The organism is Burkholderia sp. Bp8984 (assembly GCF_003853755.1).
Classification (GTDB): domain Bacteria; phylum Pseudomonadota; class Gammaproteobacteria; order Burkholderiales; family Burkholderiaceae; genus Burkholderia.
The window spans coordinates 223,994-281,664 of sequence record NZ_QTQN01000004.1; the positions used below are offsets into that span (position 1 = coordinate 223,994).

A 57,671-nucleotide genomic window follows, 5' to 3' on the forward strand; every position below is an offset into this window, starting at 1 on the left:
CAGCGCCGGTTCGCGCACCCACGCGCTCGCGCCCATCGTCACGGCGGCGGCCGCCGACACGACGACGATGTGCCAGTAACGCTCGCGCTTGCGATCCGAATGACGCGGCACGACGAGCAGGCCGACCACCGCGAACAGGTACGGCACCGCGGACAGCATCCCCGTCGCCGCATCGCCGGTGCCGAACGCGTGGATGATCGTCGGCAGCCACAGCGACAGCCCGTAGATGCACAGCGGAAACGGCAGGAACAGCGCGGCGAGCAGCAGTACGCGGCGGTCGCGCAATGCGGCGAGCGGATTGCCGTGCGAATCGGGGCGATACGTGTCGCGATCGGCGGCGAGCTGCCGCGCGATCCAGCGGCGCTCGTCGTCGTTCAGCCAGCGCGCATGCGCGGGCGATTCGGGCAGCAGCCGCAGCGTGGGCCACGCGAGCAGCACGGCCGGGAGGCCGCTGACGACGAACAGCGTCTGCCAGTCCGACAGGCCGAACAGCCCGTGCGTCGACAGCAGCCAACCGGCGAGCGGGCCCGTCACGATGCCGGCAAGCGGCTGCGCAAGGACGAGCAGGCCGATCACGCGGGCACGGTCGCGCATCGGGAACCATTGCGTGAGGAAGTACAGGATGCCGGGATAGAGACCGGCTTCCGCCGCGCCGAGCAGGAAGCGCAGCACGTAGAAGCTGGCCGGCCCCTGTACCAGCGCCATCGCCATCGTGATCACGCCCCACGTCGCGAGGATGCGTGCGAACCAGACGCGCGCGCCGAAGCGTCCGAGCGCGAGGTTGCTCGGCACCTCGCACAGGAAGTAGCCGATGAAGAACAGTCCGGCGCCGAGTCCGTATGCGGCATCGCCGAGGCCGATCGCCGCGTTCATGTGCAGCTTCGCGAAGCCGACGACGGTACGGTCGACGTAGGCGACCACGTAAATCAGCGCGAGGAACGGCACGAGCTTGCGCGTGAGCAGGCGGGTCAGTTGCCGTTCGTCGACGGCTGCCGGCGAATCGGACCGGTCCGCCACGGCGTGCGCGGGGGGGTACTGCGTCGTCATCTTGTCTCCTGTCGGCGTACGTTGGCGCTTTAGCGCTTACGTACGCCCCATGCTTCGCGGTCGGCCACCGTTAGCGCTTTAGCGCTTACGGGGGCCCCATGCTGCGCGGTCGGCGTACGTTGGCGCTTTAGCGCTTACGTACGCCCCATGCTTTGCGGTCGGCCTACGTTGGCGCTTTAGCGCTTGCGTACGCCCCATGCTTTGCGGTCGGCCCGCATTAGCGCTTTAGTGCGTGCGTGCCCCCCATGCTTCGCGCTCGACCACGGCCGGCGCGTCACTCGTTTCCCTCAGGCCCCGCCGCGGTCCGCGTCCCTGCACGGCTATGCGCCGCTCAATGCGAATGGCTCGGCACGTCCGCGCCGCGCGTGCCGACCAGGAAGTCGAGGTCGCACCCCTCGTCCGCCTGCAGCACGTGATCGATATACAGCCGCGCATAGCCGCCCTTGCCGAGCTGCCCGGCCACGCCCGGCGCCGCTGTCGGATCGACGTCCGACAGGCGCCGCTGCAGTTCGTCATCCGAAATGTCCAGATGCAGCGTGCCGGCCTCGCAGTCGAGCTCGATCCAGTCGCCGTTGCGCACGGCGGCCAGCGGGCCACCCGCGGCCGCTTCCGGCGCGACGTGCAGCACGACCGTGCCGTACGCGGTGCCGCTCATCCGCGCATCCGAGATCCGCACCATGTCCTTCACGCCCTGGCGCAGCAGCTTCGGCGGTAGCCCCATGTTGCCGACCTCGGCCATCCCCGGATAACCGCGCGGCCCGCAGTTCTTCAGCACCAGCACCGAGCTCGCGTCGACGTCGAGCGCTTCGTCGTTGATCGTCGCCTTGTAGTGATCGAGATTCTCGAACACCACCGCGCGGCCGCGATGCTTCAGCAGCTCGGGGCTCGCCGCCGACGGCTTCAGCACCGCGCCGCGCGGCGCGAGATTGCCGCGCAGGATGCAGATTCCGCCGTCGGCGATCAGCGGCCGGTCGAGCGGGCGGATCACCTCGTCGTCGTAGTTCGGCGCTTCGCGCACGTTGTCCCACAGCGACTTGCCGTTGACCGTCAGCGCGTCCGGGTGCGGCAGCAGCCCGCCTTCGCCGAGCCGGCGCAGCACGGCCGGCAGCCCGCCCGCGTAATAGAACTCCTCCATCAGGAAGCGCCCCGACGGCATCAGGTCGACGATCGTCGGCGTGTCGCGGCCGATGCGCATCCAGTCCTCGAGTTCGAGCGGCACGCCGATGCGGCCCGCGATCGCCTTCAGGTGGATCACCGCGTTGGTCGAGCCGCCGATCGCCGCGTTCGCGCGGATCGCGTTCTCGAATGCGGCACGCGTCAGGACCTTCGACAGCACGAGCCCTTCGAGCGCCATCTCGACGATGCGGATGCCCGACATGTGCGCGAGCACATAGCGGCGCGAATCGACCGCCGGAATCGCTGCGTTGTGCGGCAGCGCGACGCCGAGCGCCTCGGCCATGCACGCCATCGTCGACGCGGTGCCCATCGTGTTGCAGGTGCCGGCCGAGCGCGACATGCCGGCCTCGGCAGACAGGAAGTGGTGCAGGTCGATCTCGCCTGCCTTCAGCGCTTCATGCAGCTGCCACACGGCCGTGCCCGAGCCGATGTTCTTGCCTTCGAGCTTGCCGTTCAGCATCGGCCCGCCCGACACGACGATCGCCGGCACGTCGCAGCTCGCCGCGCCCATCAGCAGCGCGGGGGTCGTCTTGTCGCAACCGGCGAGCAGCACGACCGCGTCGATCGGGTTGCCGCGGATCGCTTCCTCGACGTCCATCGACGCCAGGTTGCGCGTGAGCATCGCCGACGGCCGCAGGTTCGATTCGCCGTTCGAGAACACCGGGAACTCGACCGGGAACCCGCCCGCCTCGGAGATCCCGCGCTTCACGTGCTCCGCGAGCTTGCGGAAGTGCGCGTTGCACGGCGTCAGTTCGGACCACGTGTTGCAGATGCCGATGATCGGCCGGCCGTCGAACTCGTGATCGGGGATGCCCTGGTTCTTCATCCAGCTCCGGTACATGAAGCCGTTCTTGTCGTTGGTGCCGAACCATTGGGTGGAGCGCAGCCTGGGTTTCGTTGCCGACATCGTCAGTCCTGTGGTGACGGGATACCGGCGCAGTCTAGGCAGAATTTTGATAACTGGCTAATGACGTTTTAGGCGATTAAGATATCGATTCCGATATCGATATAAACCCGTACGATGCCCGAAGCCAGCCCGTGGGGAAACCGCAGCCGCCTGAAGACGCGCCAGCTCCTGCTGGTCGTCGCGCTCGCCGACGAAGGCAGCATCCACCGCGCGGCGGCCGCGCTGAGCATGACGCAGCCGGCCGCGTCGAAGCTGCTGCGCGAGCTCGAGGAATCGATCGGCGCGGTGTTGTTCGAGCGGCTGCCGCGCGGGATGCGGCCGACGCTGTACGGCGACGCGCTGATCCGCCACGCGCGCGCGGCGCTCGGCAGCCTCGACCAGGCGCGCGAGGAGCTGGCCGCGCTGAAGGCCGGCCATCTCGGGCACGTGGCGGTGGGCGCGATCACGTCGCCGGGGCTGCGGCTCGTGCCGCCGGCCGTCGCGGCCGTCAAGGGAACGCATGCGAACGTGCGCGTGTCGGTGACGATCGACACGAGCAACGCGCTGCTCGAACACCTCGCGCAGGACAAGCTCGACATCGTGCTCGGCCGGCTGTCCGCCGAACACGACAAGCTGCACCTGCGCTACGAGCCGCTGACCGGCGAGCCGGTCGCCGCGGTCGTGCGGCCGGGCCATCCGCTGCTCGCGCAGGCGCCGCTGTCGCTCGCCGACGTGCAGCGCGCCGCGTGGGTCATGCCGCCGGCCGGCAGCGTGCTGCGTCATCGTTTCGAACTCGTGTTCCAGCGCGCGAGCCTGGCGCCGCCCGCGAACGTGGTCGAGACGGCGGCGCTGCTGTTCATCACGCAGCTGATCGAGCAGAGCGACATGATCGCGGTGCTCGCGGAGGACGTCGCGCTGTACTACGCGCGCCACGGGATCGTCACGGTGCTGCCGCTGGAGATGGATTGCCGGATGGACGATTTCGGGATCATCACACGCACGGACCGGCTGCCTTCGCCGGCTGTCGAGGTGATGGCCGATGCGATTCGGGCGGCGGCGCGGGAGGTGTACGGGGTCGTGTTGTAACGCGACGCGGCCCGGTTTCGTCGAGCCTGCTCGCCTGTCGAAAGACACGCGTGCGCTCGCGTCCCGCGTTTCGGTTACGCCCGGTACGCAGCGAACCCCGCCCGTTTCACGGCATGCATCACGCTTCCGCGACCTCGATCACCGGCTCGCACCGGATCGGGAAGTTCACGGAGTTCGCCACATAGCACTTCGCATGCGCGTCATGATGCAGCCGCTCGGCGAGCGCACGATCGTCGCCCGCCTGGATCGTCACGCGCGGATGCAGCACGATTTCGGTGAAGCGCCCCGGCCCGGGGCTGTCGAGCATCGTCCCTTCCGCGTCATCCACATACGCCAGCACGCGGATGCCCGCATCGGAACACAGATGCAGATACCAGAGCTTGTGACACGCCGAGGCCGACGCGAGCAGCAAGTCTTCCGGATTCCAGCGCGCCGCGTCGCCGCGGAACGCCGCGTCCGACGAGCCCGGAATGTCCGGCTTCGAACCCGCGCGGATCACGTAATCGCGGCCGTATTCGCGATACCCCGAAGTGCCGGTTCCCCGGTTGCCGGTCCACTCCACTGCCACGCGGTACTTGTGTTCGCCATGCGCCATCTCGCTCTCCTTCGATATCGGAACGTGAGGCCGTCATTGTGGCACCGGAATGTCATTTGGTATACCATTATTCCAAAATGAGGAGCACGGGAACATGGAAGCCAGACTCGATTCGACGGCGGACGCGGTGGCTGCATCGTTGCGGGAGATGATCATCAACGGCGAGTTGCAGGCAGGCGAGCGGCTCGTCGAGCGCGACCTCGCCGAACGCTTCGGCATCAGCCGGATTCCGATGCGCGAGGCGATCCAGCGCCTCGAACGCGAAGGATTGCTGGATATCTTCAGGAATCGCGGCGCGGTCGTGCGGATGCTGAGCGCATCCGACGTGCAGGAGATCTACGACATGCGCGCGCTGCTCGAAGGCGACGCGATCTACCGCAGCGTGAAGCGGCTCGATGACGAAACACTCGCGCGCGCCGAACTCGTGCACAGGCTGCTCGGCGAATCGAACGTGCCGCGCCGGCAAGGCGAGCTGAACCGCGAATTCCATGCGCTGCTGTATTCATGCTGCGGCAACGAGCGGCAGTTGAAAGCGATCGCGGAGCTGCGCAGCCAGGTCGAGCGCTACGAGCGACTGCAGGCGACGTTGCTCGCGGATACGCCGTCATTCCAGGTCGAGCATGAGGAAATCCTGCAAGCGTGCCGCGAACGCAATGCACGTGGCGCCCGCGCGATGACGGTCGCGCACCTCGATTCGGCCCGACGCATCGTGATGCGGCTCGTCGAGGACGATCTGCGCCTTGGGGCGTGATCGAGCCACTCGTGTGATTCCATCTACCGGCCCGCGGCCGGCCTCTACTCAGGCTTAGCCCGTCGGCTTCGGCTTCGGCAAGCATGACACTACGCGACGCGCCCCGCGTGGCCGCCTTCTCCCGCTAAGCCATCGCGCACCGCCCCCGTCGTCCCTCGCACCACCAGCCGCGGCACCGACGCCGTCCGCACGCGCGATGCATCGTCGACCTGACCGCCCGCCTCGCGCAACGCGTTGAGCAGTTCGACCGCGAGCCCCGCGGCCTCGGCGGTCGGAATCGCGACGGTCGTCAACGTAGGACGCGTATCGCTCGCCAGATGAATATCGGTGATGCCGACGATCGACAGATCGTCGGGCACACGCCGGCCGCGATCGGCGGCCGCATGCAGCGCGCCGATCGCGGGCAGGTCGTTGGTCGCGACCAGCGCGGTCAGCCCGGGATGAGCGTCGAGCAGCCGCCCGGCCGCACGCACGCCGCCTTCGATCGAATCGGGCTCGGCCGCGACGATCGACGCGTCGAGCCCCGCTTCGCGCATCACATCGACGAAGCCGTCGTAGCGCGCCGCCTGCACACCGCTCGCCGAGCCGCCGACGATCACACCAATGGACTTGTGCCCGAGCTCGACCAGATGCCGCGTCGCAATCCGCCCCGCCTCGCGAAAATCCACCGCGACGCACGGCAAGCCTTCGGGCGGCGCATCGGGCCGCTCCCACAGACACAGCACGACCGGCACGCCGCGCCGCGCGACGTCGACCAGATCCGGCAGGTGCAGGTTCGCGTTGGTCACGAGAATCCCCTCGGAAATCGTGCCGGCGATCTGGTCGAGATACGCGCGCCCCTGCAACGGATCTTCGTTCGTATTGCAGACGATCAGGAATTGCCCGTTGCGCCGCACCGCGCGCTCGACCGCGAGCGCGAACTCCGGATAGAACGGGTTCGCGATGCTCGACACCATCAGCGCGACCGTCGGCGCGCGCCCTTCAGCCAGCGCCCGCGCGGCCAGATGCGGCCGGTAGCCGAGCGCCTGCACCGCTTCGAGCACCCGCGCGCGGGTGGCTTCGCCGACCCGGCCGCGGTTGCGCAGCACGTTCGAGACCGTCGCGGCCGTCACGCCGGCGCGACGGGCCACTTCATCCAGTGTCGCCATGATTTGCCCACTATATGAGACGTCGATCCAGTATTTGCTTCGCTCACCGAAGCGGCGCACTATCGCCGCACACCCTGCCGCCCGACCGACGGGCGCGACTCGGCCGCGATCGCGATCGGCTCTTTTTTTGATCGCGATGCTTAAGCGCTTAAGCATCGACGAAAGCGCATTAGAACATGGAGCGGAGACAATGGCGAGCATCTCGATGCGACGCGTGCAGAAAGCCTATGGCGAGCACGCGCCGGTCATTCGCGACGTCGATCTGGAGATCGGCGCGCACGAGTTCTGCGTGTTCCTCGGCCCGTCCGGCTGCGGCAAGTCGACCCTGCTGCGGATGATCGCGGGCCTCGAGGACCTGAGCGACGGCGAGCTGTCGATCGACGGCCGCCGCGTCGACGACGTGCCGGCCGCCGAGCGCGGCGTCGCGATGGTGTTCCAGAGCTACGCGCTGTTTCCGCACATGACGGTCTACGAGAACATGGCGTTCGGGCTGAAGCTCGCGCGCGTGCCGAAGGCCGAGATCGACCGGAAGGTGCGCGACGCCGCGCGGATCCTGCAGCTCGACACGCTGCTCGAGCGCAAGCCGAAGGCGCTGTCCGGCGGCCAGCGGCAGCGCGTCGCGATCGGCCGCGCGATCGTGCGCGAGCCCGGCGTGTTCCTGTTCGACGAGCCGCTGTCGAACCTCGACGCGGCGCTGCGCGGCCAGACCCGCATCGAGATCGCGAAACTGCACCGGCAGTTCGAGCGCGCGAGCGTCGTCTACGTGACGCACGACCAGACCGAAGCGATGACGCTCGCCGACAAGATCGTGCTGCTGCACGCCGGCGCGGACACCGCGCGACACGGCAGCATCGCGCAGGTCGGCGCGCCGCTCGACCTCTATCACCATCCGGCGAGCCGCTTCGTCGCCGGCTTCATCGGCTCGCCGCGGATGAACTTCCTGCCAGCCGTCGTCACCGCCTGCGACGCGCGGCGCACGATCGTCACCGTCGTGTTGTCCGGCGAAACCTTCACGCTGCCGCGCGACGGTTCCGCGCTCGCGGTCGGCGCGGCCGTCACGCTCGGTATCCGCCCCGAACACCTGACGCTCGACGCCGCGCACGACGCGACGACGCTCGCGCGCGACGTCGCGCTCGTCGAACGCCTCGGCGAGCAGACCTACGTGCACCTCGACCAGCCCGGCGGCACGCCGCTGATCGCGAAGGTGCCCGGCGACGCCCCGCTGCGCCGCGGCGAACGCGTGCACGCGCATGCGCCGGCCGCCGCCTGCCACCTCTTCACCGAAGACGGCCGCGCGGTGCCCGCGTGCGCCGACCTTCCCGTCCACCACTACGCATAAGGATCGGGCATGCGCCTCGGAGTCTGTTACTACCCGGAACACTGGCCGGAATCGATGTGGGCCGACGACGCCCGCCGGATGAAGGCACTCGGCATCGCGCAGGTGCGGATCGCCGAATTCGCGTGGAGCCGCATCGAGCCGTCGCCGGGCGAATACGACTGGGGCTGGCTCGACCGCGCGATCGACGTGCTCGGCACGACCGGCCTCGAGATCGTGATGTGCACGCCGACCGCGACACCGCCGAAATGGCTCGTCGACCGTCACCCCGACATCCTCGCGATCGGCGCGGACGGCCGGCCGCGCAAGTTCGGCTCGCGCCGCCACTACGACTTCTCGTCGCCGACCTATCTGGAAGCGTCGCGCCGCATCTGCACCGCGGTCGCCGAGCGCTACGGCCGCCACCCGGCCGTGCGCTACTGGCAGACCGACAACGAACTCGGCTGCCATCAGACGGTCGTCAGCTACTCGCCCGCCGCGCTCGTGCGTTTTCGTGCATGGCTGCAGGCGCGCTACGGCACGATCGACGCGCTGAACCGTGCGTGGGGCACCGTGTTCTGGAGCATGGAGTACCGGCATTTCGACGAAGTCGATGCGCCGGTCGGCACCGTGACCGAAGCGCATCCGTCGCACCGCCTCGACTACCGGCGCTTCGCGTCGGATGAAGTCGCACGCTATCACCGGATGCAGGTCGACGTGATCCGCGCGCATTCGCCGGGCCGCCCCGTCGCGCACAACTTCATGCAGCTCTTCACCGAGTTCGATCATTACGAAGTGGCGCGCGACCTCGACGTCGCGACCTGGGACAGCTATCCGCTCGGCGCGCTCGAGGAGCAATGGTTCGCGCCCGACGTGAAGGCGCGCTGGCTGCGCACCGGCCATCCGGATTTCGCGTCGTTCAATCACGACCTCTATCGCGGCATGTCGAAGCTGCCGTTCTGGGTGATGGAGCAGCAGCCGGGCCCCGTGAACTGGGCACAGTGGAACCCCGCGCCGCTGCCGGGCATGGTGCGGCTGTGGAGCTGGGAAGCGTTCGCGCACGGCGCCGGCTGCGTGTCGTACTTCCGCTGGCGGCAGGCGCCGTTCGCGCAGGAGCAGATGCATGCGGGCCTGCACACGCCCGACGACCGGCTCGACGAAGGCGGCCGCGAAGCGCAGCGCGTCGCGCAGGAGATCGCCGCCGTGCTCGACGCAGGTGCCGATGCCGACGCGAACGGCGCGGTGCGTGCACCCGTCGCGCTGGTGTTCGACTACGAAGCGAAGTGGCTGTTCGAAGTGCAGCCGCAAGGCGCCGATTTCCACTACCCGCGCTTCGCGTTCGAGTACTACTCGGCGCTGCGTTCGCTCGGCCTCGACGTCGACATCGTGTCCGCGCACGCGCCGCTCGACGGCTACCGGCTCGTCGTCGTGCCGCCGCTGCCGGTCGTGCCGGACGACTTCGCGGCACGGCTCGCCGCCTCCGGCGCGCATGCGGTGTTCGGTCCGCGCACCGGCTCGAAGACCGCCGACCTGCGGATTCCGCCGACGCTGCCGCCCGGCCCGCTCGCGTCGATCCTGCCGGTGCGCGTGTGGCGCGTCGAATCGCTGCGACCGAACGTGACCGAGCGGATCGACGGCACGCTGCGCGACGGCGCGCCGCTCACCGGCGACGCGCGTCACTGGCGCGACCTCGTCGAACTGCGCGACGACGACGCGCGCAGCGTCGTGCGCGCGCGTTTCGCCGACGGTCATCCGGCCTGCGTGTCGCACGGCACGCTGCACTACTGGGCCGCGCTGTTCGACGACGCGACCACCGCGCGCCTGTTCGCCGACGTCGCGGCCGAAGCCGGCCTGACACCGTCGCCGCTCGGCGACGGCGTGCGCGTGAGCCGGCGCGGCGGCCTGACCTACGTATTCAACTACGGCAGCACGCCGCACACGATCGATGCAGTGCCGCCGTCCGCGTTCGTGGTCGGCGCCGCGCAGGTCGAGCCGCAAGGCGTCGCCGTGTATCGAAGCGGTTCGTAGCAGCCGTTCGTAGCAACCGCCCCCGGCGCCGCGACGCGCCGGTCACGCACAACGACAGACAGGAATGGAGACACCCATGACACATCGCCCCCTTCGCGTCGCCGCCCGGCTTGCGACCGCCGCCGCCATCGCGTTCGCTTCGTTCGGCGCCGCGGCGCCGGCCGACGCGGGCACGCTGACGATCAACATCGCGTTCAAGGGCGCCAGCCAGCGCGCGGTCTGGCAGTCGACGATCGAAGCGTTCCACAAGGCCCATCCCGACATCGACGTGAAGCCCACCTTCGTCGACGAGGAAGCGTACAAGGTGCAGCTCCCCGCATGGCTCACGACCGTCGCGCCCGACGTCGTGAACTGGCACGCGGGCGAGCGCATGGCGTACTACGCGAAGCGCGGGCTGTTCGAGGACCTGAGCGGCGACTGGAAGAAGAACGGCTGGGATGCGATGTACGCGTCGACGCGCAGCGCATCGTCCTATAACGGCAAGCAGTATGCGGCGCCGACCGTCTATTACTCGTGGGGGCTGTTCTACCGCAAGGACCTGTTCGGCAAGGTCGGCATCGCCGACGAGCCGAAGACCTGGGACCAGTTTCTCGATGCATGCAGGAAACTGAAGGCGGCCGGCATCACGCCGATCGCGATCGGCGGCCGCGACGCGTGGACGCTCGCCGGCTGGTTCGACTATCTCGACCTGCGCCTGAACGGCAACGCGTTCCACCAGCAGCTGATGGCTGGCGACGTGCCGTATACCGATCCACGCGTGAAGAAGGTCTACACGACGTGGAAATCGCTGATCGACTCGGGCTACTTCATCGACAACGCGCTGTCCTACGATCTCGACGGCGCGCAGCCGTTCCTGTTCCAGGGCAAGGCCGCGATGATGCTGATGGGCACCTTCATCGCCGCGGGCTTTCCGCCGAACGTGAAGCAGGAAATGGGCTATTACCGTTTCCCGATCATCGACCCGAAGGTGCCGACCGCCGAGGACGGCCCGGTCGAATCGCTGCACATCCCGACCAAGGCGAAGAACAAGGCCGACGCGCATACCTTCCTCGCGTTCGTCGAAACGCCCGAGATGGGCGCGAAGCTCGCCGAAGGGCTCGGTTCGCTGTCGGCCAACGGCAAGTCGCCGGAGCCGGCCGATCCGATCTCGCGCATCGGCTTCCGGATCCTCGCCGACACCCGCGGCGGCGTCGCGCAGTTCTACGACCGCGACATGACGAAGGAAATGGCCGACGAAGGGATGAAGGGGATGCAGCAGTTCGTCGCGAATCCCGCGCAGCTCGACACCGTGCTCGCGCAACTCGAACAGACCCGCAAGCGGATCTACAAGAAGTAGCCGCGTGACCCCTGCGGCGGCCGAGTGCCGCCGCGTCCGCCCAGGAGGCTTGCCGTGTCCAGTCCGATCACGTCCAGACCCGTTGCAACGCCGGCTACCCCGGCCGCACCGCCCGCCGCCGCGCCGCCGGCCCGCAGCTCGCCTGCCGCGCTGCGCGCGCGCCGCCCGTCGCCGGCCGTGCGGCGACAACGGCGCGCCGCGTGGCTCTTTCTCGCGCCCGCGTGCGCAATGGTTGCCGTCTATGTGATCTGGCCGATCCTGTCGACGCTGTGGCTGAGCCTCTGCAACTGGGACGGGATGACCGAGCGCACGTTCGTCGGCCTCGCGAACTACGCCGAGCTGCTGCAAGCGCCGACGTTCTACACCGCGCTGCGCAACAACGTGATCTGGCTCGCGCTGTTCATGCTCGCGCCACCGCTCGGCCTCGCGCTCGCGCTGTACCTGAACCAGGCGGTCGCCGGCATCCGGCTCGTGAAGTCGCTGTTCTTCGCGCCGTTCGTGCTGTCGGGCGTGGTCGTCGGCCTGATCTTCTCGTGGTTCTACGATCCGACCTTCGGGCTGCTCGCGCTGATCGCCGGGCACGGGATTCCGGTGCTCGGCGATGCACGCTATGCGACCTTCGGCATCGTGTTCGCCGCGCTGTGGCCGCAGACCGCGTACTGCATGATCCTGTACCTCACCGGCCTCACGTCGGTGAACCCGGAGCAGATCGAAGCGGCACGGATGGAAGGCGCGCGCGGCTTCGCGCTGCTGTGGCACGTCGTGCTGCCGCAATTGCGGCCGACCACGTTCATGGCGATCGTCGTCACGGTGATCGGCGCGCTGCGCAGCTTCGACCTGATTTCGGTGATGACGGGCGGCGGCCCGTTCGAGAGCTCGACCGTGCTCGCGTATTACATGTACGACCAGGCGATCAAGTATTACCGGCTCGGCTATTCCGCGTCGATCGCGGTCGTGCTGTTCGCGATCATGCTCGTCTACATCGTGTTCCAGTTGCGCCGCATGCTGCGCAACGAGCAGTGATTTGACCTTCCGGGGAACCATTCATCATGTTTCCAACGCCCGTTGCCCACTGGAAGCCGGTATCGCGCCGGCTGTACAAGCTGTCGCTGCCCGTCGCGCTCGTGATCTGGCTGCTGCCGATGATCGCGGTGTTCGTCACGTCGGTGCGCTCGACCGAGGAACTGGTCGAAGGACACTACTGGGGCTGGCCGCGGCACTTCTCGATGATCGAGAACTATCGCGACGCGCTGACCACGTCGCCGATGCTGCATTACTTCTGGAACAGCGTGCAGATCACGGTGCCGTCGGTGCTCGGGTCGATTGCGCTCGCGGCGATGGCCGGGTTCGCGCTGGCGACTTACCGGTTTCGCGGGAATGCCGCGCTGTTCGGGACCTTCGTCGCGGGGAATTTCGTGCCGGTGCAGGTGCTGATGATTCCGGTTCGCGACTTGTCGCTGAGGCTCGGGGTGTTCAATACGGTCGAGGCGCTGATTCTCTTTCACGTCGCGTTTCAGACGGGGTTCTGTACGCTGTTTCTGCGCAATTTCATCAAGCAGCTGCCGTTCGAGCTGATCGAGGCGGCGCGGATCGAAGGCGCGGGCGAGTGGACGGTGTTCTGGCGGATCGTGTTGCCGTTGATCCGGCCGGCGCTGGCCGCGCTCGCGATTCTCGTGTTTACGTTCGTGTGGAACGATTACTTCTGGGCGCTGTGTCTCACGCAAGGTGACGAGGCCGCGCCGATTACCGCGGGTGTGGCGGCGCTGAAGGGGCAATGGACGACGTCCTGGAACCTTGTTTCGGCCGGGTCGATTCTCGCGGCGCTGCCGTCGGTCGCGATGTTCTTCGCGATGCAGAAGCATTTCGTCGCGGGGCTCACGTTTGGGGCGACGAAAGGGTGAGCCGACGCCGAGCGCTGATCGCGGCTGTCTGCTCGCGGATTCGCATCTCCCCCTCTTCATCGAGAGGATTGCCCGCTTCGGCGGGCTTTTTTGCGCGTTTCGGGTACGAACTACACCCCAATTTCGCCCGATTCAACCGCCTGAGCGCATGTCGCGCAGCGGCTAAACAGGTCGTGTCGGGCCACGCATCGAATAGGCCGCATCGCCAGCTCGACATGCTTGACACACGCCCTGACGTCATCGGCCACGCTGGTTCACGTGACTCAAGTCCACCCTTCGAGCCGCAACGTCGAGCGCACGAGCCGCTGCTCCTCCTCTTCGATCTCGCGCAGATACTCGACGCACTGCCGGATATGCTCGCTCGCCGCCTTGCGCGCCTGGTCGGGCAGCCGCCCCGTCACCGCGTTATAGAGCCGCGCGTGCTGGCGGTCGATCTGCTTCTTCAGCGGCTCGCGATGATAGAGGTTGTTCACCGACGCGAACACGGAGCTGAGCAGCAGATCGGTCAGCGACTGCAGCGTGTTGACCAGCACCGGATTGTGCGACGCCTCGCAGATCGCGAGATGGAACGCATGGTCGAGCTTCGCGCGCGCGGCCGGATCGAGATCCTGCGCATCGGCCGCCGTCATCTCCTCGTAGCGGCGCTTGATCAGGATGAAGTCGGCGGGTGTGCCGCGCAGCGCGGCGAGCCGCGCGGCTTCGGTCTCGAGCATGCCGCGCACCTCGAACAGGTCGTACAGCGTGCGCGGCTGCGAGCCGAGCAGATGCATCATCGGCGAGACTTCGCGCTGCGGGGTCAGGCTCGCGACGAACGAGCCCTTGCCGTGCGTCGTGTCGATGATCCCGCGCGCGCGCAGCAGCTTCATCCCTTCGCGCACGGCCGTGCGCGACACGCCGAGCTTCTCGGTCAGCCGACGTTCGGACGGCAGCGCCTGCCCGGCCTTCAACACGCCGTCGACGATCAGCTGCTCGATCCGCTCGGCGACGACATCGGCGACATTGCGCGCCGGCGCTTGTCGATTCTGCATTTCCATACTGGTATGACCACTTTGGACCGATGTCGCCGATTTTCGCACAAACCCTTGTGCGGATTGCGTTTCCTGTCACATCGAGTCACTTCTCAAAAACACTCTAGGAAAAACTGGTATGACCACGCGGGCGGCATCTGGACACGCCCCCGCCGCCCGCCAAGAATGCCGTCCATCGGCGTGCCGCGCGTCCTGCGGCCGCCTGCACGATGAAGATGGTGGAGACGGAGACACACGATGAGTTTCACCTACGACGAACGGATCGACGGCCCGTTGGCGACCGTCGACCGCGACACGCTCGTCGCCGCGCTCGACGCGGCGGCGCCCGGCCTCGACGTGCTGCACGAGCGCGAGGCGCTGAAGCCGTTCGAATGCGACGGCCTCGCCGCGTACCGCACGGTGCCGCTCGCGGTCGTGCTGCCCGACACGGTCGAGCAGGTGCGCGCGGTGCTGCGCGTCGCGGCCGCGCACGGCGTGCCGGTCGTCGCGCGCGGCGCGGGCACCGGGCTGTCGGGCGGCGCGATGCCGCTCGAAAAAGGCATCCTGCTCGTGATGTCGAAGTTCAACCGGATCCTGGAAATCGACGCCGACGCCGGCATCGCGCGCGTGCAGCCGGGCGTGCGCAACCTCGCGATCTCGCAGGCCGCGGCACCCTACGGCCTCTACTACGCGCCCGATCCGTCGTCGCAGATCGCCTGCTCGATCGGCGGCAACGTCGCCGAAAACGCGGGCGGCGTGCACTGCCTGAAATACGGGCTGACGGTGCACAACATCCTGAAGGCCGAGACCCTGACGATCGACGGCGACACGCTGACGCTCGGCGCCGACGCGCTCGACGCCCCCGGCTTCGACCTGCTCGCGCTGTTCACCGGCTCCGAGGGGATGCTCGGCATCGTCACCGAGGTGACGGTGAAGCTGCTGCCGAAACCGTCGAGCGTGAAGGTGCTGATGGCGAGCTTCGACGACGTGGCCGAAGCCGGCGCGGCGGTCGCGCGGATCATCGGCGCGGGCGTGATTCCCGGCGGGCTCGAGATGATGGACAACCTCGCGATCCGCGCGGCCGAGGACTTCATCCACGCCGGCTACCCGGTCGACGCGCAGGCGATCCTGCTGTGCGAACTCGACGGCGCCGCGACCGATGTCGACGAAGACGCCGAACGCGTGGCCGCGCTGCTGCGCGACGCCGGCGCGTCGGAGATCCGCGTCGCGCGCGACGAAGCGGAGCGGCAACGCTTCTGGGCCGGCCGCAAGAACGCGTTCCCGGCGGTCGGCCGCATGTCGCCCGACTACTACTGCATGGACGGCACGATCCCGCGCCGCGAGCTGCCGCGCGTGCTCGAAGGGATCGCCGCGCTGTCCGCGCAATACGCGCTGCCGGTCGCGAACGTGTTCCATGCGGGCGACGGCAACATGCATCCGCTGATCCTGTTCGACGCGAACCGTCCCGGCGAGCTCGACCGCGCGGAAGCGCTCGGCGGCAAGATCCTCGAACTGTGCGTCGCGGCAGGCGGCAGCATCACCGGCGAACACGGTGTCGGGCGCGAGAAGATCAACCAGATGTGCGTGCAGTTCAACGCCGACGAAATCACGTTCTTCCACGCGGTGAAGGCCGCGTTCGATCCGCAGCGCCTGCTCAACCCCGGCAAGAACATCCCGACGCTGCACCGCTGCGCCGAGTTCGGCGCGATGCACGTCCATCACGGCAAGCTGCCGTTTCCCGAACTGGAGCGCTTCTGATGCGACGCGAACGCGAACCCGAATCGATCGACGACAGCGCGGCGCTCGTCGCGCAGGTCGACGCCGCGATCCACGCGCGCCAGCCGCTGCACATCCGCGGCGCGGGCACGAAGGCGTTCGTCGGCCGCGCGGTCGAAGGCCGCGCGCTCGACGTGCGCACGCACCGCGGCATCGTCGCGTACGACCCGACCGAACTTGTCATCACCGCACGCGCGGGCACGCCGCTCGCCGAACTGGAAGCGATGCTCGACGCGGCCGGCCAGATGCTGCCGTGCGAGCCGCCCACGTTCGGCGGCACGGCAACGGTCGGCGGCATGTTCGCGGCGGCGCTGTCGGGGCCGCGCCGCCCGTGGGCCGGCGCGGTGCGCGACTTCGTGCTCGGCTGTCGCGTGATCACCGGCCACGCGAAGCACCTGCGCTTCGGCGGCGAGGTGATGAAGAACGTCGCGGGCTACGACGTGTCGCGGCTCCTCGCGGGCAGTTTCGGCTGTCTCGGCGTCGTGACGGAAGTGTCGCTGAAGGTGCTGCCGAAGCCGCGCGCGACCGGCGATCTCGCCTTACAGCTCGCTGCCGCCGAAGCCGTGCAACGCGTCGCGGCATGGCGTCGCGCGGGGCTGCCGCTCGCGGGTGCGTGCCACGCGGACGGCGTGCTGCGCGTGCGGCTCGAAGGCGGCGAGGGCTCGGTGAAGGCCGCGCGCGACACGATCGGCGGCGAGCGGATGGACGATCGCGACGACGGGTTCTGGGCGCGGCTGCGCGACCTGTCGCTGCCGTTCTTCGACGATCCGCGCCCGCTGTGGCGCGTATCGGTGCCGGCGGCCGCGCCGCTCGATGCGCTGCCCGGCGCGCTGCTCGTCGACTGGGGCGGCGCGCAGCGCTGGCTGAAAAGCGACGCCGCGCCGGCCGACGTGCAGCACTTCGCAGCGCAGTGGGGCGGCCACGCGAGCTGCTTCACGCCCGGCACGACGCCCGAGCCGTTCCAGCCGCTGCCGCCCGCGCTGCTGCGCGTGCATCGGCAGCTGAAGGCGCAGCTCGATCCGCATGCGATCTTCAATCCCGGCCGCCTGTACGCGAACGTCTGACGCCAACCCGACTTCGAACCGCCGATATGCAAACCAATCTCAGCGAAGCCAGCAAGGCCCTCGACCGGGCCGACGAAGCGGAAGCGATCCTGCGCGCGTGCGTGCACTGCGGTTTCTGCAATGCGACCTGCCCGACATACCAGGTGCTCGGCAACGAGCTCGACGGGCCGCGCGGACGCATCTACCTGATCAAGCAAATGCTCGAAGGCGAGCCGTGCGGCGAGCGCACGCAGCAGCATCTCGACCGCTGCCTGACGTGCCGCAACTGCGAGACGACCTGCCCGTCCGGCGTGCGCTATCACACGCTGCTCGACATCGGCCGCGCGGAAGCCGAGAAGCGCGCGCGGCGGCCTGCGCGCGAGCGCCTGCTGCGCGCGGGCCTGCGTCACGTGGTGCCGCGGCCGGCAACCTTCGCCGCGCTGCTGAAGGCCGGCCGCGCGCTGCGCCCGCTGTTGCCCGGCACGCTGCAGGACAAGATTCCGGCCGCCGTGCCCGCCGCCACGCCGCGCCCGCCGGTACGCCATGCGCGGCGCGTGCTGATGCTGGAAGGCTGCGTGCAGCCTTCGCTGTCGCCGAACACGAACGCGGCCGCCGCGCGCGTGCTCGACCGCCTCGGCATCAGCGTGACGCCCGCGCGCGAAGCCGGCTGCTGCGGCGCGACCGAATATCACCTGAACGCGCAGGATGCCGGGCTCGCGCGCGCACGCCGCGACATCGACGCGTGGTGGCCTGCGATCGAAGCCGGCGCGGAGGCGATCGTGCTGACGGCGAGCGGCTGCGGCGCGTTCGTGAAGGAATACGGCGACCTGCTGCGCTCCGACCCCGTCTATGCGGACAAGGCGCGGCGCGTCAGCGCGCTCGCGCGCGACCTCGCGGAAGTGATCGCGGCCGAGCCGCTCGACGCGCTGGCCGAGTCGACGCGACGCCGCGTCGCGGTCCACTGCCCGTGCACGCTGCAGCACGCGCAGCGGCTCGGCGGCGCGGTCGAAAGCATCCTGACGCGGCTCGGCTTCGATCTGACGAATGTCGCCGACGGCCATCTCTGCTGCGGCTCGGCCGGCACCTATGCGCTGACGCAGCCCGAACTCGCGGCCAGGCTGCGCGACAACAAGCTCGACGCGCTCGAAGCCGCGCGGCCGGACCTGATTGTCACGGCCAACGTCGGCTGCCAGACTCACCTGAACGGCGCGGGCCGCACGCGCGTGCGCCACTGGATCGAGCTCGTCGACGACCGACGGGTCGACTGATTCCACCGACCGCTGATTCCGGAGGAACATGATGCAAACCAAACCCGAACTCCAGCTCGCCGACGCCGAACGCATGCTCGCGGCCGCCCGCGTGGAAGCCGCACGGCACGGCTGGGCCGTATCGATTGCCATCGTCGACGACGGCGGCCACCTGCTCGCGTTCGCGCGCCTGGACGGCGCGTCGCCGGCCAGCGCCGTCATCGCGCAGGACAAGGCGCGTGCGGCGGCCCTCGGCCGGCGCGAGACGAAAGCGTATGAGGATATGATCAACGGTGGCCGCACCGCGTTTCTCAGCGTGCCGCTGACGGGCTTGCTCGAAGGCGGCGTGCCGGTAGCGTTCGACGGCCGGATTGCGGGCGCAATCGGCGTGTCTGGCGTAAAGTCCGAGCAGGACGCGCTGATCGCCCGCGCCGGCGTACAAAGCGTCGCGACATGAGTCAGCCAAGCCGCGCGCGAATTTTTTCCCCGGGAGGAATCACGATGATCGACCAAGCAGGACTGCAAGTCGCGCCAGCGCTGAGCCAGTTCATTGAAAACGAAGCACTGCCGGGCACCGGTATCGACAAGGCCGCGTTCTGGAGCGGTTTCTCGGCCCTGGTACACGACCTCGCGCCGCGCAACCGCGAGCTGCTCGCGGAACGCGACCGCCTGCAGCAGGAACTCGACACGTGGCATCGCGCGCACCCCGGCCCGGTGCGCGACCATGCCGCGTTTCGCGCATTTCTCGAAGAGATCGGCTACCTCGTGCCGGTCCCGTCGAACGTCGCGGCAGCCACCGCGAACGTCGACAGCGAGATCGCGACGCAGGCCGGCCCGCAGCTCGTCGTGCCGCTGTCGAACGCGCGCTATGCGCTGAACGCCGCGAACGCACGCTGGGGCAGCCTGTACGACGCGCTGTACGGCACCGATGCGCTGCCCGAGGACGGCGGCGCCGAGCGCACCACGGCATACAACCCGACGCGCGGCCAGCGCGTGATCGACTACGCGCGCGGCGTGCTCGACAACGCGGCGCCGCTCGCGAGCGGCTCGCACCGCGACGCGCTGCGCTATCGCGTGGAAGACGGCCAGCTCGCCGTCGAAACCGGCAAGGGCGTCGTGCACCTCGCGCAGCCGGCACAGTTCGTCGGCTACCAGGGTGCGGCGGGCGCGCCGTCCGCGATCCTGCTGAAGCACAACGGCCTGCACCTCGAGATCCAGATCGACGCGTCCACCCCCATCGGCCGCGCCGATCTCGCGAACGTGAAGGACGTCGTGCTCGAAGCCGCGGTCAGCACGATCATCGACTGCGAGGATTCGGTCGCGGCGGTCGACGCCGACGACAAGGTCCAGCTCTACCGCAACTGGCTCGGCCTGATGCAGGGCACGCTGGTCGAGGAGGTTGCGAAGGGCGGCAAGACCTTCACGCGCCGCCTGAACGCCGATCGCGAGTACACCACGCCGGCCGGCGGCACGCTGGTGCTGCACGGCCGCTCGCTGCTGTTCGTGCGCAACGTCGGCCACCTGATGACCAACGGCGCGGTGCTGGACCGCGACGGCAACGAGATTCCGGAAGGCATCCTCGACGGTGTCGTCACGACGCTGTGCGCGCTGCACGACCTGAAGGCCAAGCGCAACTCGCGCACCGGCTCGATCTACATCGTGAAGCCGAAGATGCACGGCCCGGTCGAAGTCGCGTTCGCCGACACGCTGTTCGCGCGCATCGAGGATCTGTACGGCCTGCCGCGCAACACGCTGAAGATGGGCATCATGGACGAGGAGCGCCGCACCAGCGTGAACCTCGCCGCCTGTATCGCGGCGGCCGCCGCGCGCGTCGCGTTCATCAACACCGGCTTCCTCGACCGCACCGGCGACGAGATGCACACCGCGATGGAAGCGGGCCCGATGATCCGCAAGGGCGACATGAAGTCGTCGGCGTGGATCCAGGCGTACGAGCGCAACAACGTGCTCGCGGGCCTGTCGGCCGGCCTGCGCGGCCGTGCGCAGATCGGCAAGGGCATGTGGGCGATGCCGGACCTGATGCACGCGATGCTCGAGCAGAAGATCGCGCATCCGCGCGCCGGCGCGAACACCGCGTGGGTGCCGTCGCCGACCGCCGCGACGCTGCACGCGCTGCACTACCATCTCGTCGACGTGCAGGCCATCCAGCAGGAACTCGAGAAGACGCCGTACGCAAGCGAGCGCGACACGCTGCTCGAAGGGCTGCTGACCGTGCCGGTCGTCGAGCGCGCCGCCTGGAGCGAGAGCGAAATCCTGAGCGAGGTCGAGAACAACGCGCAGGGCATTCTCGGCTACGTCGTGCGCTGGGTCGAACAGGGTGTCGGCTGCTCGAAGGTGCCGGACATCCACGACGTCGGCCTGATGGAAGACCGCGCGACGCTGCGCATCTCGAGCCAGCACATCGCGAACTGGCTGCGCCACGGCGTGATCACCGAGGCCTTCGTGCTCGACGTGTTCAAGCGGATGGCGCGCGTCGTCGACCAGCAGAACGCCGGCGACCCGAACTATCGCCCGATGGCGCCCGGCTACGACCAGTCGACCGCGTTCAAGGCCGCATGCGCACTGGCGCTGCAGGGCACGTCGCAGCCGAGCGGTTATACCGAGCCGCTGCTGCATCGGTTCCGGCTCGCGTACAAGGCGCAACAGCACGGCGCGTAAGCCTTCGCATGCGGGCTTTCCCGCATGCGGTTTTCACGAAGCGGGCAGCCATTACGGCTGCCCGTTTTTACATTCGAATTCATGCAAACGCTGAAACGGATAATCGATCCGAATCGCACGATTTAAGGTTCCGCGTCCGCCTGCCGTTAAAGCATGTAAATCGGCGACGGCGGTATGCGCGCTGCCCCCTCCTGGCGCAAAGCCTTGCGCTGCAACGTTCCCCACGCGACTGGCAAGTCTCTGCCAGGGCGATAATTTGATCCGGATCAACGGTCCGCAACATTTTCCGCGTGCACGAATGCGCGCGTTATACTCGGACCAATCCGCGCCGCCCGATTCGTCGGATCGTCGAATCGCGGCAACTCTTGCCGGTGAGCAGGTGATGCAGCGGTTTATCCGGCCGCCATCGCCGATCATCGGCATCATGTTCCAGATCGGTCGGGCGGAATGCGCACCGGGGGGTGCATTCCGGATCATCGCCGGCAAATCATACGAACAATCGCATCGGCCCGCCGCCCCGGCGACGATGCCCATCGATCCACGGACCATGGCAGAAACCGACTACGCAATGCCCAGCGAATCCGGCCTGACAAGCCGCGTCGCCGCCCAATTGCGCCGGTTCCTGCTGCCGCACCTGATCTTCTATTCAGGGCTGCTGATCGCACTGATCCTGTTGTTGCTGTGCGGCATCCTGCTGTACGAAGGCCGGATCGACGCACGCGATCGCGCGCGCACCACCCAGCAGAACATCGCGCTGATGGCGTCGTGGGACATCGAGCGCAACATCGAGTTCTATGCGCTGTCGCTGCAGGCGGTCGTCGAAGGCGAGAACGATCCCGCGGTCCTCGCGCTGCCGATGCCGCTGCGCCGCCAGGTGCTGTTCGATCGCGCGACGACGGCCAAGTATCTCGGCGGCATCTACGTGCTCGACTCGAACGGTGACATCGCGGTCGACGGCAAGAGCGACGTGCCGCGCAAGGCCAACTTCGGCAACGAGTCGTACTTCACGGTGCACCGCGACAACCCGGACGTCGGCCTGTACGTCAGCGACCCGTACCGTTCGCGATTGCGCGGCGGCTCGCCGAGCATTGCGCTCAGCCGGCGGATCACGCGGCCCGACGGGTCGTTCGGCGGCGTCGCCGTGATGTCGATCCGGCTCGAATATTTCCAGGACCTGTTCTCGCGCCTCTCGCTCGGCGATCGCGGGTCGATGGCGCTGATCAATACGAAGGGCCTGATGCTCGCGCGCCAGCCTTACGATCCGGCGATCGTCGGCCGCAACATCAGCAAGGCCAGCACGTTCCGCCGGTTCATGACCGCCAACGAAGGGAGCTTCGCCGATACCGCGTCGATCGACGGCGTGCGGCGCCTGTACGTGTTCCGGCACCTCGACCACCTGCCGCTGATCATCATGGTCGCACGCTCGGAGGCGGACACCTACGCCGCCTGGTACGACCGCGCGATCCCGATCGGCTCGGCGATGGCCTTGCTCGCGCTCGGCTTCGTCGGCCTGTCGATGCTGCTCGACATCCAGCTGCGCAAGCGGCACCGCGCGGAAACCGAGCTGGAAGCGCTCGCGCGCACCGACGGCCTCACGGGCCTCGACAATCGCCGGATGCTCGACGTCACGCTCGCGCGCGAATGGCGCCGCGCGGCGCGCTCGCAGCACGCGCTGTCGCTACTGTTCGTCGACGTCGATCACTTCAAGCGCTACAACGACACGCAAGGCCATCAGGCCGGCGACGATGCGCTCGCCGCGGTTGGCCGCTGCATCGCCGGATGCCTGCGCCGCCCGGCCGACTATGCAGCGCGCTACGGCGGCGAGGAGTTCGTCGTGGTGCTGCCGGACGTCGACACGCCCGGCGCCGTGACGATCGCCGAATCGATCCGCACCGCCATCCTCGATCTCGGCATCCTGCACGACACGGATGCGTCGGACCGCCTGACCGCGAGCATCGGTGTGACGACCTGCTATCCGGAACTCGACGACAGCATCCAGGCCGCACTGAAGCTCGCCGACGACGCGCTGTACCGCGCGAAGGAAGGCGGGCGCAACCAGGTCGTCGTGCAGACGGCCCCGTCCGCCGAGCGCACGCTGCGGCGCGCCTGAGCCACGGCTGGCCGCCCGGCCGCCACAGCGCCGGCCGCGGGCGAAATCGCCGACAATGTCGGCTCGCCCGGCCGCCGCGCGACACGCGCGCCCGCCGGCTCGCGCCCGCTTCACACCACCATGAGACTCAAGGCAAAGATTTTCCTTCTGGCCATCGTGCCGTTCCTGCTCGCGATCGCCGGCATCGGCTTCGGCGTGCGCCAGCAGGCGACGTCGCTCGCGCGCACGCAGCACGCGACGATCCAGGCCGCCTACCTGTCGAGCAAGGAAGTCGAGCTGAAGCATTACGTCGAACTCGCGACGAGCGCGATCATGCCGCTGTACGACGCGAGCGGCCGCAATGCGCGCGACGACGGACTGCTGCGCACGCAGGCGCTCGCGATGCTGCAGAAGATGGATTTCGGCCCCGACGGCTATTTCTTCGTATACGACCTGCACGGCAATGCGCTGATGCATCCGCGCGAGCCCGAGCGCGTCGGCCACAACTACTGGTCGATGCGCGACCCGCAGGGCGCGCTGACGATCCAGCAGCTGATCAGCGCCGCGTCCCACGGCGGCGGCTACGTGCGCTACACGTGGCAGCGGCCGTCGACGGGCAAGCCCGCGCCGAAGCTCGGCTACGTCGTCGCGCTCGAACGCTGGGGCTGGATGGTCGGCACCGGCATCTATCTCGACGATGTCGACACCGCGCTGCAGCGCATCGACGCGCGCGCGTCCGCGAACATCGAGCGCACGATGAGCTGGCTCACCGCGATCGCGCTGACCGGCGCGGCGGCGATCGCCGTCTGTGCGCTGGTGCTGAACGTCAGCGAGTCGCGCAGCGCCGACGCGAAGCTCAAGCAGCTCGCGCAGCGCGTCGTCGAATCGCAGGAGCAGGAGCGCGAGCGGCTGTCGCGCGAGCTGCATGACGGGATCAGCCAGATGATGGTGTCCGCGAAGCTGATGCTCGAATCCGCGCTCGCGCGCTTCGAGCGCGGCACCGCGCGCATGCCTGAGGCCGAGCAGGCGCTCGCATCGGGCGTCGGGCGGCTCGGCGACACGCTGCGCGAAGTGCGCCGCATCTCACACGCGCTGCGCCCGGCGATGCTCGACGATCTCGGCCTCGCCGCCGCGCTCGAGCAGCTCGTGCGCGAGCTCGGCGCGGAAAGCGGCATCGACATCGGCTATACGCAGGTGGCGCACAGCGGCGCGCGGCCGCTGCCCGCGCCGGTCAACACGGCGCTGTTCCGGATCGCGCAGGAAGCGCTCAGCAACATCGTGCATCATGCGCAGGCATCGCGCGCGGCCGTCACGCTCGACGTCGGCGCGCATGCCGTCACGCTGACCATCGCCGACAACGGCTGCGGCTTCGACGCCGAGCGTACGCAGACCGACGCGCGCCGCGGCATCGGGCTGCGCAACATGCGCGAGCGGCTCGACGCGCTGGGCGGCATGCTGACGATCACGTCGCAGGTCGGCCACACCGTCGTAGCCGCGCGCGTGCCGCTGCGCGCCGCCTGAACACGATCCCCATAACCGGAGACCTTGCCCATGAGTGCCCCCGACACCGCCCGGCCCGCTGCCCGACTGCTGCTGGTCGACGATCATCCGCTGGTGCGCGACGGCCTGCGGATGCGGCTCGAGGCGGCCGACCTGTCGGTGGTCGGCGAAGCCGGCAACGCGGACGAGGCGCTTGCGCTCGCCGCGTCGCTCGAGCCCGACCTCGCGCTGATGGACGTCGGCATGAACGGGATGAACGGCATCACGCTCGCCGGCGTGTTCCACGAGCGCTTTCCGGGGATTCGCGTGCTCATGCTGTCGATGCACGACAACATCGAATACGTGACGCAGGCCGTGCGCGCCGGCGCGAGCGGCTACCTGCTGAAGGATTCGCCCGCGAGCGAGATCGTGCGCGCGATCGGCTCGGTGCTGGCCGGGCAGACGTTCTTCAGCGAAGGGCTCGCCGCGCGGATGATCCAGGCGAGCGCGACCGCGTCGCCCCTCGACCGGTTGACGCCGCGCGAGCGCGACATCCTCGATGCACTGGCCGAGGGGCTGTCGAGCAAGCAGATCGCGCAGCAGACGGGGCTGTCGGTCCGCACGGTGGAAACGCATCGGCTCAACCTGAAGCGCAAGCTCGAGATCGAAGGGCAGGCGGAGCTGATCAAGTTCGCGGTCGAGCATCGGCGGCGGTAGGGCGGCGACGTGCGGCGCCGCAAAAGGCACTCTGCGCGTCGGTCACATTGATCAGCTCTACGATGCTGTTTTTTCTCGCTTCGCATGTGATTCGCCGAGTCGGCATCGCGCAGTGGAATCACCGCTCGACCGCTCGACTGACCACGAACGAAAAAGGCGCCCGGAGGCGCCTTTCACTCATCCAAAATCCAGACTGCGCGCAGCGACGCTCAATTCGTCCGCGAATTGTGCTTCTGCAGATACGCGATCAGGCCGTCGATCCCGCCCGACGCGAGCTGGCTCTTGAACTGCCCTTGGTAGACCTGGATCAGCCACGCACCCGACATGTCGATGTCGTAGATCTTCCAGTCGCTGCCGACCTTGCCGAGACGGTAGCCGACCGACTGGCTGTCGCCCGGCGTCGTGACCGTCGACTGCACCAGCGCATCGGCACCCGACGCGCCGCCGGCCTTGAACGAGAACTTCGCGTCCTGGCTGCCGAGCTGCGCGAGCGACGCGGCATAGGTACGCGTCATCAGCAGCTTGAACTGCTTGTACAGCTCCTGCTGCTGTTGCGGCGTCGCCTGCTTCCAGGCATCGCCGACCGCGATGCGGGTCGTGCGCTCGAAGTTCGTCGCGGGCAGGAAGCGCTGCTCGACGACTTGCGTGACTTTTGCCATGTCGCCGCCGCGCGCACCCGGATCGGCCTTCATCGCGTTGACGGTGCCTTCGACCGCATTACGGACGATGTCGACCGGCGCGCTCTGCGCGAAAGCGGAAACCGACACGGCGGCCGCCGCGACGAAAGCAAACAGATGACGTTTCATACGGATATTCGCACTCGGTGAAAAAAACGGACGGCGGATTGCATCGATCGCATCGGCCGGTGGGTCGAAGTATAGCGGCCCGGCGGCCCGCCTGCCGTGCGGTGACCGACTGTTACCTTTCAGCCCCTTTTGTCACAGGGTGCCGGCCGCTGCGCGATCGGTGCCGATTATGTCAATTTCCGCCGCCCATTCGTCCGACGATTCGCGGCGATTCCCTCCCGGCGCAGCAAATATCCTTCCCGCCCCTTTACGCTCCAACGTGGCGACCGACGTCACGTGGCGCCGGTATACTCTTTGCCTTGTCCTTGCCAGCCCCTCCCCACCGCCACATGGTGACTTCTCTCATCGTCCGACTCGTCGCATTGTCGGTACGCCGCCCCGTCTGGGTCGTCGTGCTGTCGCTCGTCATCGCCGTCTTCAGCGGCGTCTACGTCGCGCAGCACTTCAAGATCAACACGGACATCAGCAAGCTCGTCGACGCGGAACCGCAGTGGGCCGCGCTCGGCCAGGCCGTCGACAAGGCCTTCCCGCAACGCAACGGCACGATCCTCGCGGTAGTCGAGGCACCGGCCCCCGAATTCGCGACGGCCGCCGCGCACACGCTCACCGAAGCCCTGCGCAAGCAGGCCGACGCCGGCCGCATCGGCCAGGTCGCCCAACCCGGCGGCGGCCCGTTCTTCGAGCACAACGGGCTGCTGTTCCTGTCGCCGCAGGAAGTGTCGGATACGACGTCGCAGCTCGCGAGCGCGCGGCCGCTCGTCAACGAACTCGCGAAGAACCCGAGCCTGACCGGGCTCGCGACCACGCTGTCCACCACGCTCGGCCAGCCGCTCCTGACCGGCCAGGTGAAGCTGCCCGCGATGGCGAAGCTGCTCGCGCGCAGCGCCGCGACGGTCGACGACGTGCTGGCCGGCAGGCCCGCCGCGTTCTCGTGGCGCGGGCTGGTCGACAGCGATGCCGCACGCCAGCCGGCACGCGCGTTCGTCACGGTGCAGCCGGTCGTCGACTATGGCGCGCTGAAGGCCGGTGCCGAAACGACCCGGGTGATCCGCGACACGGCGAAAGCGCTCGGCATCGAGCAACGCTACGGCGCGGTCGTGCGCCTGACCGGCGAACAGCCGCTCGCCGACGACGAATTCGCGTCGGTGCAAGACGGCGCCGCGCTCAACGGCGTGCTCACGCTGCTCGCCGTGCTCGTGATCCTGTGGCTCGCGCTGCGCTCGAAGCGGATGATCGGCTCGGTGCTCGTCACGCTGTTCGTCGGCCTCGTCGTGACGGCCGCGCTCGGCCTCGCGATGGTCGGTTCGCTGAACATGATCTCGGTCGCGTTCATGGTGCTGTTCGTCGGCCTCGGCGTCGACTTCTCGATTCAGTACGGCGTGAAGTACCGCGAGGAACGCTTCCGCGATCCGCGCATCGATCACGCGCTGGTCGGCGCCGCGCACTCGATGGGCATGCCGCTCGCGCTCGCCACCGCGGCGGTTGCGGCGAGCTTCTTCTCGTTCATTCCCACGGCCTATCGCGGCGTGTCCGAGCTCGGCCTGATCGCGGGCGTCGGGATGTTCGTCGCGCTGCTGACCACGCTCACGCTGCTGCCCGCGCTGCTGCGCCTGTTCGCGCCGCCGGGCGAATCGAAGACGCCGGGCTTTCCGTGGCTCGCCCCCGTCGACGACTTCCTCGATCGCCATCGCAAGCCGATCCTGATCGGCACGCTCGCGGTCGTGATCGGCGCGCTGCCGCTGCTCGCGTTCCTGCACTTCGATTTCAACCCGCTGCACCTGAAGGATCCGAACAGCGAATCGATGGCGACGCTGCTCGCGCTGAAGGATTCGCCCGAAGCGGCCGTCAACGACGTCACGCTGCTCGCGCCGTCGCTCGCCGAGGCCGACGCGGCCGCGAAGCGCCTCGACGCGCTGCCGGAAGTCGGCCGCACGACGACGCTCACGACCTTCGTGCCGGCCGACCAGCCGGCCAAGCGCGCGGCGATCGCCGCGGCCGCGAGCGAGCTGCTGCCCGCGCTGACGCAGCCGGCCGCGCCGGCCGCGACCGATGCGCAGCGCGTCGCCGCGCTCAAGCGCGTGTCGGACCTGCTCAGCTACGCGGCGGAAGATCACCCGGGCCCCGGTGCCGCCGCCGCGCAGCATCTGTCGGCGTCGCTCGCGAAGCTGGCCGCCGCCGACAGCGCGGCGCGCGATCGCGCCGAACGCGCGTTCTCCGACACGCTGCGCATCGCGCTCAACCAGCTCGCGACGCTGCTGCAACCGCAGGACATCACGCGCGAATCGCTGCCGCCGCAGATCGTGCGCGACTGGGTCGCGCCGGACGGCCACGCGCTCGTGCAGATTTCGCCGAAGGTGCCGAAGGGCGTCGACCCGAACGACGACACGATGCTGCGCCGCTTCGCGAAGACGGTGAAGGCGGCGGAACCCGGCGCGACCGGCGGGCCGATCTCGATCCTGCATTCGGCCGACACGATCATCAACGCGTTCCTGCACGCGGCGCTGTGGTCGATCCTCTCGATCACGATCCTGCTGTGGATCACGCTGCGCCGCTTCGGCGACGTGCTGCGCACGCTGGTGCCGCTGCTCGTGTCGGGGCTCGTCACGCTCGAGATGTGCGTCGTGCTCGGCATGTCGCTGAACTTCGCGAACATCATCGCGCTGCCGCTGATGCTCGGCGTCGGCGTCGCGTTCAAGGTGTACTTCGTGATGGCGTGGCGCGCAGGCCAGACGGGCCTGCTGCATTCGAGCCTCACGCACGCGGTGCTGTTCAGCGCCGCGACGACCGCAACCGCCTTCGGCAGCCTGTGGCTGTCGCATCATCCGGGCACGTCGAGCATGGGCAAGCTGCTCGCGCTGGCGTTGACCTGCACCCTGATCGGCGCCGTGGTGTTTCAGCCCGTCCTGATGGGCAAACCGCGCGTCAAACGCGCCAAGAACCAATTGCAAGGAAACAATGAATAAGGTGCGAATCATTGCGGCGACCGTCGCTGCCAGCGCAGTGCTGAGCGGCTGCGCGACGGGCCCGAACCGCAACCCCAACGACCCGCTCGAGCCGATGAACCGGGCGATGTACAAGTTCAACGACACGGTCGACACGAACATCGCCGTGCCGATCGCGAAGGGTTACCAGAAGATCACGCCGACGCCCGTGCGTACCGCGATCAGCAATTTCTTCTCGAACCTCGGCGATCTCGGCAACATGGCGAACAACCTGTTGCAGCTGCGCATCACCGATGCAACGCAGGACCTGATGCGCGTGGCGATGAACTCGGTGTTCGGCGTCGCCGGCCTGATCGACATCGCGACGCCGGCCGGGCTGCCGAAGCATCACCAGGATTTCGGGCTGACGATGGCGCGCTGGGGCATGCCGTCCGGCCCGTACCTCGTGCTGCCCGTGTTCGGGCCGAGCACGATCCGCGACGGCGTCGGCCGCGCGGTGGACGTCCGCTTCAACCTGCTCAACTACATCGAGCCGGCCGTGCGCAATCCGATGTACATCGCGCAATTCATCAGCGCGCGTTCGGATCTGCTCGGCGCGACCGATCTGCTGAAGCAGGCGGCACTCGATCCGTACTCGTTCGTCCGCGATGCGTATCTGCAGCAGCGCAAGTCGCTGACGTATCACGGCCAGTCGGCGTCGGCCGCGCCGCCGAACTACACGGAGCCGGGTGAAGCGGGGGCGGTGCCGGCGGCCACGCCGGCCGTGCCGGGCTTGCCGAACTACGAGGATCCGGGCGAGTCGGGCGGCGCGCCGAACAACGCGCCGGCGGCGCCGGGCTTGCCGCAGTACGACGATCCGGGTGCGGACGGCGCGATGCCCGCGAGCGCGCCTGCCGCGGCCTCGGCCGCTGCGCCCGTGGCGGCGCCGAGCGGGGCGACGACGGCGCCGGCCTCCAACGGCGCGCCGATCGCGCCAGCGATGCCGACCCTGCCCGCGAGCGCACCGGCCGCGCAGTAACGCGGCACGGAACCCGCCGACAAGCCGAAGCGCGCTGCATCACGCAGCGCGCTTTTTTTGTGCGTCCGGAAAACGGGAACGGAAGGGGGAGAGGAGAAGCGGCGAACGCCGCTCAGACGATCCGCATCGCGCCCGCACGCTCGAATGCGTGCCGCGCCTGGATCAGCGTCGTGCGTGCCGCGCGCGCGTCGCCCGCGACCTGCAGCAGCGGGCCGAGCTGCGACGGCTGCTTCAGCAGTTCGCGCAGGATCGGCAGGATGGCCGTGCTGCCGTCGTCGCGCAGGCCGGCCGTCGCCGCGCGCGGCAGCGTGCGCCACGCCGGGTCGACGATCGCGCGGCACACCGCGAACGGTACGCCGCGCGACGCCGCGAAGGCCGCGGCGATATGCGATTCCATGTCGACGGCGAGCGCGCCCTTCGCGCGATGCAGCGACGTCTTTTCCTGTTCGCTGACCACCGGCGCGCCGACCGCCGCCATCGTGCCGCGCGTGACGCGTGCCCATACCGGCGTGTCGTGCAGTGCGGCGACGAGCCGCGCGCTCCAGCCCGGATCGGTCTGCACGCGGCCGAACGGCCCGTCGATCGCGTCCGCGATCACGAGCGCGCCGGGTGCGAGATCGGGCGCGAGCCCGCCTGCCGTGCCGAAGCTCACGATGCCCGCGCAACCGCGCGCGGTCGCCTCGGCCAGCGCACGCTCAAGGCGGTCGGCCCGCGCGGCAAACACGGCCTCGACGCCCTGACCGCGCGCGATGCGCGCCTCGAACGCCATCCCCGTGACGGCGATGACGGGCAACGTGCCGTTGTGCTGCGTCGGCGCCACGCGTTACATCCCGACCGTCACGCGCGTCGCGTTGGCGCGCTTCAGGTTGCGATAGCGCGCGAGCGCCCACAGCGGGAAGAACTTGCGATAGCCGTGATAGCGCAGATAGAACACGCGCGGGAAGCCGGTTGCCGTGAAGCGCGTCTCGTCCCACAGGCCTTCTTCGTTCTGCTGAGCGATCAGGTAGTCGACGCCGCGTGCAACGGCCGGGTTGTTCACCTCGCCGGCCGCCATCAGGCCGAGCAACGCCCAGGCCGTCTGCGACGCGGTGCTCGGCGCCTGCTCGAAACCGCGGTAATTCAGCTTGTAGCTGTCGCCGTCCTCGCCCCAGCCGCCGTCCTTGTTCTGGATCGACAGCAGCCACTGCGCGCCGCGCTTCATGCGCGGATCGTCCGGCGTCAGGCCGGCCGCGTTCAGCGAGCACAGGGCCGTCCACGTGCCGTACACGTAGTTCATCCCCCAGCGGCCGTACCAGCTGCCGTCCGGCTCCTGCTCCTTCAGCATGTAGTCGAGCGCGCGACGGGCCGGCTCGCTGTTCAGCGGCGTCTCGCCGAGCTGCGACAGCATCGACAGGCAGCGGCCCGACACGTCGGCGGTCGGCGGATCGAGCAGCGCACCGTGATCGGAGAACGGAATGTTGTTCAGGTAGTACTGCGTGTTTTCCGGTTCGAACGCGCCCCAGCCGCCGTCGCTGCTCTGCATGCCGACGACCCATTCGCGCGCGCGCGCCATCGAGTCGCGATACGTGTCCGTCTGCCTGAGCTTCTGCGCGCGGTCCATCGCCATCACGACCACAGCCGTGTCGTCGACGTCAGGGTAGTGCGCGTTCGCGTACTGGAACGCCCAGCCGCCGGGCCGCACGTGCGGCCGGCGCGAGATCCAGTCGCCGCGCACGTCGAGGATCTGCAGCGGGCGCAGCCAGTCGAGGCCGCGCAGCACGGCTTCCTCGGCACGCGCGTCACCGGTTTCGAGCAGCGCATGCGCGACGAGCGACGTGTCCCACACCGGCGACAGGCACGGCTGGCAATACGCTTCGTCCTCGTGCACGACGAGCAGTTTCTCGAGCGCCTTGCGCGCGATCGCGCGGTTCGGATGATCTTCCGCATAGCCGAGCACGTCGTACATCATCACCGCGTTGGCCATCGCCGGATAGATCGCGCCGAGGCCGTCCTCGCCGTTCAGGCGCTCGTCGATGAACGACACGGCCTGGCGGATCGCGCGTTCGCGCGTGTAGTTCGGGAACAGGCCGTCGACCGCGCGCAGCGCATGGTCAACCACGCGGAAGAACGCGAACCAGCCGGGGCTCTGGTGGCCCTGGCGCGGCAGCAGGCCGGCGTTGACGGGCGGGTCGATGAACAGCTCGTCGATGCGCACGCCGCGCGGGTTCTTTGCGATCGGGCGCTTCGCGTTCAGCACCAGCAGCGGCACGATCACGGTCCGCGCCCAGTACGACACCTTCGACAGGTGGAACGGGAACCACTGCGGCAGCAGCATGATCTCGACCGGCATCATCGGCACCGCGCGCCACGGAATCGCACCGTACAGCGCGAGCTGGATGCGCGTGAACACGTTCGACATCTCGGCGCCGCCCATCGCATGGATCGCACGGCGCGCACGCTGCATGTGCTCGGCGTTCTCGTCGTCGCCGATCACCTTCAGCGCGAAATACGCCTTCACGCTCGCGCTGATGTTCGGCGCGCCGTCGGTGAACAGCGGCCAGCCGCCGTCGGCCTGCTGGATGCGGCGCAGATACTTGCCGATCTTCCGTTCGAGCTCGAGATTCGGCGTCTCGCCGAGATAGTGGACGAGCAGCACGTATTCGGCGGGAATCGTCGAATCGGCCTCGAGTTCGTAGACCCAGTGTCCGTCCGCGTTCTGCGCGGCCAGCAGCGCGTCGGTCGCGCCGGCGACGGCCGCGTCGAGCCCGGCCGGCACGGTGCCGGCGGACAGGGTGGCCATTTCGGTGAGATCGTTCATCGGTCCCTCTGTTGCTTACTGTGTCTGGAGCACGTCCGCGGCCAGCTGGCCGGAACGGATCGCGCCCTCGATCGTGGCGGGCAAGCCGGTGGCAATCCAGTCGCCCGCCAGCACGAGATTGGTCCAGCGCGTACGCACGGCCGGACGTTTCATTTCCTGCGACGGCACCGCCGCAAACCCCGCGCGCGGCTCGACCACGAGCTGCCACGCCGGCATGGTTTCCGGGTTCGCGCCGGTCACGCGCGCGACGTCTTCCCAGATGCGCCGCGCGAGCGCATCGCGCGGCATGTCGAGCCAGCGGCCCGCGTCGCGGATGGTCGCCGCGAGCGGACCGCCGCCGGTGCGCACCGCGTCGACGACGCCGTTGACGACGGTCGTCTGCAGCGGGCCGTCGGCCGGTGTATCGACCGCGAAATACGCGGTCACGACCGCACTGAACGTGTCGGGCGCGGTGAGATCCGGGACGAGCGGCTGCGCGACCTCGGGCGGCACGGCCAGCACGACCGCGTCGCCCGGTGCGAGATCGACGCGCTCGCCGCCGATCGCGACCGCATCGACCGCGTTGCCGTGCGCGCCGAATTCGAACGCATCGAGCCGCGAATTCAGCCGGATCTGCGCGCCGCCGTGCTGCAGCATCCGCAGCGCCGGTTCGACGAATGCGCTGCCGAGCCCGTGGCGCGCGACGAGCGGGCGCCATCCGGGGCCGCCCGCGGCAAACGTGCCGCACAGCGCCGCGCGCGCGAGTTCGGCGCTCGCGTGGCGCGGCTCGACGTTCAGCACCCCGAGGAAATACGGCCGCAGCCAACGGTCCCACAGCACGCCGTCGCAGCGCATCGTCTGTGCGAGTGAGCGGCCGGTGCGCGCGAACGCGAGCGAGGCCAGCGCAAGATAATCGAGCGGCGTGGTGCCCGGCGCGCGCGATGCGGCGTCGAACAGCCACGACGGCCAGCGCCCGTTGCCGAAACGCAGCGTCCAGCGCTGCTGCGACGCGACGTCGACCACCGGACATTCAGGCAGCGCGGGCCCCGTGAGCCGATCGGCCGCGCCGATCGCGCGCAGGTAGCGCTGGGTCGCGGATTGCCCCGCGAATACCTGATGCAGCCCGCTGTCCAGCGTCGTGTTCAGCACGCCGTCGAACCATGAGCGGCAGCGGCCGCCCGCATGCGCATGCGCGTCGTGCAGCACGATGCGCCGCCCGCGGCGTTGCAGCTCGACGGCGGCCGACAGCCCCGCGAGTCCTGCACCGATCACGTGGACGGTTCTGGGCATCGGCTCAGAACAGCGCGTAGCGCGCGGCGATCATCAGCATGCGCGCCTTCGGCTTGCGCAGCGGCGCGCGCGGGGCGGCGAAGCCGCGCGCGATCGCGGCCTCCAGGATGCAGCGATACGCGCCCGACATGATGCGCGGCGCCTTCACCTGCGCACGCGTGCACGTATCCATCACGGCGTCCGCTTCGCGGAAGTGCTCGAGCGCGCGCTCGACGAGCGTCGCGCATACGCGCGGCAGCGCCGGATCGCGCACGATCGTCGCCGGATCGGTGATCGCGATGCCTTCGCGCGCGAGCAGCTCGCGCGGCAGGTAGCAGCGGTTGATCGCCGCGTCGTCGTCGATGTCGCGCAGGATGTTCGTCAGCTGCAACGCGCGGCCGAGGTGGTGCGACAGCTTGATGCCTGCCGCCTCCGGGATCCCGAAAATCCTCACCGACAGCCGGCCGGCCGCGCTCGCCACGCGATCGCAGAACAGGTCGAGCGTCGGTTCGTCCGGCGCACAGATGTCCTCGGCGGCGTCCATCGCCATCCCGTCGATCATCGCGTGGAAGTCCTCGCGCTTCAGGTCGAACGCGCGGATCTCGCGCTCGAGCGCGACCAGATGGCGCGGCGGCTGGCCGGCGAAGCACGCATCGATGTCCGCGCGCCAGCGATCGAGGCCCGCGTTGCGCTCGGCGCGCGGCAGGTCGCTGTCGGCGATGTCGTCCACCGCACGGCAGAATGCATAGACCTGGAACATCGCGTCGCGCTGCACGGCCGGCAGGATGCGCATCGCCAGATAGAAAGAACTGCCCGATGTGACGGCAGCGGCGTCGGTTTCTTGTTCGTCCACGACGAGATTGGAAACGGCCAAGACGAGCTCCACGGAGACACCCACGCGGGGCGATTGAAGAAGCCATGCCCGGCTGGGTTGGTCAGGGCGTCAAATGCGTGCGAGATATGCGAACGATCGACGCAGACAGGCACAAATTACCGGCCGGAAGCCGGAATTGGGCGAAAGTATAGCAATCTTTGACGTTCGATGGCGGACACCGCCGCGCCCGGGGGCCCGCGCGGGGCTTGGGAGACCGGCCGCGGCGGGGAGCGGCGCCGCGCCGCCCGTCAGCCGTAGACGATGTCGCGCTGCAGGTCGAGCGCGATGAGCCCCATTTCGCGGGTCAGCTGCAGCATCGAGCGGCGTTCGAGCCGCGAGCCCATGAAGCTCGTCACGCGCCCGTCGGGCTCCGCCGTGAACTGGAACGACGGGCCGCCGGTGCCGAACCACGCGCCCGGCACGTCGGGCGATTCCTGCCAGTCGATCTGCTCGAATACGCGCGCGATCCCCGCGCGCACCATGTCGCTCGGGCCGATCGGCGGCGCGGTCTCGCCCAGGTCGTCGAGGGAATAGGGGCCGGGTTTGTCCGGCCGCCGGTAGAAGAGGTAATCGACGTTCATGGGGCGCAATCGGGAGCAAAGCGTCAAATTAGCGCGCTTCGGCGCAAATTCAAATCAGATCAAGACGAAATGTGGCCTGTACGAGACAAAAGCGCCGCATCGCGAGAGCCGGTGCGCGCCCGCGCACGCCCGGGCCGTGCGTTCATGCCGGGGCGCGCAGCTTCGTCGACGCGGCTTCGTCTAAGATGAACATCTTTCTCAAAAAACACGGACACCATGGAGACGAACGTAACCGCCACCGCGCCATCCGACCATCCCGTTTTCGTGCTGGTGCACGGCGCGTGGCACGGTGCGTGGTGCTACGCGCACGTCGCGGCCGCGCTGGCCGCGCGCGGCTACCTGTCGATCGCGCGCGACCTGCCCGCGCACGGCATCAACGCCCACTTTCCCGCATCCTATCTCGAACGGCCGCTCGACAAGGACGCCTTCGGCGCCGAGCCGTCGCCGGTCGCGAACACCACGCTCGACGATTACGCGACGCAGGTGATGCAGGCCGTCGACGACGCGTATGCGCTCGGCCGCGGCAAGGTCGTGCTCGTCGGGCACAGCATGGGCGGCCTCGCGATCACGGCCGCGGCGGAGCGTGCGCCGGAGAAGATCGCGAAGATCGTCTATCTCGCGGCGTTCATGCCCGCGTCGGGCGTGCCGGGCCTCGACTACGTGCGCGCACCCGAGAACAAGGGCGAAATGCTGGGCCCGCTGATGCTCGCGAGCCCGCGCGTCGCGGGCGCGCTGCGGATCGATCCGCACAGCGGCGATGCCGCGTATCGCGGGCTCGTGAAGCGCGCACTGTATGACGACGTGCCGCAGGCCGACTTCGAGGCGGTGGCGAACCTGATGACCTGCGACGTGCCGGCCGCGCCGTTCGCGACCGCGATCCCGACGACCGTCGCACGCTGGGGCGCGATCGATCGTCATTACATCAAGTGCCTGGCCGATCGCGTGATCCTGCCCGCGCTGCAGCAGCGCTTCATCGACGAAGCCGACGCGTTCGTGCCCGGCAAGCCGACGCACGTGCACCAGCTCGACAGCAGCCATTCGCCGTTCGTGTCGCAGCCGGCCGTGCTGGCCGGCGTGCTGGCGGATATCGCGAAAAGCTGACGGAGGCGCGGCACGCGCGGTGTGCGGTGTGCGGTGTGCGGTGTGCGGTACGCCGCAGGTAACCGCGCTGCGGCCGCGCCGCGCTTACGCGTATGCGATCGACCGGTCGCGCCCGAGCCGCTTCGCGCGATAGAGCGCGGTATCGGCCTCGTTGACGAGCACGTCGCACGCCAGCGCGCCGGCCGTCGCGCACGCGCCGCCGACGCTCGCCGTCACCGGCACGCTGACGCCTTCCGCGTCGACTGGCGTGCTGCCGATCGCGTAGCGCACCTTGTCCGCTACCCGCATCGCTTCGTCGAGATTCGTGCACGGCAGCAGCAGCGCGAATTCCTCGCCGCCGAAACGGCCGAACGTATCCTGCGCGCGCACGATCGACGCGACGCGGCGCGCCGTCTCGCGCAATACCGCATCGCCGGCCGCATGCCCGAACCGGTCGTTGATCGTCTTGAAGTGGTCGAGGTCGAACAGCAGCACCGACAGGTCGCCGCCGTAGCGCTGCCAGCGCGCGAACTCGTCACTGAGCCGCGCCTCGAAGAAGCGCCGGTTCGCGATGCCGGTGAGGCCGTCGAGATTCGCATGCTCGCGCAGCTTCGCGACCGCCTCCTCGCGCTCGCGCTGCATCACGCTCACGTGCGTGACGTCCGAGATCGTCACGCACACGGCCTCCACTTCGCGGCCGCGCGTGAGCGGCATGAACGTGCAATCCTGCTGCATGTAGTCGACGCCGCCCGTGATCGGCCGGTCGTGCTCGAAGCGAAACAGGTAGGGCCGCTGCTCCCAAGAGCTGAACGCGAAGCTGCCGAGCTGGAACACGCTCTCGAGCTTGCGCTCGAGCCACGCGCGCGGCAGCGCCGGAAAGCAGTCGAACAGGTTGCGGCCGATCACCTCGGCGGCCGGGATGCCGCTGTGGTCCTGCATGAAGCGATTCCACATCAGCACGGTCATCGCGCGGTCGAGCACGAACAGGCCGAAGCCCACCCGTTCGATCACGAGATCGCTCAACGACGCGGCAGTGGCGGTGGCGGCGGCGGTCGCGTTCATAGCGCGGACAGCAACGCGTCGAGCGCTTCGCCCATCAGCCGGATCGAGTCCTCGGCCATCAGCATCACGAAATGTGCGCGGAACGCGTGATCCTCGAGACCGAAGTTCACTTCGAGCAGCAGCGCGACGCTCCAGGCCAGCGCGGTCGGCTGGAACACGTCGTCGAACGACACGTTCGCGCCGAGCAGCCCCGGCGGGAAAAACACGGGCTTGCGGCCGAGCTCGTCGAGGATCGACGCGACGCATGCGCTCATCAGCACGTTCGAGACATCGAACACGAGTTCGTCCTGCGTGGCCATGCCGGCATACACGCCGTCGCCGAACGTGCGCTCCATCAGCGACATGAGCCGCGCGACGCCCGCGCTGCGGCACAGCACGATCGCCTCGCCCTTGATGTCGGAACGGAATCCCTGGCGCACGGCCGTCACGTTTTCGTGGATGCCCGTCATCTCGCGCAGCGCGTCGCCCGCATCGGCGGCCTTCACGACGCGCACGCGCGGTACCGACAGCTCGATGAAGTGCCCGAGCAGCAGCGCGAGCCGTGCGGCGGCACGGCCCATCGCGAGGTTGGCGATTTCCTGCAACGCGTCGCGTTGCTCCGCCGTGAACACCGATTCAGGCATACAACCCATACTCCTTGAGAATGGGCAGCAACGCCTCCGACGTCACGGGCTTGGCAACGAATGCGATCGCGCCCAACTCGCGCACGCGTGCTTGCGCCTGCGGCTGGATATCGGCGGATACCACGATCACGAACGTGTTCAGGTCTTCGTGGCGCAGTGTCTCGAGCACCTGATAGCCGTTCATGTCGGGCATCGTCAGGTCCAGAAACATCACGGAAGCCTTGCCGTCACGATAGAGCGCCAGGGCCTCGCGACCATTCGCCGCATACGCGACGTCGACGTCCCAGTCTCCCGGCAGTGCCTTTGTCAGAAGTTTGCGAGCGAGCAAGGAGTCGTCGGCGATCACGATCGGCAAAGGCATGGCGGCGAAGCGGTATACGGAATGGTCTCTCTCGCGTTAACGACCGCGCGGCGCGCTTCTTTAGGCGCCATGCGATCAAGCGCGGCCACCGCCGTGCGGCCGCGCGCGGGCGCCGCGGCGCGAGGCACGCGACACACCGCGCCGCAAACGCCGGCGGGCGCATATATCTGTCATGGGGAAAGCAAGGCGCGATTCTCTGAGTAAACCGAAGGCGGTGCAACTCGCCATTTTCACCATTTCGAACAAAATCGCTTCATTCGCCCGGCATTCCGAAAACAGCCGCGACCATTTTCGAGATAAGCACGCAAAATTTTTCTTTGTGTACGTTTGCGCTGCCGGATTCATAGCGTTTTCAAACTTTCACCGTGCCCCTGTCGGAATCACCAGGTTGCACATCGGTGCGGCGGTACGGCGCACGTGCGCAACTCGTTTATGATGGAACACCTCCGCTTCACCCGCTTTCTTCGATGACGTCCGAACGTCCCGCCGACTCCCGCACGCACACCGCACCGCCCGCCGACGACTGGCAGGACGACGGCAACTATGCGTCCGGCGCGCCCGAGCACGATTTCGCGGTCCGGCGCGTGACGCTGATCGTGCTGCTGGTCGCGGCGATCGTGCTGCCGTGCATCTACGTGTCGGTCATGGCGTACAACGACCTGAAGGCCCGCGAAGCCGCGGCGAGCGACGTGACGATGCGCACCGTGCGCGTCGCCGAGGAACATGCGCTCAAGGTGTTCGACCTGAGCGAGACGCTCGATGCGCGCATCGTCGACCTCGTGCAGGACATGGACGACGCCACCGTGCGCCGCCACGAATCCGACATCCACGAAGCGCTGAATACGATCGGCGGCGGCTATCCGCAGGTGGCCGCGGTGTCGATCTTCGGTGCGAGCGGGATGCTGCTCGCCAACAGCCTCTACTATCCGGCGCCCTATGCGTCGATCGCGAACCGCGACGACTTCGCCGGCATCCGCGACGGCCGCGTGATCGAACACATCTCGAAGCTGATGATGGGGCCGCTCAAGCTCGAGAACATCCCCGTGTTCAACACGGGCGTCGCGCGACGCCATAGCGACGGTTCGTTCGCCGGCATGGTGTCGATCGCGCTGAAGTCGTCGTATTTCAACGCGTTCTACCGCGACCTGCTCGGCGGCGCGGCCACCCCGATGACGATGGCGCTCGCGCGTTCCGACGGCGCGGTGATCGCGTCGTATCCGCCGCCGCCGTCGCTCGCGCACACCGATCTCACGACCACCTTCGGCAACGCGCAAAGCGATCCGCGCGCGGGCGTCGTGCGGGTGCGCCACGACGGCGCCAGCAGCGAGATCGTCGCGTACCGCCAGGTCGGCAGCTACCCCGTGTACGTGACCTGCGCGTACCGCACGTCGGCGATCTGGCGTGAATGGTACGAACACCTGAGCGTGCTGTTCATCTCGATGTTCGCGCCGTCGATCGCGCTGTGGTCGGTGATCTGGCTGTCGCTGAAGCGGCTGAAGGCGGAAGAGGAGGCCTGGGACCGCTGGCAGGCCGAAGCGTCGATGCGACGCTCGATCGAATCCGCGTACCGGCAGTCGCGCAAGATGCAGGCGCTCGGCAACCTGGTCGGCAGCGTCGCGCACGACTTCAACAATCTGCTGATGATCATCTCGAGCAACGTGCAGATCGCGCGGCGACGCGGCGTCCAGCATCTCGACAAGGAACTCGGCGCGATCGAACGCGCGCTGAAGAACGGCCAGTCGCTCACGCGCCAGTTGCTCGGCGTCGCGCGCAAGCAGCCGCTGCACAGCGAGACAATCGACGTCGGTCAATGGCTCGGCACGTGCCGCGAACTGCTGAAGACGTCGCTCGGTTCGAAATCGCTGCTGGTCGTCGCGATCGAGCCCGGCGTATGGCCGATCCGGGTCGATGTCGCGGAGCTCGAGCTCGCGGTGATCAATCTCGCCGTCAACGCGCGCGATGCGATGACGGTCGGCGGCCGCTTCACCGTCGGCGCGCGCAACGTGACGCTGCGCCGCGAGGACGGCTTTCCGCTGACCGGCGACTTCGTGCAGATCTCGCTCGACGATACGGGCTCGGGCATGCCGCCCGACGTGCTCGCGCGCGCGTTCGAGCCGCTCTTCACGACGAAGGCGCAGGGGATGGGAACGGGGCTCGGGCTGCCGCAGGTGTTCGCGTTCTGCGAGCGCTCGGGCGGACTCGCGACGATCGACAGCGCGGTCGGCGCCGGGACCTCGGTGCGCCTCTACCTGCCGCGCGCACGCGTCGAGGACATCGTCGCGCGACCGCAGGCCGCCGTGCACGACGCGGGCGGGCTTGCCGGCCTGCACGTGCTGCTGGTCGAGGACAACAGCGAAGTCGCGGCCGGCACCGAGGCGCTGCTCACGCTGCTCGGGCACCGCGTCACCTATGCGCCCACCGCCGACGACGCACTGCGCCTGATCGAAGGCGCGGCCGCGAACGACGCATTCGACCTGGTGATCTCGGATATCCACATGCCGGGCCGCCTGAACGGCATCGATCTCGCCGAAGCGATCGACAAGCGGCCGGGGAAGCTGCCCGTGATCCTCGTCACGGGTTACGCGGAGGAACTCGACCGCACGCGTACCGTCGACGTGCGCGTGCTGTCGAAGCCGTTCGACATCGCGCTGCTCGACGAGATCCTGCTCGGCATCCGCGAAGCGCGCGACGCACGGCACGCCGGCGCCTGACCCGCGGCATGCGGGCCGGTGCCGGCGGCGACAAGGAAACGGCGATCAGGCCGCCTTCAGCACGCGCACCCAGTCGACGTAGCGGTCGACGAAACCCTGCAGGAACTTGCGGGTGTCTTCGCTGACGATCTGGCCCTCGTCGTCGATACGCGCCGGGTCGTGCTTGATGAACATTTCCGGCTGGCCGAGCGTCTTCACGTCGAGATACGCAAGCACGTTGCGCAGGTGCTGCTGCGCGAGCGCGGTACCGGTCGCACCCGGTGACGTGCCGAGTACCGCACCCGGCTTGCCGGACCACGAGTTGTGCCCCCACGGGCGCGAGCCCCAGTCGAGCGCGTTCTTCAGCACGCCCGGGATCGAGCGGTTGTACTCGGGCGTCACGAACAGCAGCGCGTCGGCCGCCTCGATCGACTGCTTGAAGCGCTTCGCGACTTCCGGAAAGTCCGCGTCGTAGTCCTGGCTGTAGAGCGGCAGTTCGCCGATCTCGACGAATTCGAACGAGAAATCGGCGGGGGCGAGCGAGATCACGGCTTGCGCGAGCGCGCGGTTCCAGGAACCGCGACGCAGGCTGCCGACGACGACTGCAACACGATAGGACATGGCTTTCTCCTTCCGGTGAGTAAGGAATCGGGTCGATTGATTCTGGACAGGCGACAAAGGTCTGTTTATAGGCAAGCCAGCCCGCGAGCCGTCCCACGGGGCCGACCGGCCGACTTTCCACAAGGTTTTCCACAGAAATTGTGGATAACTTGACCGTCATGGTCTGATGTTACAGACCGCCCGCGTCGCGATTTCGCGGCGCGCGACGCCGGGCTTCGGCAAGCATAGCGCAGCGCGCCAGCCGGCTTCGTGAATTCGCGACGGAACATGCGTTGCAGCGCAGCGTCTCGCCCAGTAAGCTGCTCGCACACCGCGATGCGCCCGCCCGGTGGCGCGCACGCGAGCGCTTTCGCTTCGTAAGGCTCCCGACCTGCCATGCTGTCCGCGTACGACGATCCTGCCTATCTCGCGCAACTGCGGCGCGACCTGCTGCGCTTCGCGCGACTCCAGCTCCGCGACACCGATGCGGCCGAGGATGCCGTGCAGGAAGCGCTGACCGCCGCGTGGTCGCATGCGGGCGAGTTCGCGGGACGGTCCGCCCACAAGACCTGGGTGTTCGGCATCCTGCGCAACAAGCTGATCGACATCCTGCGCGCGCGGCAGCGGACGGTGAGCCTGTCCGCGCTCGATGCGGAACTCGACGGCGAATCCGCGCTCGATCGCGAACTCTTCAAGGAAAACGGGCATTGGGCGCCGCACACGAAGCCGCGGCCGTGGCCGCGCCCCGAAACGCTATTGCAGCAACAGCAGTTCTGGATGCTGTTCCAGGTCTGCCTCGACCACTTGCCGGAACACATCGGGCGCGTGTTCATGATGCGCGAATTCCTCGACGTCGAGATTGCCGACATCTGCAGCGAACTGACGTTGACGACGAATCATTGCAGCGTGTTGCTGTATCGGGCGCGCACGCGCCTGCGCACCTGCCTCAGCGAAAAAGGAATGACGACCGAAGATGCTGCCGGGGAAATGTAGGGACGTGACGCGACTGCTGTCGGATGCGCTCGACCGGTCCTTGACGCTTCATGAGCGCATGCAGGTGCATGTGCATCTGCCGACTTGCGGCGGATGCCGCGTGTATCGCGGGCAGATCGCGCTGCTGCGGACGGCAGCGCATGCGGCGGCAGGACGGGGGACGGGGGATGAAGCGGGTGGCGATCGGGATGAGTCGTCGGGCGACCGGCAGGGCTGAGTTGCTGCCTTGTGATTTCTGCTACGAGCGGTTCATTTGATGACGGCTGGGAGCGTAGCCACGGTGGACGGTTGTGATATTCGAATTCAGTCGAGCGATCCGACGCGTCTCGTGATTGCTGCTACGAGTGGTTCCATCGATGACTGCTGGCAGGGCAGCCACGGTGGACGGTTGTGCTACTCGAATTCAACCGGTCGATCCGATGCGTCTCGTGATTTCCGCGACGCGCGGCTCATTTGATGACCATCGGCAGCATAGCCACGGTGGTCGGTTGCGGCCCGCGAATTCAGCCGCATCATCCCGGCGCGCTCGCGCCGGGATGATGCGATAAGAAAAATACGCCGAACAACAATTATTCGAACAGCGCGCGCACCGACTCGGGCGGACGACCGATGGCCGCCTTGCCTCGATACACGACGATCGGACGCTGCAACAGAATAGGATGAGCCGCAATCGCTTCATAGGCCTCCGCGTCGGTCAGACTCGCACGGGCAAGATCCAGCGTCTTGTACGGCTCTTCGCCGTCGCGAAGCATGTCGCGCACCGGGCGCCCGAGCTGACGATGCAACGCTTCCAGTTCCTCGACCGTCGGCGGCGTCTTCAGATACTCGACGACATTCACCTGCGTGCCGGCGGTGTTCAACGTCTCGACCAGTGCGAGCGTCTCGCGGGACTTCGAGCAGCGGGGGTTGTGGTAGATCGTGATCATCATTCGGACCTGGATAGGAAAGGCACGTATTGTAGCCAGTCTGGTTGCGTGCGTTTCGGCGGGGACCGGCGCGCGGGCGAAAGGGGAGTTGGAGTACGGTGCGGCGTGCGGGGAGGAATCGTTCGCGCTGACGCGCGTGCAGAGCGCGTGATGCCTTTATGCGCATAAAGTGCGTTGTATGGACCATCGCCAAGGCCGTCTACGGCGGGGAGCGCAGATGAACAACGACGCATCGCTCTGGCGTGTTGCAGGTTCCGACGCGAGGGCCACCCGCACGGTTTATGCGTCGCCGAGTTTATGCGCATAAAGCTATCGCTTCGCGAGGTGGGGAGGTCCACTGATATCGCGACTGGCCCGGACACTTCGATGCCTCGAACGATCAGCGGGGCGATACGCGATCGCGTCCGTCCGGGGCATTGTCGCGGGACGTATTAATGCGCGCTTGCCGACGTGGGGCCGCCGATCGCGGCCGAGCCTCTCGATGGTTTATGCGCATAAACGCTGGGGGCGGCCAGCGCTTCACCGCTTCACCGCTTCACCGCTTCACCGCTTCACCGCTTCACCGCTTCACCGCTTCACCGCTTCACCGCTTCGCCACTGCACGCTGCACGCTGCACGCTGCACGCTGCACGCTGCACGCTGCACGCTGCACGCTGCACGCTGCGCACGGCACACGGCACACGGCACACGGCGTGAGTATCGCGCCGGCCTGGGTCGCGCCGCGTTCGTCATCCAGGCTCGTGCTCAAGCGAGGACGACGACTCGCAGATGCTCTCCAGCACCGCCGAAGTTTATGCGCACAAACTCCTCCGTCACCAAGGCCCCGCGCGTTCGGCTATCGACGGGGCAGGCGCCAACACATTGCGCCGATCAGCTTCTCGAACGAGGGGGCAGAAACGCCTGTCGTCACGACGATCCATCCGCTCATCATCCACCGCAGCAATCTCGCCGCCATCCGCTGCAGTCAGCCAGCGTCCCCATTCGTTTATGCGCATAAACCGATAGCCCGAATGGTTAACGCGTAGTTGGCAAACGACAATTTCATTGAAATATAAATATCGTCCTGTAGAATTCCAACGACCAAAAACAGGAGTGAAAATTGGCCGCGGAAATCATTGCAGTCACTCAACAAAAAGGTGGCGTCGGCAAAAGCACGATTGCCATGCACCTCGGCGCGGCATTCCATGAGAAAGGGAAGCGCGTCCTCGTCATCGACGCCGACGGTCAAAACACACTGGTTCACTGGTCGAGCGCATCCGGTGACAGCGACGCCGGCATCCCGTTCCCGGTCGTCAATCTCGCCGAAGCCGGCGGCCAGATCCATCGCGAGATCAAGAAGTTCATCAACGACTACGACATCATCGTCGTCGATTGCCCGCCGTCGATCACCGAGAAAGTCTCCGGCGTCGTGCTGCTGGCCGCATCGATCGCCGTGATTCCGACTTCGTCGTCGCCAGCCGATTACTGGTCGAGCGTCGGGCTGGTCAAGCTGATCCAGCAGGCGCAGGTGATGAACGAAGACCTCCGTGCCGTCTTCCTGCTGAACAAGACCGAAGAGAAGCGCATGCTGACCCGCGAGCTTAAGCGTGCGCTCGAGGAGCTCGGCTTCCCGTTGCTGAAGACGCAAATCCCGACCCGGGAAGCGTATAAGCAGGCAATGGCGCTCGGTCAGACCGTGCTGCAGATGAACGATCGCGGCGCCAAGCTGGCCGCCGCGGAAATTCGCGCATGTGCCGACGAAATCGTCGCCATGCTGCCCTGACTTTATGCGCATAAAGGAGTCACATGAAACCCTCCCAATTTGCAAAAGGATTCCAAGCGCGCCCGGATATCACGACGAGCGAGAAGCGCACGGCGCTTGATCGGCTGAATGCCATCGACGGCATCGTCAAATCCGAGACGGCCACGCCGGTCCCGACGAAGTCCGCCAAGAAGGACATCACGCCGCCACCGTCTCCGGACGTCCTGCTCGATCCGTCGATCGACGAGTCGCCGCAATATCGCGCGTGGCGCCTCGAGAACCGCTATGCGCCCGGCCAGGTAATCGAACTGCCGTTGAAGGCGATCAAGCATAGTCCGTTCAACCCGCGGCACTTCTATCTGAAGTCGTCGATTGCCGAACTCGCGGTCAACCTCGCGAAGCAGGGGCAGCAGCAGGCGATCCACGTGATTCCGGACTATGACAATCCGGGTTCGTATTTCGTCAGCGATGGCGGCCGCCGCGTGCGCGCGCTGAAGGAAGCGAACAAGGAGTCGGTAAAGGCGATCGTGATCGACGTGCCGATCGGGATCCAGAGCTACAAGCTCGGCTACGACCTGAACGTGCAACGCGATTCGCAGACGGTGTTCGACAACGCCGTCGTATGGCGCCGCTTCCTCGACGACAAGCACTTCCTGAGTCAGAAGGAACTGTCCGAGCATCTCGGCCTCGACGAGTCGACGGTCGCGGTCGCGCTGTCGATCGGCAAGCTGCCGGAAAGCGTGATGCAGGAGATGGTCGCGCGTCCCGATCGTTTCGGTTCGAACATGGCGTATCAGGTCGGCCGTTACCACAACGCGCGCGGCACCGAGGCGACGCTGCGCCTGATCAACAAGATCGTGTCCGACGATCTCAGCACGCGTCAGGTGTCGGACATCGTCAAGGGCCGCGTCGCGGCGCAGGAAACGCCGAAGCCGGCGGGCCGCCAGCGCTATGCGCAGCGTCTCGAGATCAAGCTCGGCGGCAAGTCGGTCGGCGACCTGAAGTCGTATGGCGAAGACCGCATCGAACTGCGCCTGCGCGGCCTCCCGAAGGACAAGCGCGACGCGATCCTCGAGCAGCTCGAGCGGATGCTGTTGTCGGACTGATGGAAACGGCCGGCAGGGCCTGGCGATGCGCCGGGCCCGCCGGTTGGGCGGGCGGCCGGCGGCGGCCCGTCAGAGGGGCCTGAACAGGCCTCAGGCGGCCCGCGATTGATTCAGGGTGAACGACAGCAGGTCGCCGTCGGTCGGCTCGCCCCAGGTCTTCTGAGCCAGCCAGTCGAAAAACGCCGTCTCGGCCAGCTTCGAATCGAGGCCGCGCTTGCGCCAGTCGTCACGCAGGTGCGAGCCCATCGTCGGCAGCACTTCCGACTCGAACGACTCGCGCGCCACTTCGCGCTCCGCGTCGCCCTGCTCCTCGTACAGCACCTTCGCTTCCTTGCGGCGGAACGCCGCGAATTCGCTCAACAGACGCGCCTTCAGATCGTCCGGCTGCGCCGCGACGACCTTCGCGGCAGGCGCGCCCGACGGCAGCGCGTCGACGGACTCGACCGGCGGCGCATAACCCTTCTTCAGCGCATCCTTGAACAACGCGGGCGCGCTGCGCACCGGCGGCAGCGTCGTGCTGCGCATCCGTTGCTCGGTCATCTGCAGCGCGGCGCGAATCCGGTTTTCCTCGCTGTCCGCGTAGAGCGTCTGCGCTTCCTTGAGCGGAATCCCGAGCTTCACCATCCGGTCGACCAGCGTGCTGTCGAACACGTTCGGATGCTCGTCGAGCGCGAGCATCGGCTGCTTGCGCTCGGTCACACGGAACTGGATCTCCGCGACCCGGCGCCCTTCGCGATGTTCGATCAGTTCGACGAAGATATTGGTGACCGCATTGACCTCGGCGATCGCCGGACGCAGGTAGTCGCGCTTGAAGTACTTGTACTCGCGCTTCGCCTCGTCGCCGGCTTCGGTATCAGGCGTGCCCGACAGGATCGGCCGCCACCATTCCCACGGCTCGCGCATCGTCAGGTGGCTCGGGTTCGTCAGGTAGCGCACGCAGATCTCGTAGAGCGCGAGACCGGCGCTGCTGCGCAGCTGGCTCTGGAACTGCAGGCTCAGACGCGCGTACTGGACCGGGTCGAGCAGCTTCTTCTTGATCTTCGGTGCGAACGAGAATTCGACCCACACGCGGCGGGTAGCCGGATCCTCGAGAATTTCGGCATCGGCGATCAGCGTCGAGATCCCCCACTTGCGGCCCGGCTTCTGGCTCGACGTCCCCGTGCTCCATTCAACCTGGACCGACACCATGCGGCGCAGGTGTTCCTTCACCAGCGCGGTGTCGTTCGAATCGAAGGCGGAGTTGGCGACGATATCCGACAGCAGCGCGCGATACGTATCGCCCGAGTCGTCGGCCTGCTGCGCGACGGCGAGCAGGACGTTGAACAGCTTGCGGGTCAGGAGCGTGATCTTGCCGCTCTTCGGCTGAATTGCGATCGCCTCGACGGCCTTACGCAATTCGGCTGAACTGGCACTCACCACATCCACATCGGTTTTCTTGGCGCGCTTCGTGGCCATGCGTCGGGTCGGAGGAGAAGTTTCACGGAAGGATAGCGCCTGTGGTGATGTGCGTCCAGAACGACATGCTCACCATAGCGGGTGAAGTGCGCGTGTGAAACGGCACTCACCCCAACCCTCTCCCGAAAACCCTCACCGGTCCGGATTTACAGCGTTTCGGACTCGTCCAGACGTGTCGCGGGATGCGCGGATTCACAGATTTTCGCCTGTGCTCGACACGTGCGAAACTTGCTCCCGTATCGGCTCACCTTTCGATTTGTCGTAATTTTGCGACTGCACTTCCGGGGTCCTCGTCACAGGGTCGCCACTGGACGTCGCGACATCGAGCGGACAGGCCCGCACCGGCCTGTATGCATGTACAGGCGTGGCTGTACCGAGGCGACCGCAACCACGCCCGGCACCCGGGAAGCGCGCCAAAAAGGATGCGCCTCGAGGCCATCGAAGCCGATTCACAGGCCCGGGCGCGCATTGTACAGCGCACGGAAACCGTTCGGTCCCGAAAATTCTCACCTCAACGGCTCGGAATTCTGTGCCCCGGATCCAGACGAGTCCCCGGCACACGCGGGATCGCCAGCCAGGACCTCCCGAAAAGCCTCACCTTATTGAAAAAGTGGCGCTCCAACGGACGCGGATATGGCTCCCGAAAAACCTCACCGTAACCGCCGCGGTATCAAAAATGTCAATGCCGTCCGATACTTATGTGCAGCAGGCGTTCCGCTGTGTCCGGCGATCGCCCCCCGAAAAGCCTCACCTTTGCGTTAGGCGAACGTCGGCGGCAGCTGTGTATCGACTCCTGAAAACTCTCACCTGTGCCAAAAAGTGGCACAGCAAAAATCAGATTTCTGCCAGTCCCGGCGGGCTTTTCAGCGAATTCGCCCCGTTATGGGTCCCGAAAAGCCTCACCTTTGCCCTATTTTCGAGCAAATGGCGCTCCCGAAAAGACTCACCTATCAGGCAAACGGCAGCCTGTGATCGATGTCCCGAAAAAGCTCACCTCAACGGGATCCGGGCAGGAAAACCCGGATTTCGCTCCCGAAAAGCCTCACCTTTCAGGCTTCACAGGCCCCACAGGGCACTTTTGCTGTGCAAAATGACCGTCGGTTCCCGGAAATCCTCACAGCAAATCCCTGTGGAGTCCCGTGAAACCTCACCTTTCATGAAAACTGCCCAAAAGATGGGCAGAATAGGGGCGCGAGTAAGGTCCCGCAAATTCTCACCTATGTCTGCACAGGCAGAAAACTGTGCGCGCAGGCACAGCGCGGGTTCCATGGCTGTGCGGCCCCGAAAAACCTCACCTTTGGGAAATCTCGCATTTCACTGTGATCCCGAATCCGCTCACGACCTTTCCTGCATCGGCTCACGCAGATCCCCGAACCCCATCACTTCAGCTCCCGCAGAAGATCACCTTGGTTCCCGTAAAACTTCACCTTGTCGGCCGGAAAGCCTTGCTACATAAGGCTGTGCCGTGGCGTTAACGTTTTTAACTAAGGGTTCAAGGGTGTTTACTTCTAATACTCTCAAGACATCGGTCGTCGAGTTTTCCACAGAGACCCCAACCCCTGAACACCGACAGTGAGCGTGACGCCCATCATGTGAAACAAATGCCCTTTTTCGGGGCTTGCTAAAAAACGCTTTCAGCACAAGTACTTGGCTCGCTTTCTTCGCTTTGTTTCACGGAATCGGGACGCTGGCTCATCCAGATCGGCTCACAGCGCCGATTTCTGTGCACAGTGACGTAAATTCACCGCGGCCGACAAAAACAGGTATCAAAAAATACGTATTCCGTTATGATCACAACATTTCAATGTCTGTGAGTCCTGCTATGACGCTGGATGAAATACGTGAAGCCATCCGGGAAGAACTCGAATCGCTACGCGCGAGCGGCGCGCGCCGCCAGGAGTTGTCGCTGCATGCCTGCAAGCGCCTGTTTTTCGATCTCGGCATCCGGCCGTCGGCCGCCAATGTCCGCGATCTGACCCAGACCGGCAGTGCCAGCGACATTCCGAAGGACATCGATCATTTCTGGGAACGGATCCGTGCCGCGTCGAAGGTTCGGCTCGACGGTGCGGCGATTCCGAAAGCGGTCGAGGAAAAGGCGGGCGCATTGCTTGGCGCGCTATATGAAGAGGCGTTGAAAGCGGCCAGGGAAAGTCTCGATGTCGACCGCGAGCAGATCCGCGCCGGCGTGACCGATGCGGAACAGCGGCTGCGCGACGCCACGGTTCGCCAGGAAACCCTCGAGGGCGCGCTGACGCGCAGCGAAGCCCGCAACGAGCAGCTGCAGGCGCGTGTGACCGAGCTCGAGGTGCAGCTGGCCTCGCAATCGACGCACGGTTCGGCAAACGAGGCGACGCTGCTCACCACAGTCGCCCGACTCGAAAAGGAACTGGCCGCCATGGCCGGCCGCGTCGATGCCGAACAGACGCAGAACGCGGCGCTGCGCGACCGTATCGACACGCTGCAAGCCGAATTGCAGCAGCGCACCGAACACTATGCGCAGCAGATCAAGGATGCGGTGGCGGAAGCCGAGCGCCGCGTCAAACCGATGCTGGTCGAGCTGGACTCGCTGCGCAGCATGGCGTCGACCTATCAGAGCGGTTTGCGCGACGTGCAACGCAAGGAATTCGATTTCCTTCAGCAACTGAGTTCGACCAAGGCCCGCGCGGACCGGCTCGAGGAACAGCTTCGCAGCCAGGGCGACGAGTTGGAGCGCGCGACGCGCGAGGTGAATACGCTGCGCGCGAGCCGCGGGATGAACCCGGAGATTTCCGCGCTGATTCGGCGCCTGGCCGATGCCGGTCAGCTGGATGCCGATGCGTTTTCCGCGATCGGAACGTCACTGGACCATGAAATTCCCGTGCCGACCCAGTGCCCGCATTGCGACGGCGAACCGGAGTTGTCGCACGGCGACGACGGGTTCGAAGTATCGTGCCCCGAATGCGAACATGCGTCGGGGCCCTGGCCTTCACGATTCGAAGCGATCGCACGCTTTGCACGCGATTGACGCGCCGGTCGGCACAGCGATCACACAGGTGAGGTGATTCGGGACGTGTGAGGTGAGGTTTTTCGGGAGCTGGGAAACGGTGAGGCTACGCCGCACAAGGCTGCTCACGGATCACGTCGCGTGAGCAGCCGGTTCGTCATCAGTGAGTTTCGTCCTGGTCGGAAGCGTCACCATTCGCGAGATCGTCACGCCAGTTTTTCCACGCGCGGTGCAGCCGGTTCGACGAGATCGGCCGCACGAAGCCGAGCCATTTGCCGACCCGCTCGGGCGGTACGTCGTGTTCGAACAGCTCGGCCGCATAGGTATTGCGCAGCGTTTGCGGACTCGCGCGCGCTGTGCGCGACGACGTCAGCCCGGCGGATTCGACGATCGCGTCGATCGCGCGCAGCATCGTCGCCTTGTGCATCGGCCGCCCGGCGTGCGATGCGGGAAACACGAGCTCGCCGGGAATCTCCTGGCGCTTGCGCTCCACGAGCCATGCTTCGAGCAACGCGATCGCGAACGACGCCAGATGGGTTTCGCGCGCGAAATCGGGATGCGTCGACGGGATCTGCAGCGACGTTCCGCTCGTATTGATGCAACTAATCGTGAGCACGCGTGCTTCGCCGGTCTTCACGCCGGCGCCGAGAAACGCGGCGACGAGCGCGCGGTCGCGGCGCTCTTTCCAGTACGCGGAGCCGGACACGCCGATCGGCGAAAACAGATAGGCCAGCAACTTTGCGCGTTCGGCCGGCGTCAGGAAACCGGTTGGCTCGTTGTCGCGTGCCTGACGCCAGTTCGCTTCGCCATCCTGAGCAATGAAGCGGGCCGGGTTGGTGGACGCGAACTCGGTGCGCCGGATGTGGTCGAGCACGCGTTCGATCAGCCGCAAATAACGCATTCGCTGCGTTTTCCGGATCGGAAGCTCGCCGACGAAGTTCGCGATCGTTGCGGTATCGACCGTGGCCAGGTTTTTCTGGTTTGCACGCAGCCACGCAAGAAAGGCGCCCCATTGCGCGCGGTAGACGTCGGCCGACGAACGGCGGTAGTCCTGCATGGCAAGCCACGCGTCGAACGCGGCTTCGGGCGAGATGATCCAGTCGGACGCGCCGCGGTCGAACAGATCCTTTTCTTCCGGGCGTGCCGGGGTGTCGGAGGGCGTGGGAAGGGACATGTCATTTATTCCGTTAGTTGCGTATATGGTAGCCCTTTCCGCGACGTCGCGGACAGCAGGATGCGGGAGCCGCCCACCGTGTCGGACGCTCGGGGCCTGACGTCAGTCGCCCCACGCCTTCGACGGGCGGTGAACGCGCTCGCGGGGCGCCGCTTCCTGCGATTTGGCCGCGGCTTCATACGCGAGGACCGCGAACGAGAACACGGCGGGCAGCGCGTTCGATCGGCCGAAGTCGATCGGATCGTCCGTTTCGGGAAAGGTCATGTCCGATGGCCGTTCGAACAGTTGACGCATGCCGGCCTCGTGCCGGCTGGCAAAACCGAGATCGGCGAGCGCCTCGGCTTCGATCGCGTGCAGCAGGCGCCACGACAGCGGGACGCGCTGACGGATGTAGCGCCCGGCTATATGGCGGACGATCAGTTCGAGGTCGTGCGCGGCAGCCTTGAAGCTGAGCGCGGCCAAATCTTGTTCTTCTGTCATCGCAGGCTCCTGTCGACCGGCGCGGGCGCCTCGGTGCGCCGCCCCGGCCATGCATGGCGGAATGTCCGTTTACTGTACAAACATACAGTATTTTCCGCAACTGGCCTTTCGGCCAGCTAGCCGCATCGTCAGCGATGAATCACGATCAGCAGTGCGCGCGCCTCGGCCTTGCCGGGGTTGCGGATCGCGTGCGGCGTGTCGGCCGGGTAGCGCGCGGTGTCGCCCGCCTTCAGGCGTCGGCTCGCCGCCGCGGCTTCGATTTCCATCGCGCCCTGCAGCACGGTGAGGTGCTCGCGCGTGCCGGGTTCGTGCGCGTTCGACACGAGCGCGCCGCCGCCCGGCAGCGTCAGTTCGTACCACTCGAACTTGCCGGCCAGGTCGATCGGGCCCCATACGCGCAATTGATAGCGGCCGTCGTGGCCGGCGAGCGTCGGGATGTCGTGCGGGCCGTCCACGCGGATCGTCTCCGGCGCTTTCGGCTGAGAGAACAGCTCGTCGAGCGTGATGCCGAGCGCATTCGTGAGCCGCCATGCGACCGCGATCGTCGGATTGGCCTTGTCGCGCTCGATCTCGGAGAGCATCGACTTCGATACGCCAGCCGCGCGCGACAGGTCGTCGAGCGTCAGCTTGCGCTCGTTGCGCAGGCGCTGGATTTGCTCGCCGACGCGCGGCGGCGTCACGCCCGGCGCTTGCGGTGCGGCGCTGGCAGGCGTGCGCCGCGACGCGGAGGAACTTGCCATTTGGTTTCCGTTCGCTTAGAGTTGTTCGGTATTTCGAATTTTAGTTCGGAATATCGGATAAATGCGGTCAACCGAACGACCGACTATAACAGTAGCAGGCCGTTGCGCTGCCGCCACGAGTGGCGCGCGACGGGATGCGAATCCCTGTCAGGAGCTTTGAGATGCGTGATGCCTTTCTCGCCCAGGTGCGCGGGACGCTCGACCAGATCCGCGCGGACGGTTTTTACAAGACCGAGCGCGAGATCGCGAGTCCCCAGGCGGCGGCCGTGCGGCTCGCCGGCGGTGCCGGCGTGCTGAATTTCTGCGCGAACAACTATCTCGGTCTGGCGAACGATCCGCGCCTGATCGCCGCGGCGCAGGCCGGTCTCGACCAGGACGGCTTCGGCATGGCGTCGGTGCGCTTCATCTGTGGCACGCAAACCGTGCACAAGCAGCTCGAAAGCGCGCTGGCATCGTTTCTCGGCACCGAGGACAGCATCCTCTATTCGAGCTGCTTCGATGCGAACGGCGGCCTGTTCGAGACGCTGCTCGACGAGAACGACGCGGTGATCAGCGACGAGCTGAACCACGCAAGCATCATCGACGGCATCCGTCTCTGCAAGGCGAAGCGTTTCCGCTACAAGAACAACGACCTGTCCGACCTCGAGGCGAAGCTGAAGGAAGCCGACGCCGCGGGCGCGCGCCACAAGCTGATCGCGACCGACGGCGTGTTCTCGATGGACGGCATCATCGCCGACCTGAAAGGCATCTGCGACCTCGCCGATCGTTACGGCGCGCTCGTGATGGTCGACGATTCGCACGCGGTCGGCTTCATCGGCGCGCATGGCCGCGGTACGCCCGAGCACTGCGGCGTCGACGGTCGCGTCGACATCATCACCGGCACGCTCGGCAAGGCGCTGGGCGGCGCATCGGGCGGCTACGTCGCGGCCCGCCGCGAGATCGTCGAATTGCTGCGCCAGCGTTCGCGCCCGTACCTGTTCTCGAACACGCTGACGCCGAGCATTGCCGCGGCGTCGTTGAAGGTGCTGGAACTGCTCGGCAGCGACGAAGGGGCGAAGCTGCGCGAACGCGTGCGCGAGAACGGCGCGCGTTTCCGCGAGCAGATGACGGCCGCGGGTTTCACGCTCGTGCCGGGCGCGCATCCGATCATCCCGGTGATGCTCGGCGACGCGCAGCTTGCGACCAACATGGCCGACAAGCTGCTCGCCGAAGGCGTCTACGTGATCGGCTTCTCGTTCCCGGTCGTGCCGCGCGGTCGCGCGCGCATCCGTACGCAGATGAGCGCCGCGCATACGCCCGAACAGATCGATCAGACGGTCGCCGCGTTCGTGCGCGTCGGCAAGTCGCTCGGCATCGTCTGACGGAGGCGCGACCATGAAAGCACTGGCAAAGCTCGAACGCGGCCCGGGCCTCACGCTCACGCGCGTGAAGCGCCCCGAAGTCGGACACAACGACGTGCTGATCAAGATTCGCCGCACGGCGATCTGCGGCACCGACATCCATATCTGGAAGTGGGACGACTGGGCGCAGAAGACGATTCCCGTGCCGATGCACGTCGGTCACGAATACGTCGGCGAGATCGTCGAGATGGGGCAGGAAGTGCGCGGCTTCGCGATCGGCGATCGCGTGTCAGGCGAAGGCCACATCACGTGCGGCTTCTGTCGCAACTGTCGCGCGGGGCGCCGGCATCTGTGCCGCAACACCGTCGGCGTCGGCGTGAACCGTGAAGGCGCGTTCGCCGAGTACCTGGCGATTCCCGCGTTCAACGCGTTCAAGATTCCGCCCGAGATCTCCGACGATCTCGCGTCGATCTTCGATCCGTTCGGCAACGCGACGCATACGGCGCTGTCGTTCAATCTCGTCGGCGAGGACGTGCTGATCACCGGCGCGGGCCCGATCGGCATCATGGCCGTCGCGATCGCGAAGCACGTCGGCGCGCGCAACGTCGTGATCACCGATATCAACGACTACCGGCTCGAGCTCGCGCGCAAGATGGGCGCGACGCGCGCGGTCAACGTCGCGCGCGAGTCGCTGCGCGACGTGATGGCCGACCTGCGCATGACGGAAGGCTTCGACGTCGGTCTCGAGATGTCGGGCGTGCCGAGCGCGTTCACGAGCCTGCTCGAGGCGATGAATCACGGCGGCAAGGTCGCGCTGCTCGGCATTCCGCCCGCGCAGACGGCGATCGACTGGAACCAGGTGATCTTCAAGGGGCTCGAGATCAAGGGCATCTACGGTCGCGAGATGTTCGAGACCTGGTACAAGATGGTCGCGATGGTGCAAAGCGGTCTCGATCTGTCGCCGATCATCACGCATCGCTTTGCTGCGGACGATTACGAGAAAGGCTTCGCCGCGATGCTGTCGGGTGAAAGCGGCAAGGTGATTCTCGACTGGACGGTCTGAGCGCCGGCGGGGCGGTTCGGTACGTTTGCCGGCTGCCCCGCTCGTGCGGGCATGAGCGTTTGTCGGGGCTGGGCCGCTTCGACGAACGCGTAAGGTGAGAATATTCGGGAGCTGTGTTTGCGTACCGAACGGCGGCTCGATCATGCTGCCGCGTGTCGCGCAGGCGTGGAATTCAACGGGCTGCACGTCGTTTCTCGTCAGCGATACGAGGGCGATCGCACTTCGATTCCGCAGCACTCATCGGTGACATTCAATCGCGCATGCACCTCACCCATCAGCGCCGCTCCGCTGCCCACTCCGTCGCGTCGCTCGGCGCGTGCCTTTCTTCCTGCCCTTCCGTTTTCGCTTGTCGTGCCTGAATAGTGGGCCCTTGCCGCATCATCGCGTGTCATGGTTTTGCCCTGCGTCAGCGCCAGCACGTCACCACGCAACCCGGTCACGGCTCGGCCTCGAGGCGTGAGCCGATCACCGACATGCAACTCACCCATCAGCCCGCCAGCCGGCATCGATCGGTGCGCTGCCTGCTATTCGATCCGCTCACCGTTCGGCCATCGCGGCTCGAGTTGCAGACTCAACACGACGAGCCAGCGTTTCGGGCATTGCGGTGCGATTTCGATCAGATCGCCATGCGCGCCGGACACCGTCACGAGTCCGTTTTGCGCTGCATTCCGATACGCGCGCGATGCGTCCGCCTGAAGCCAGAAGCTGACCAGCGCGCACGTGACGAAGCGGAACAGCAGCAATGTCGCGGCTTCCGGCGTGTCGCCCAGCAACACGAGCAGGCTGTCGAACGCGAGCGTCAGCATCTGCGTGACCGCGATCGTGATGACCGTCAGCTTCACCAGCCCGCGCATGCGCAGTGCTGCCCGCGTGCGGGCGCGACGTAGTGCGAGCCGCGCGCGATCGTCGTCGCTTTCGCGTCTCACGACGCCGCTCCGGCGCGCTGCGCGACGTCGATCGATGTCGTGTCGGATACAGGCATCGGCGCGCCCGCTACGCCAACCGCCTTGCACAGGATCGCGCTGTCGTAGCTGTGTCCTGCAAACCGCATCACGTCGATCAACCGAAACCCTTCGCGACGATAGAAGTCGACGAGCCGGACAGCCGCATGCGGCGCATCGAGCGCGATGTGCGTCGCGCCACGCGCGGCAGCCCGCCGTTGCGCGAACGCGAGCAGCGCACGGCCGATGCCGCGGTCCTGCCAGACCGGATCGACGGCCAGCTGGCCGAGCGTCGCGACGCGTCGGCTGCGATACGGATCGCAACGCGAATCGGGATCGTGCGGTTGCATCGTGATCGTCGCGACCAGATGCGCGTTGCCGAGCGCGACGAAACACTCGCTGGTGAGCATGCGTTCGCGCGTCGCCGACGCCGGCTGGTCGACGCCCGGACAGTTGAAGCCCGCGGCGCCGAGTGGCGCGTACGCACGATGCAGCAACGCGGTCAGCGACTCATACGAATCGCTGCGCGGATCGAAACGCCGTACCACGACGCGGCCGTCGAGCCGCTTCGCATAAGCCGCATAGGCACGCGCGGAGCGTGCGGATTCCGGTCGCTGCATGATGTCCTTTCGGCCAGACAGGGTGACCGAAGTGTAGTGAGCCCCCCGCGCCAGCTTCAAGAAAAAATGTCGTAAACGCCGGCTGCAATGCGCCGCTCGCCATCGGGACCATGCGGCGATCGGC

49 protein-coding genes (1 of these 49 cut by a window edge) are annotated in these 57,671 nt (G+C 67.2%); 26 read left to right on the top strand and 23 right to left on the bottom strand.

The annotated features are described in order from the left end of the window. Both DID98_RS06705 and DID98_RS06710 read right to left on the bottom strand, forming a co-directional pair. Positions 1–1,047, bottom strand: the 5' portion of a protein-coding gene (locus DID98_RS06705) for an MFS transporter (RefSeq protein WP_124520148.1). Its footprint begins 312 nt before the window's first position; 1,047 of the gene's 1,359 nt are visible here — the first part of the coding sequence; it begins with the start codon at positions 1,045–1,047; its stop codon lies off the left edge, out of view. A 331-nt stretch (positions 1,048–1,378) separates the two neighbouring features. Next, entirely contained in the window at positions 1,379–3,130 is a 1,752-nt protein-coding gene (locus DID98_RS06710) for an IlvD/Edd family dehydratase (protein WP_124485999.1), read from the bottom strand. A gap of 114 nt (positions 3,131–3,244) precedes the next feature. On the opposite strand from DID98_RS06710, the gene DID98_RS06715 reads away from it, so the two are divergent. Further along, positions 3,245–4,195, top strand: coding sequence for a LysR substrate-binding domain-containing protein (locus DID98_RS06715; protein WP_124485998.1), 951 nt, complete (start codon positions 3,245–3,247; stop codon positions 4,193–4,195). 118 nt (positions 4,196–4,313) lie between these two features. Here the strand turns inward: DID98_RS06715 and DID98_RS06720 are convergent, their stop codons facing one another. Beyond that, positions 4,314–4,790, bottom strand: a complete 477-nt coding sequence (locus DID98_RS06720; RefSeq protein WP_124520151.1) for an OsmC family protein — start codon at positions 4,788–4,790, stop codon at positions 4,314–4,316. A 94-nt stretch (positions 4,791–4,884) separates the two neighbouring features. On the opposite strand from DID98_RS06720, the gene DID98_RS06725 reads away from it, so the two are divergent. Further along, entirely contained in the window at positions 4,885–5,541 is a 657-nt protein-coding gene (locus DID98_RS06725) for a GntR family transcriptional regulator (RefSeq protein ID WP_124485996.1), read from the top strand. Positions 5,542–5,630: 89 nt separating this feature from the next. On the opposite strand, the gene DID98_RS06730 is transcribed toward DID98_RS06725, so the two are convergent. Beyond that, on the bottom strand, positions 5,631–6,689 hold the full coding sequence (locus DID98_RS06730) for a LacI family DNA-binding transcriptional regulator (protein ID WP_124485995.1): 1,059 nt from the start codon (positions 6,687–6,689) through the stop codon (positions 5,631–5,633). Between the two features lie 190 nt (positions 6,690–6,879). Here DID98_RS06730 and DID98_RS06735 point away from each other — a divergent pair, with 190 nt between their 5' ends. The 5 genes from DID98_RS06735 (at position 6,880) to DID98_RS06755 (ending at position 13,269) form a co-directional block, all read left to right on the top strand. After that, the gene (locus DID98_RS06735; protein WP_124520153.1) at positions 6,880–8,028 is read left to right on the top strand and encodes an ABC transporter ATP-binding protein; all 1,149 of its coding nucleotides are present in this window, start codon (positions 6,880–6,882) and stop codon (positions 8,026–8,028) included. 9 nt (positions 8,029–8,037) lie between these two features. Further along, positions 8,038–10,032, top strand: coding sequence for a beta-galactosidase (locus DID98_RS06740; protein WP_124520155.1), 1,995 nt, complete (start codon positions 8,038–8,040; stop codon positions 10,030–10,032). A gap of 76 nt (positions 10,033–10,108) precedes the next feature. Further along, positions 10,109–11,368, top strand: coding sequence for an ABC transporter substrate-binding protein (locus DID98_RS06745; protein ID WP_124520157.1), 1,260 nt, complete (start codon positions 10,109–10,111; stop codon positions 11,366–11,368). Between the two features lie 54 nt (positions 11,369–11,422). Then, positions 11,423–12,391, top strand: a complete 969-nt coding sequence (locus tag DID98_RS06750) for a carbohydrate ABC transporter permease (RefSeq protein WP_409333437.1) — start codon at positions 11,423–11,425, stop codon at positions 12,389–12,391. Between the two features lie 26 nt (positions 12,392–12,417). Then, positions 12,418–13,269, top strand: a complete 852-nt coding sequence (locus tag DID98_RS06755) for a carbohydrate ABC transporter permease (protein WP_039318652.1) — start codon at positions 12,418–12,420, stop codon at positions 13,267–13,269. 263 nt (positions 13,270–13,532) lie between these two features. Here the strand turns inward: DID98_RS06755 and glcC are convergent, their stop codons facing one another. Next, positions 13,533–14,303: a transcriptional regulator GlcC gene (gene glcC / locus DID98_RS06760; protein ID WP_044848878.1), complete on the bottom strand. Its 771-nt coding sequence runs from the start codon at positions 14,301–14,303 to the stop codon at positions 13,533–13,535. A gap of 231 nt (positions 14,304–14,534) precedes the next feature. On the opposite strand from glcC, the gene glcD reads away from it, so the two are divergent. From glcD to DID98_RS06785, 5 genes are read left to right on the top strand one after another with little or no spacing between them, the layout of a single operon-like run. Beyond that, positions 14,535–16,034 carry a glycolate oxidase subunit GlcD gene (gene glcD / locus DID98_RS06765; protein WP_124485990.1) on the top strand — a complete coding sequence of 500 codons (1,500 nt, stop codon included), beginning with the start codon at positions 14,535–14,537 and terminating at the stop codon, positions 16,032–16,034. Next, complete coding sequence (gene glcE / locus DID98_RS06770; protein ID WP_124485989.1) at positions 16,034–17,116, top strand: glycolate oxidase subunit GlcE; 1,083 nt, start codon at positions 16,034–16,036, stop codon at positions 17,114–17,116. The genes glcD and glcE overlap by 1 nt, the downstream gene beginning before the upstream one ends. 26 nt (positions 17,117–17,142) lie before the next feature. Further along, positions 17,143–18,363 (top strand): glycolate oxidase subunit GlcF, encoded by a 1,221-nt coding sequence (gene glcF, locus DID98_RS06775; RefSeq protein WP_124520159.1) that lies wholly within the window; start codon positions 17,143–17,145, stop codon positions 18,361–18,363. Positions 18,364–18,394: 31 nt separating this feature from the next. After that, a complete protein-coding gene (locus tag DID98_RS06780; RefSeq protein WP_044848880.1) occupies positions 18,395–18,799 on the top strand; it encodes a heme-binding protein in 405 nt (134 codons plus the stop codon). A 44-nt stretch (positions 18,800–18,843) separates the two neighbouring features. After that, positions 18,844–21,018, top strand: a complete 2,175-nt coding sequence (locus DID98_RS06785; protein WP_124520162.1) for a malate synthase G — start codon at positions 18,844–18,846, stop codon at positions 21,016–21,018. A 51-nt stretch (positions 21,019–21,069) separates the two neighbouring features. Here the strand turns inward: DID98_RS06785 and DID98_RS06790 are convergent, their stop codons facing one another. Further along, positions 21,070–21,444 (bottom strand): hypothetical protein, encoded by a 375-nt coding sequence (locus DID98_RS06790; RefSeq protein ID WP_124520164.1) that lies wholly within the window; start codon positions 21,442–21,444, stop codon positions 21,070–21,072. Between the two features lie 121 nt (positions 21,445–21,565). Here DID98_RS06790 and DID98_RS06795 point away from each other — a divergent pair, with 121 nt between their 5' ends. The 3 genes from DID98_RS06795 (at position 21,566) to DID98_RS06805 (ending at position 25,303) form a co-directional block, all read left to right on the top strand. Then, complete coding sequence (locus DID98_RS06795) at positions 21,566–23,128, top strand: sensor domain-containing diguanylate cyclase (protein WP_124485985.1); 1,563 nt, start codon at positions 21,566–21,568, stop codon at positions 23,126–23,128. A gap of 120 nt (positions 23,129–23,248) precedes the next feature. Then, the gene (locus DID98_RS06800) at positions 23,249–24,628 is read left to right on the top strand and encodes a cache domain-containing protein (RefSeq protein ID WP_124520166.1); all 1,380 of its coding nucleotides are present in this window, start codon (positions 23,249–23,251) and stop codon (positions 24,626–24,628) included. Positions 24,629–24,658: 30 nt separating this feature from the next. Further along, positions 24,659–25,303 (top strand): response regulator transcription factor, encoded by a 645-nt coding sequence (locus DID98_RS06805; protein ID WP_044848871.1) that lies wholly within the window; start codon positions 24,659–24,661, stop codon positions 25,301–25,303. 209 nt (positions 25,304–25,512) lie between these two features. Here the strand turns inward: DID98_RS06805 and DID98_RS06810 are convergent, their stop codons facing one another. Further along, entirely contained in the window at positions 25,513–26,109 is a 597-nt protein-coding gene (locus DID98_RS06810) for a phospholipid-binding protein MlaC (RefSeq protein WP_124485984.1), read from the bottom strand. 329 nt (positions 26,110–26,438) lie between these two features. Here DID98_RS06810 and DID98_RS06815 point away from each other — a divergent pair, with 329 nt between their 5' ends. After that, complete coding sequence (locus DID98_RS06815; protein ID WP_124520168.1) at positions 26,439–29,072, top strand: MMPL family transporter; 2,634 nt, start codon at positions 26,439–26,441, stop codon at positions 29,070–29,072. Next, positions 29,065–30,069 (top strand): VacJ family lipoprotein, encoded by a 1,005-nt coding sequence (locus tag DID98_RS06820; RefSeq protein WP_124485982.1) that lies wholly within the window; start codon positions 29,065–29,067, stop codon positions 30,067–30,069. The genes DID98_RS06815 and DID98_RS06820 overlap by 8 nt, the downstream gene beginning before the upstream one ends. A gap of 112 nt (positions 30,070–30,181) precedes the next feature. Here the strand turns inward: DID98_RS06820 and DID98_RS06825 are convergent, their stop codons facing one another. From DID98_RS06825 to DID98_RS06845, 5 genes are all read right to left on the bottom strand, one after another. Continuing rightward, positions 30,182–30,889: a phosphorylase gene (locus DID98_RS06825; protein WP_082088758.1), complete on the bottom strand. Its 708-nt coding sequence runs from the start codon at positions 30,887–30,889 to the stop codon at positions 30,182–30,184. A 3-nt stretch (positions 30,890–30,892) separates the two neighbouring features. Beyond that, positions 30,893–32,866, bottom strand: a complete 1,974-nt coding sequence (gene shc, locus DID98_RS06830) for a squalene--hopene cyclase (protein WP_124485981.1) — start codon at positions 32,864–32,866, stop codon at positions 30,893–30,895. 15 nt (positions 32,867–32,881) lie between these two features. After that, the gene (gene hpnE / locus DID98_RS06835) at positions 32,882–34,135 is read right to left on the bottom strand and encodes a hydroxysqualene dehydroxylase HpnE (RefSeq protein ID WP_044848865.1); all 1,254 of its coding nucleotides are present in this window, start codon (positions 34,133–34,135) and stop codon (positions 32,882–32,884) included. A gap of 4 nt (positions 34,136–34,139) precedes the next feature. Next, the gene (gene hpnD / locus DID98_RS06840) at positions 34,140–34,988 is read right to left on the bottom strand and encodes a presqualene diphosphate synthase HpnD (protein WP_044848864.1); all 849 of its coding nucleotides are present in this window, start codon (positions 34,986–34,988) and stop codon (positions 34,140–34,142) included. A 248-nt stretch (positions 34,989–35,236) separates the two neighbouring features. Next, positions 35,237–35,569 (bottom strand): hypothetical protein, encoded by a 333-nt coding sequence (locus DID98_RS06845; protein WP_044848863.1) that lies wholly within the window; start codon positions 35,567–35,569, stop codon positions 35,237–35,239. A gap of 216 nt (positions 35,570–35,785) precedes the next feature. Between DID98_RS06845 and DID98_RS06850 the strand changes: the two genes are divergently transcribed. Then, positions 35,786–36,670, top strand: coding sequence for an alpha/beta fold hydrolase (locus DID98_RS06850; protein WP_124520170.1), 885 nt, complete (start codon positions 35,786–35,788; stop codon positions 36,668–36,670). An 84-nt stretch (positions 36,671–36,754) separates the two neighbouring features. Here DID98_RS06850 and DID98_RS06855 read toward each other — a convergent pair whose 3' ends face one another. Genes DID98_RS06855 through DID98_RS06865 form a run of 3 tightly spaced genes read right to left on the bottom strand, consistent with a single transcriptional unit; the run spans position 36,755 to position 38,695 of the window. Next, the gene (locus DID98_RS06855) at positions 36,755–37,711 is read right to left on the bottom strand and encodes a diguanylate cyclase (protein WP_124520172.1); all 957 of its coding nucleotides are present in this window, start codon (positions 37,709–37,711) and stop codon (positions 36,755–36,757) included. After that, positions 37,708–38,334 carry a chemotaxis protein CheC gene (locus DID98_RS06860; RefSeq protein WP_124520174.1) on the bottom strand — a complete coding sequence of 209 codons (627 nt, stop codon included), beginning with the start codon at positions 38,332–38,334 and terminating at the stop codon, positions 37,708–37,710. Before DID98_RS06860 ends, DID98_RS06855 begins: the two co-directional genes overlap by 4 nt. Beyond that, positions 38,327–38,695, bottom strand: a complete 369-nt coding sequence (locus tag DID98_RS06865; RefSeq protein ID WP_040138947.1) for a response regulator — start codon at positions 38,693–38,695, stop codon at positions 38,327–38,329. Before DID98_RS06865 ends, DID98_RS06860 begins: the two co-directional genes overlap by 8 nt. A gap of 467 nt (positions 38,696–39,162) precedes the next feature. Here DID98_RS06865 and DID98_RS06875 point away from each other — a divergent pair, with 467 nt between their 5' ends. Further along, positions 39,163–41,406 carry a hybrid sensor histidine kinase/response regulator gene (locus tag DID98_RS06875; protein WP_124485975.1) on the top strand — a complete coding sequence of 748 codons (2,244 nt, stop codon included), beginning with the start codon at positions 39,163–39,165 and terminating at the stop codon, positions 41,404–41,406. Positions 41,407–41,451: 45 nt separating this feature from the next. On the opposite strand, the gene DID98_RS06880 is transcribed toward DID98_RS06875, so the two are convergent. Further along, the gene (locus DID98_RS06880) at positions 41,452–42,006 is read right to left on the bottom strand and encodes an NADPH-dependent FMN reductase (protein ID WP_044848764.1); all 555 of its coding nucleotides are present in this window, start codon (positions 42,004–42,006) and stop codon (positions 41,452–41,454) included. A 375-nt stretch (positions 42,007–42,381) separates the two neighbouring features. Here DID98_RS06880 and DID98_RS06885 point away from each other — a divergent pair, with 375 nt between their 5' ends. Together DID98_RS06885 and DID98_RS06890 are read left to right on the top strand one after the other, a co-directional pair. Beyond that, on the top strand, positions 42,382–42,978 hold the full coding sequence (locus DID98_RS06885; protein WP_124485974.1) for an RNA polymerase factor sigma-70: 597 nt from the start codon (positions 42,382–42,384) through the stop codon (positions 42,976–42,978). Continuing rightward, positions 42,959–43,195 (top strand): zf-HC2 domain-containing protein, encoded by a 237-nt coding sequence (locus tag DID98_RS06890; RefSeq protein ID WP_124520176.1) that lies wholly within the window; start codon positions 42,959–42,961, stop codon positions 43,193–43,195. The genes DID98_RS06885 and DID98_RS06890 overlap by 20 nt, the downstream gene beginning before the upstream one ends. 352 nt (positions 43,196–43,547) lie before the next feature. Here DID98_RS06890 and arsC read toward each other — a convergent pair whose 3' ends face one another. Beyond that, a complete protein-coding gene (gene arsC, locus DID98_RS06895) occupies positions 43,548–43,904 on the bottom strand; it encodes an arsenate reductase (glutaredoxin) (RefSeq protein WP_044848770.1) in 357 nt (118 codons plus the stop codon). 1,099 nt (positions 43,905–45,003) lie between these two features. Between arsC and parA the strand changes: the two genes are divergently transcribed. Further along, positions 45,004–45,666: a ParA family partition ATPase gene (parA, locus tag DID98_RS06905; RefSeq protein ID WP_040138954.1), complete on the top strand. Its 663-nt coding sequence runs from the start codon at positions 45,004–45,006 to the stop codon at positions 45,664–45,666. 23 nt (positions 45,667–45,689) lie between these two features. Next, positions 45,690–46,751, top strand: a complete 1,062-nt coding sequence (locus DID98_RS06910; protein ID WP_124485972.1) for a ParB/RepB/Spo0J family partition protein — start codon at positions 45,690–45,692, stop codon at positions 46,749–46,751. 90 nt (positions 46,752–46,841) lie between these two features. Here the strand turns inward: DID98_RS06910 and DID98_RS06915 are convergent, their stop codons facing one another. Continuing rightward, positions 46,842–48,206, bottom strand: a complete 1,365-nt coding sequence (locus DID98_RS06915; protein WP_044848760.1) for a replication initiation protein — start codon at positions 48,204–48,206, stop codon at positions 46,842–46,844. 1,822 nt (positions 48,207–50,028) lie between these two features. On the opposite strand from DID98_RS06915, the gene DID98_RS06920 reads away from it, so the two are divergent. Continuing rightward, positions 50,029–51,210, top strand: a complete 1,182-nt coding sequence (locus DID98_RS06920; protein WP_044848759.1) for a DNA-binding protein — start codon at positions 50,029–50,031, stop codon at positions 51,208–51,210. A gap of 139 nt (positions 51,211–51,349) precedes the next feature. Here DID98_RS06920 and DID98_RS06925 read toward each other — a convergent pair whose 3' ends face one another. From DID98_RS06925 to DID98_RS06935, 3 genes are all read right to left on the bottom strand, one after another. After that, on the bottom strand, positions 51,350–52,363 hold the full coding sequence (locus DID98_RS06925; RefSeq protein WP_124485971.1) for a tyrosine-type recombinase/integrase: 1,014 nt from the start codon (positions 52,361–52,363) through the stop codon (positions 51,350–51,352). Between the two features lie 102 nt (positions 52,364–52,465). Then, the gene (locus tag DID98_RS06930) at positions 52,466–52,843 is read right to left on the bottom strand and encodes a DUF2471 family protein (RefSeq protein WP_124485970.1); all 378 of its coding nucleotides are present in this window, start codon (positions 52,841–52,843) and stop codon (positions 52,466–52,468) included. Positions 52,844–52,971: 128 nt separating this feature from the next. Beyond that, on the bottom strand, positions 52,972–53,583 hold the full coding sequence (locus DID98_RS06935; RefSeq protein ID WP_124485969.1) for a helix-turn-helix domain-containing protein: 612 nt from the start codon (positions 53,581–53,583) through the stop codon (positions 52,972–52,974). A 161-nt stretch (positions 53,584–53,744) separates the two neighbouring features. On the opposite strand from DID98_RS06935, the gene DID98_RS06940 reads away from it, so the two are divergent. Together DID98_RS06940 and tdh are read left to right on the top strand one after the other, a co-directional pair. Beyond that, a complete protein-coding gene (locus DID98_RS06940) occupies positions 53,745–54,944 on the top strand; it encodes a glycine C-acetyltransferase (RefSeq protein ID WP_124485968.1) in 1,200 nt (399 codons plus the stop codon). 13 nt (positions 54,945–54,957) lie between these two features. After that, a complete protein-coding gene (gene tdh / locus DID98_RS06945; protein WP_124520178.1) occupies positions 54,958–55,986 on the top strand; it encodes an L-threonine 3-dehydrogenase in 1,029 nt (342 codons plus the stop codon). A 524-nt stretch (positions 55,987–56,510) separates the two neighbouring features. Here the strand turns inward: tdh and DID98_RS06950 are convergent. Together DID98_RS06950 and DID98_RS06955 are read right to left on the bottom strand one after the other, a co-directional pair. Further along, positions 56,511–56,912, bottom strand: a complete 402-nt coding sequence (locus tag DID98_RS06950) for a hypothetical protein (RefSeq protein WP_124520182.1) — start codon at positions 56,910–56,912, stop codon at positions 56,511–56,513. Next, positions 56,909–57,547, bottom strand: coding sequence for a GNAT family N-acetyltransferase (locus DID98_RS06955; protein WP_124520184.1), 639 nt, complete (start codon positions 57,545–57,547; stop codon positions 56,909–56,911). The genes DID98_RS06950 and DID98_RS06955 overlap by 4 nt, the downstream gene beginning before the upstream one ends. Between the last annotated feature and the right edge of the window lie 124 nt (positions 57,548–57,671).

Coding starts and splice junctions, on each gene's coding strand:
- DID98_RS06710 (WP_124485999.1), bottom strand. CDS start 3,130: ATGTCGGCAACGAAACCCAGGCTGCGCTCCACCCAATGGTTCGGCACC.
- DID98_RS06715 (WP_124485998.1), top strand. CDS start 3,245: ATGCCCGAAGCCAGCCCGTGGGGAAACCGCAGCCGCCTGAAGACGCGC.
- DID98_RS06720 (WP_124520151.1), bottom strand. CDS start 4,790: ATGGCGCATGGCGAACACAAGTACCGCGTGGCAGTGGAGTGGACCGGC.
- DID98_RS06725 (WP_124485996.1), top strand. CDS start 4,885: ATGGAAGCCAGACTCGATTCGACGGCGGACGCGGTGGCTGCATCGTTG.
- DID98_RS06730 (WP_124485995.1), bottom strand. CDS start 6,689: ATGGCGACACTGGATGAAGTGGCCCGTCGCGCCGGCGTGACGGCCGCG.
- DID98_RS06735 (WP_124520153.1), top strand. CDS start 6,880: ATGGCGAGCATCTCGATGCGACGCGTGCAGAAAGCCTATGGCGAGCAC.
- DID98_RS06740 (WP_124520155.1), top strand. CDS start 8,038: ATGCGCCTCGGAGTCTGTTACTACCCGGAACACTGGCCGGAATCGATG.
- DID98_RS06745 (WP_124520157.1), top strand. CDS start 10,109: ATGACACATCGCCCCCTTCGCGTCGCCGCCCGGCTTGCGACCGCCGCC.
- DID98_RS06755 (WP_039318652.1), top strand. CDS start 12,418: ATGTTTCCAACGCCCGTTGCCCACTGGAAGCCGGTATCGCGCCGGCTG.
- glcC (WP_044848878.1), bottom strand. CDS start 14,303: ATGGAAATGCAGAATCGACAAGCGCCGGCGCGCAATGTCGCCGATGTC.
- glcD (WP_124485990.1), top strand. CDS start 14,535: ATGAGTTTCACCTACGACGAACGGATCGACGGCCCGTTGGCGACCGTC.
- glcE (WP_124485989.1), top strand. CDS start 16,034: ATGCGACGCGAACGCGAACCCGAATCGATCGACGACAGCGCGGCGCTC.
- glcF (WP_124520159.1), top strand. CDS start 17,143: ATGCAAACCAATCTCAGCGAAGCCAGCAAGGCCCTCGACCGGGCCGAC.
- DID98_RS06780 (WP_044848880.1), top strand. CDS start 18,395: ATGCAAACCAAACCCGAACTCCAGCTCGCCGACGCCGAACGCATGCTC.
- DID98_RS06785 (WP_124520162.1), top strand. CDS start 18,844: ATGATCGACCAAGCAGGACTGCAAGTCGCGCCAGCGCTGAGCCAGTTC.
- DID98_RS06790 (WP_124520164.1), bottom strand. CDS start 21,444: ATGATGCCGATGATCGGCGATGGCGGCCGGATAAACCGCTGCATCACC.
- DID98_RS06795 (WP_124485985.1), top strand. CDS start 21,566: ATGGCAGAAACCGACTACGCAATGCCCAGCGAATCCGGCCTGACAAGC.
- DID98_RS06800 (WP_124520166.1), top strand. CDS start 23,249: ATGAGACTCAAGGCAAAGATTTTCCTTCTGGCCATCGTGCCGTTCCTG.
- DID98_RS06805 (WP_044848871.1), top strand. CDS start 24,659: ATGAGTGCCCCCGACACCGCCCGGCCCGCTGCCCGACTGCTGCTGGTC.
- DID98_RS06810 (WP_124485984.1), bottom strand. CDS start 26,109: ATGAAACGTCATCTGTTTGCTTTCGTCGCGGCGGCCGCCGTGTCGGTT.
- DID98_RS06815 (WP_124520168.1), top strand. CDS start 26,439: ATGGTGACTTCTCTCATCGTCCGACTCGTCGCATTGTCGGTACGCCGC.
- DID98_RS06820 (WP_124485982.1), top strand. CDS start 29,065: ATGAATAAGGTGCGAATCATTGCGGCGACCGTCGCTGCCAGCGCAGTG.
- shc (WP_124485981.1), bottom strand. CDS start 32,866: ATGAACGATCTCACCGAAATGGCCACCCTGTCCGCCGGCACCGTGCCG.
- hpnE (WP_044848865.1), bottom strand. CDS start 34,135: ATGCCCAGAACCGTCCACGTGATCGGTGCAGGACTCGCGGGGCTGTCG.
- DID98_RS06845 (WP_044848863.1), bottom strand. CDS start 35,569: ATGAACGTCGATTACCTCTTCTACCGGCGGCCGGACAAACCCGGCCCC.
- DID98_RS06850 (WP_124520170.1), top strand. CDS start 35,786: ATGGAGACGAACGTAACCGCCACCGCGCCATCCGACCATCCCGTTTTC.
- DID98_RS06855 (WP_124520172.1), bottom strand. CDS start 37,711: ATGAACGCGACCGCCGCCGCCACCGCCACTGCCGCGTCGTTGAGCGAT.
- DID98_RS06860 (WP_124520174.1), bottom strand. CDS start 38,334: ATGCCTGAATCGGTGTTCACGGCGGAGCAACGCGACGCGTTGCAGGAA.
- DID98_RS06865 (WP_040138947.1), bottom strand. CDS start 38,695: ATGCCTTTGCCGATCGTGATCGCCGACGACTCCTTGCTCGCTCGCAAA.
- DID98_RS06875 (WP_124485975.1), top strand. CDS start 39,163: ATGACGTCCGAACGTCCCGCCGACTCCCGCACGCACACCGCACCGCCC.
- DID98_RS06880 (WP_044848764.1), bottom strand. CDS start 42,006: ATGTCCTATCGTGTTGCAGTCGTCGTCGGCAGCCTGCGTCGCGGTTCC.
- DID98_RS06885 (WP_124485974.1), top strand. CDS start 42,382: ATGCTGTCCGCGTACGACGATCCTGCCTATCTCGCGCAACTGCGGCGC.
- DID98_RS06890 (WP_124520176.1), top strand. CDS start 42,959: ATGCTGCCGGGGAAATGTAGGGACGTGACGCGACTGCTGTCGGATGCG.
- arsC (WP_044848770.1), bottom strand. CDS start 43,904: ATGATCACGATCTACCACAACCCCCGCTGCTCGAAGTCCCGCGAGACG.
- DID98_RS06910 (WP_124485972.1), top strand. CDS start 45,690: ATGAAACCCTCCCAATTTGCAAAAGGATTCCAAGCGCGCCCGGATATC.
- DID98_RS06915 (WP_044848760.1), bottom strand. CDS start 48,206: ATGGCCACGAAGCGCGCCAAGAAAACCGATGTGGATGTGGTGAGTGCC.
- DID98_RS06920 (WP_044848759.1), top strand. CDS start 50,029: ATGACGCTGGATGAAATACGTGAAGCCATCCGGGAAGAACTCGAATCG.
- DID98_RS06925 (WP_124485971.1), bottom strand. CDS start 52,363: ATGTCCCTTCCCACGCCCTCCGACACCCCGGCACGCCCGGAAGAAAAG.
- DID98_RS06930 (WP_124485970.1), bottom strand. CDS start 52,843: ATGACAGAAGAACAAGATTTGGCCGCGCTCAGCTTCAAGGCTGCCGCG.
- DID98_RS06935 (WP_124485969.1), bottom strand. CDS start 53,583: ATGGCAAGTTCCTCCGCGTCGCGGCGCACGCCTGCCAGCGCCGCACCG.
- DID98_RS06940 (WP_124485968.1), top strand. CDS start 53,745: ATGCGTGATGCCTTTCTCGCCCAGGTGCGCGGGACGCTCGACCAGATC.
- tdh (WP_124520178.1), top strand. CDS start 54,958: ATGAAAGCACTGGCAAAGCTCGAACGCGGCCCGGGCCTCACGCTCACG.
- DID98_RS06955 (WP_124520184.1), bottom strand. CDS start 57,547: ATGCAGCGACCGGAATCCGCACGCTCCGCGCGTGCCTATGCGGCTTAT.